The following is a 57,671-nucleotide window of genomic DNA, read 5'->3' as shown; positions in this document are numbered from 1 at the left end:
CATTTTTGAGCGCTTCGACATCACCTCCATGCCCACAGACCGCCCCGCAGCGGACGATCCCGCACGCGCCGCATGGGACGCAGAATACCGGACCATTCTCGCACAGCTCAACGACAAGATCACCATATACAATGCACAGGCGGAGGAACACAACAAGAAAGTCGGCACTGCCGCAGGACAGAAGATCAACCGTTTCAGCGTCATCCGCAGCGATTCGCTCATCTCCAAGGAGCACGTCACCTCCTCCCTCCCCGGCAGGATTCTGGCAGGTGGTAATATTCTCCTGAACAGTGCTGTAGAGAATGATGACAGCAATATCGTCGCGGGAGGCACCCTGCACGCGCGCGGAGCCGTCCGGGCAGATGCCGCGAAACAGCAGGAGTTTGCCGTAACCTTCGGAACAGAGCAGAGCAGTCGCACGGAGCGAAGGAGCCGGCTCCACAAAGGAAAAATACGCAAGTACGGCGGCATCGGCTTCATGACCCCCGAAATTGCAAAGAGCAACCCATCCCCCATCGGCATTCAGACCTATGCGGGCGGCAGCGCCGTGCCCGTTGACCGGACAGATATCACGAACACGCAGAGGGCGCAGATACAAAACGCCCTCTCCCCCTTCGGGCTCGCGCCCTCGCGGGAAACCGTAAGCAATGCACAGCCGCAGAACCTCCCAAATGCCCCCTCTCGGGAGAACATCGACCGTACACAGCAGCCCCTCTCCCCCGTACGGGAAACACAAAACACGGAGGACAGGCAGAGCGAACCGCTCTTTGTCAGTTCCCTCTACCGCGTGTCCCCCGAACCGACTGCACATTACCTCATCGAGACCGACCCCGCCTTTACGAACAAGAGGAACTTCCTCTCCTCGGACTATATGTACCGACAGATGAAGTGGGATCCGGACAAGATCCCCAAACGCATCGGTGACGGATTCTACGAGCAGCAGCTTCTCGTAGACCAAATCCTAAAACAAACAGGCAAACGCCACCTCGAAGGCTATACCGACGACGAAACCGCATTCCGGGCACTTATGGATGCGGGGATTACGTATGCAAAAGAGATGAACATCACTCCCGACATTTCCCTCTCCAAAGAACAGGTCGCATCCCTCACCTCGGATATGATCTGGCTCGAAGAGCGCGATGTCTATGTAAACGGCAAAAAGGAACGCGCCGTCTATCCTGTTCTCTACACCAAAAACACGAACGGTCTGAGGCTCACGGCGGGCGGCAGTCTCATCTCGGCAAAGAATATTGCCATCGAGACCAAGGACGCACTCAAGAATGCGGGCACGCTCTACGGCGAGAATGTCCTCGCACAGGCGGGAGATATTGAAAACACGGGACTGATCCGTGCGAAAAACATCGGACTGAAATCCGATCATGACATAAACATACAGGGTTCTGTCATCGGTGACAAAAAAGTTCTCCTTGAGGCAAAGGACAATGTCACGGCGAAAAGCACGACAGAGAAGCTCGCCCATCAGGATGTCCTGAATACGACCACCGGGATCGCCGTCAAGGGTGATGAGGGCGTTCTTGTTGTGAGTGCAGGGAAGAATGCGGCACTTGCAGGAGCGACGCTTGCGGCACTCGGCAAAAGCGGCAGTATCCTTCTCTCTCCCGGTGAAAACATCTCGCTGGATACCAAGAAACTCCAAAGCGATAAGGATATGACGGCAGATGCCGCAAACTATCTTCGTACAAAGCGCGGTACGGAACTCGCTGCAGAGATTCGTACGGACGGCAACATCTCCGTCACCGCAGGACATAACCTGAACATGAGAGCGGCAGAGGTGTCAAGCAAAAATGGTACAACCTCCCTCTCTGCCGGAAACGATATATCCCTCACGGCAGGACGAGAGGCATCCGAAGATCACTACGGCATTCGGTACAAAGAAAGCGGACTACTCTCCTCCAAAACCACGACCATTCGTATTGATACGGAGTCAGATACCGCACACACGACGAATATCACGGGGCAGAATGTCAACATCGCGGCAAAACGTGACGCGGTCTTCGAGGCGGCAAATATTGCTGCAGATAACGATGTAAACATTGCTGCCGGACGGAACGTCTCTGTCACATCGGCAGAGAACTATTCGCATACGGAAAACTACGAAGATGTCAGGAAGTCCGGCATCTTCGGTTCCGGCGGGCTCGGCTTCACCATCGGAACACAGCAGACAAAGACCACGCGTGACAGCGACGCCCTCACCCAGCAGGGCACGAATATCTCCGCACTTGGCGGCAGTGTCTCCATCTCCGCAGGAGAGACCGCACATATCTCATCCGGCAATATCCTCGCAGACAAAGATGCGACCGTCACAGCGAAGGAGACACATCTCGACGGCAAGGATAGCATCTATCGCGAGAGCATCACACAGGAGAGCAGGACGACGGGACTTACCGTCAGCCTCGGTCACGGACTCCTCGATCTCGGACAGTCGCTCTATGCACCGATCAGCCGCATCGGCGAGGTACAGGACGACCGACTCAAAGCTGCCTACGCCTACCAAACGGGGCGCATGATTCACGATGCGTTCAAGAAAAATCCCCTCACGGGTCAGACCTTCTCCCTCGATGTCAGCTTCGGGACAAGCAAATCCTACAGCCATATGGAGAGCACAACCCACGAATACGCGGGAAGCCGTATCGCATCGGGTGGAAATACAAACGTCACTGCGGGTGAGCGTGACCTGACCGTCAAGGGCTCGACAATTGAGGGCAAGGATATGTCCCTCACCGCCAAGGGGAACGTGCGCCTTGAAGCGGGTGAAAATACAAGCATCACCACAACAGAGAACAAATTCAGCTCTGCAAGCATCGGTGCATCCTTTACCCCGCAGGGGCTGTCGAATATCAGTGTCAGCGCGAACAAAGGCAACGGAAACAGTAAGGAATCTGTTACCGCCTATTCCCCTACCCTCGTCTCTGCCGCGAACAACCTTAGCCTCACCTCTGGCAAGGATATGGACATCATCGGGAGCAGGGCACAGGGAGATAGGATCACCGCAAAGGTCGGCGGGAATCTGAACATCGAAACCTTGCAGGAGAAGGAAACCTATGAGGAGCAAAATTCTTCTACCGGCTTTGGCTTCTCGTGGGGCGTAAAGGCAAAGGACAAACAGACCTCAACCAAATCCACGGGTCAGACACAAAATCCTCCAACCACAAACGCAGCGAACAGCACGCCAAAGCCCAACGGCACGCAAGTCACCTCTCCCACCAGGAGAAAATTCTTCGACCCCACCATTGGTGGATCTCGGAACAAGGGAACGGTCGACTCCCACTACCGCAGTGCACGCGATCAGGCAGGATTCTTCGCAGGGAGCGGCGGCTTTGACATCTACGCCCGAGAGAATACCGATCTAAAGGGCGGCATTATCGCGAGCAACGCGCCTTCGGACAAGAACCATCTTTCCACAGGGACGTTCTCCTTTAGCGACCTCAAAAACGAGGCGGACTACAGCGCAAAGAGCACCGGATCCGCCTACCACAAATACGGCAATTATGACAACATGTCAGAGGACGAGCAGAACAAAGTCTTCAATACCATCGGACTTGCGCCGGTTCTCCCCATGCCCGTTGTCGGAAGTGCCGACAGCACCACAAAAGCTGCCGTTGCACCAGCGGCCATCGACATCCGTGAGAATCCGACACAGGACATATCTGCCCTCAGCAGAGATACTGTGAATGCACTCAATGAGCTGGGGCGCATCTTTGACAAACAAACGATGGAAGAACGGCAGGAACTTGCCGCCGTATTTGGCGAAGAGGCATTCCGTCTCCTGCATAACATGAAGGACGACGGCAGTGTAGGCAAGATTGCCGCGCACGCAGCTGTTGCCGGCATCCTGAGCCAAATCACAGGCGCCGGCTTTGCTTCGGGTGCCGCCGGCGCGGGACTCAACGAAGCACTCATCAACAACCTAAAGGGACTAGACCCCGGCACAGCGCAGCTCATCAGTGCCATCATCGGCGCAGCTGCAGCGAAGGCAATCGGCGGTAATGCACAAGCCGGGGCGTCTGCTGCGGCAAGCGGGACGAAGTGGAATTACTTTTTAATGGAGCATCCAGATTTTCACGGAGTTGGAGCGCTTGCCCAACATATACTCAAAAGGGAGGATGGAAAAGAACTTTCCTCTGAAGAAATATTACAGCTCATTCAAGGTATGAACAGTATCTTCTCTGAGGAAGAACCCGAGCGTGCAAATGCTCAAAACAGACAATCTGAAAATGTTAAAAACTATCCAAAAGCCATCAGCTACCTCACCCATTTAGGCATTACCAAAAATAGTGCAATTCAATTCTTCAAGGAATATAACAATTTGTTGCGAAAACAGGATTGGAATATTTGGGAAATGCCTCCAACCTCTATTAATGTCACAGTAGACAAAAACACTGGAAAAACCATAGATATACAACATCAGCCATCTCTGCGTCAATATACGGCGCCAATACAAGCCTATCCTCCTGCTGTGTTTACTGGGGAAAATCTTGTTTTACCCAATATACCTAAACAGAGTAAGGAGAATGATAAAGGCTTTGATGTCTTGAAATCAACCGCTACTAATATTTTATCTGATGCGGCAAACAGACTTCCTGAAGCTATAAAAAATGAAGGATATTATAAAGGCTTTCTGTCTGGATACATTAAAGCTGGTGGTGCTGTTAGTGGAACACTTACTCTTATGGATATGAAACAAGATTGGAATACATATAATGGTGGAAAGTTGGTGTTTGCATTAGGAACAGACATATTACCGTTGTATTTTGCTGTAAAAGGTGTGGAATTTGGCGCTACGATGGGCTCTGAGGCTGGATTATCTGTGCTTACTGGGGCATGGGGAGGTATTGGAGGTGCTATATTAGGTGATTTTGTTAAACATGGGTTAAGATATCACATTCTTCAAGAGAAGTAAAAATGGTTTTTCGGCACATGTTACGGAGTATTTCAGGTGTGCACCCCATGTACCCCCCCTTGTTACGCAAGCGGTCGCACACTTTGCGCCGCTTGCTTCACTGGGGTTTGCTTTGCAGTATCACACGTTTGCTCCACAACTTCATCATTCCGTAGCACTTATCATAGACTCAAACTGGCTCTACTCCCGAAGTAGTGGAAATGGTATAATCGTCTAGGGTGATGACAAATGGTCGAGAATTTTGACAAGATGCTCGCAGGATCACTGCGTCTAGAGGATCCATGGTATATCATAGACGCAGAATTTAACGAGGAAGAGCCGGCAATCCATATACATGTGGGCGTAGACAAGACGGCTGCGCTGTGCTGTCCTGTCTGCGGCGCGCCGACCAAACGGTACGGTTACGAGCCGAAGGAACGTATCTGGCGTCATGCGGACTGCCTGTTTTATCCCTGTTATGTCCACTGCAAGCGTCCCCGTGTTCTCTGCGACAAATGCGGCGCCGTGCAGGTCAATGCGCCGTTTGAGCGCAAGAACAGTCGCTTTACCCTGCTGTTCGAAGGCTACGCCATGCTACTCCTGCAAGACGTTCCTCGTGCCAGATCCTCCCGTCTGCTTCACTGTGACGAAAAGTCGCTCGCCGCTATCCTCACGTATTGGGTGCATGACGCGGTAAATCGTATGGGTCTTTCCGATATCTGCTCCATCGCCATGGATGAGACATCCTTTCGTCGTGGGCACAAATACGTCACCGTCGCCGTCGACGCAGTAAGGCGCCGTGTCTTCGATGTCGAACCCGGTCGCGACAAAACGGCGGTCAAAAACGTGGGCGAAAAACTGGAGAGGAACAGCGGCAACACGAAGAGTGTCAATTCTGTCACCAGCGATATGTCTGCAAGCTATCTGTCCGCCGTCCGAGAAGTGTTTCCGAACGCCAAACAGACCATCGACAAATTTCACGTCAAACAGGTGCTACTCAAAGCCTTGGATACGGTGCGTAAGGATGAGCAAAAAGAGTCCGGTCGGAAAAATTTTCATACGCGCCTGACGAACGCGATTTGCGAAGGAATCAACGCGATGATTCAAGCGGCGAAGCGCAAGGCAAGAGGTTTTCATACCTTTGAAGGCTATGCCGCAATGATCTACTTGGTTGCAGGAAAGTTGAAATTAGCTACACCCGTTCCGTTCTGAAAATAGCTTTTCCACTAGTTTTGGAGTAGAGCCGGAATACTTCAAGACCATGATCTATTTGGTATGCGGAAAATTGGATCTTGATGTCGTCGTTGCCCAACCGTAACGGCATCATTGCTTCCTTTACCCACACGAAATAGCGATTAACCTCTATTGTAATGGGAGAATAAAATGGATTTCTTTTGGAGACAAATTCATATACAAAACATATGGTTTTGGGTGTATACATTTTGTGCTGTTAATCTTATTGGCATAACAATATGGACATACTTAAAAAGACGAACTATGTGGTCCTCCATTCTTAGACGTGCATTTCTAAAATTTTCTTTTCTAGGATTTTTCCCTTTTTTAACTTTGGGATGGATTGCAATGTTGACCTCCTATCATATTGACATATTTGCAGTAATCTTACTATATTTTATAGGATTTACGTCTATTTTACATCGTCAATATGCACTTACATTCTTACAAGAAATCTCAAAGCTTCCGGAATACCCTAATCAAAAAAAACAATTAGAGTTCATGCAGGAACTCACGAAACATACTGTTTATTATTATTTAGTTACAGGATATTTTTTTTCTATGGGAACGGTCCTTTTATATTTTATTTTAATTGGATAGAGTTTATACCCTCACGGGGCAGACCTTCTCCCTCGATGTCAGCTTCGGGACAAGCAAATCCTACAGCCATATGGAGAGCACAACCCACGAATACGCGGGAAGCCGTATCGCATCGGGTGGAAATACAAACGTCACTGCGGGTGAGCATGACCTGACCGTCAAGGGCTCGACAATTGAGGGCAAGGATATGTCCCTCACCGCCAAGGAAAACGTGCGCCTTGAAGCGGGTGAGAATACAAGCATCACCACAACGGAGAACAAATTCAGCTCTGCAAGCATCGGTGCATCCTTTACCCCGCAGGGACTCAGCGACATCAGCATCAATGCAAACAAAGCCAACGGCAACAGTAAGGAATCCGTGACCGCCTATTCCCCTGCCCTCGTTGCCGCCGAAAATAATCTCAGCCTCACCTCGGGCAAGGATATGGACATCATCGGGAGCAGGGCACAGGGAGATAGGATCACCGCAAAGATCGGCGGGAATCTGAACATCGAAACCTTGCAGGAGAAGGAGAACTTCACAGAGGAGAACAAATCTGCAGGATTCGGAGGCTCTTGGAGCATGAATCCAGTGACGCAACGCCTTTCCAAACCGACCTTTAGCAGGGATTTGAGCAAAGGAACGATTGACTCCCTCTATCGTAGTGCACGCGATCAGGCAGGATTCTTCGCAGGGAGCGGCGGCTTTGACATCTACGTCGAGAAGAATACCGATCTCAAGGGCGGACTCATCGCAAGTGAAGCAAGTTCCGACAAAAACAAACTTTCAACAGGAACATTCTCTTTCAGCGACCTCCATAATGAAGCGGAGTACAGCGCAAAAGACATGGGGTCTTCTGCGCAGATAAAACCGACACTTGTCCAAATAAAAGAAAAGAATCCTGACGGAAGCGAAAACAAGACACTGAAGGTAGTGCAGGCATTGCATCCCACGCCTTCAATTCCCACCGTAGTACAAGGAAGTGCAAACAGCACGACAAAATCTGCTGTCGCACCTGGAATCATCGACATTCGCGAGAATCCCACACAGGACATCTCTTCTCTCAGCAGAGATACTGCGAACGCACTCAACGAACTTGGTCGTATCTTTGACAAGAAGAGCGTCGAGGAACAGAAGGAACTCGTAAATGTCTTCCGTGAAGAAGCATTCCGTCTCCTGCACGATCTTCCTGACGATGGCAGCGAACGTAAAGTTATCCTTCATGCCTTCGTCGGAGGACTCATCAGCCAGTTCGCAGGAGCGGGCTTCGCTTCGGGTGCAGCGGGTGCAGGTCTCAACGAAGCACTGATTAACAACCTAAAGGGGCTTGACCCTACTATTGCCCAGATAGCTAGTGGAGTCCTTGGTGCAGCTGCCGCAAAAATAGTCAATGGAGATGCAACAGCAGGAGCAATTGCAGCCGCAAGTGGGACGAAGTGGAATAGTTTGCTTACAGAAAGTGATTTTGTAAGAGAATGTATTCGGGATGATGATTTAGTAAAGAACCTACCAGAGGGAACGTGTAATCTTATTGCGGTTTCTGGAGGAGATGCAGTTTCTCTCAGTGGAATGGTTATGGTGTTTAATGTTGAAGGCACTCCGGTTTATTCTTCTTATAATATAGAGGGTGGGCTTTCAGCCTTTGTTGGAGCCTATACCATGGGACGGGGATATCTAGAAGACCCACAAGGAAATATTGTTACAGACCCAGAGATATTAAAGGAACAACTAACGGGTTTTTCAATGGGATGGTCTGCAGGTTTTGGTTTAGAACATGGACAATCCACTAACGTCAATGGATATTCCTTTATATACAATGCTATATCCTCTACTCCTACGATAAGTTTATCAGCTGGCTGGGTTTTCTACGAAGGTAATCAGAAGGATTTCTAATCATGAAAAAAACACATATTTTATTTATCATCTGTAGTATAGCAATTGTTGGAGGTGTATTACTTTCAATACATGAGAATTTTGAAAACAAATCTGATAATTGGAATATTTTCATAAAAGTATTCCAATCAATAAATTTTCCTCCACAAGAGGATATTCTTCACTCAGAAATTTTAGATGTCGTCGGTAAGCCATTTCGTATCAAACTTGAGTACACCTCTACGAAATCATTTGATGAGGATTTGGAGTCTTATAAGGATATATTATATAAGCATGGCTTTCAAAGGCACTCGAATGAACGAGGACATTTCTCTACATCAGATGGATTATGCCATTTTTATTTGAGCGAATCGAAAACTGGAACGCATAAAATGATTCTTTCAAATGGAGCTTGGTAAATTTATGAAGATACTCAAATACTTAGGAGTTCTTGTTTTTATATCAGTGTGGGTCTATGGATATTTTTATTACCCTTTACATACAAGTAATACATCTTCAAACAATGATTTACAGCTGATTTATGCTTTACATGATATAAAAGAGATGCAAACACTGGATATCCTCAATATAAAAAGAGAAGAATACATTGGTGGTATGAGAAAGTTTCAGATTTATGCCAAAGGAGATATCGAAAGCGTATTTAATAAACATACTATGGAGCAGGGAGGTTGGCACAATATAGAAACAAACAGAAATAACATTACAGCACATAAAAAAGATTACCGTATAGAAGTAGAAAAAAACACAAATAAATGTATTATTACGATTATCATCGAAGAAGATACACTATAATATATATTATATCCGTAAAGTAGGTGACCTCGCTTGAAAACACTCAAACGCCCCTCCACACTCCTTCTTATCCCCCTCCTCTCCCTTTCAACTATCCCAGCTATCGCCGCTCCTGCACAGCAGGAACAGCTCGATCAGTCACGAGCGCAGGAAGCGGAGCGGCAGGAGCGTCTCGGTGAGGAGCGTGTGGAGACGATTGTTCCCCCTCCCCCGTCTGCTGATCTTCCCGCAGATGAAAGCGTCCGCTTCCACATCTCTCAGATCACGATTGAGAACCAAGTGGAGCGATTCCGCTTCCTCGAACGCATCGCTCGTCCCTATGTGGATAAGGAGCTGTCTCTCAGCGATATCAACAAGCTCATCCATGCGATGAATCAATCTCTTCTGTCTCGTGGCTTCTCCACGAGCCGTATTGTCGTGCCGGAACAGAATCTCTCGTCGGGAGAACTCCGTCTCGTTCTGCAGATCGGCTATATCGGCACCGTTCGTTTTGCCGAGGGCAGTGATGCCCTCTACTGGAAGAATCTCTTTCCCTTCCACGAGGGAGATATCCTCAATGTACGGGATATCGAGCAGGGCATCGAACAGGCAAAGCGCCTTCCCTCACAGGATATCTCCGTTCAGCTCCTCCCCTCAGAGCAGCCGCAGCGGACGGATGTCGTGCTCATGGTAAAACGCGGGAAGAATTTCTACGGTACGATCTCGGTGGATGACTCGGGGCTTGAAGATACGGGAAAGCTCCAATGGTATACATCCATCAGTATGTCTGCGAAAACGGAATTCACACAGTTTCTTGAACGATGTCGAGCTGCCCATTCAAGCAATACACCAGACCTCGATGGAGGTTGGTTTTGCCGAGCGACTCTATCTGCAGCACAATACGCTCTATTTCCGTCTTGCACACCGTTTCGGTCTCGGGTGGATGGGCGCACAAAAAGAAAATCCCCACGCCGATGCGCCCAAGACGCTCTATCGAATGTGGCTGCTCGATGTGGACTTTGTGCATCCGTTTGAGTTCAGTCATCGTCCCGCAACATTTACAACATCCTTTCACGGACAGTATACGATGGATGGGATGCGACTCTACGGCGTGGATATGATCAGCATGGGCAATCGCTATACGGTGCGCGGATTCGACGGTGAGGTGACACTGATGGGGACAAACGGATGGTATCTGCGGAACGAGTTTGCGACACGGTTTCCGAAACAAAAGGCAGAGCTCTATCTCGGTCTTGATGTCGGTGCAGTCTACGGGTACGGAACCGATCTCTATAACGGTCATACGATGATGGGTGCAACCGTCGGACTCCGTGGCTCGATCGATACCGTCTCCTATGATGTCTTTGCGGCGATGCCCATAAGAAAACCCGAGGGATTCCACACATCGGATGTGACGAGTGGATTCTCCCTCGGGGTGAAGTTCTAGGGAATCACTGATAAAACAGCCCCTCAGATTGGCGTAGATTTTTTCGTCTAGGGGCTTGACTTTTTGTTTACAGGCTTACACATCACCATTCGGAAGACCGCTGCTTCCCAGCGTGCGCGTGACGCGATAGACATCCTTGAGCAGGCGCATGCGCGTCATGACCTGCGTGATCTGGTCAATGTTGCTGACGTTGAGTCCGAGGAGGACGGTCGATGTCTTGTTCCGACGGTTCGGTGTCGCGTTGACCGTATGGATGTTGACCTTCATCTCGGCGGGCACGGCGAGGAGCTCGGCAAGCATGCCGTTGCGGTCATTGCAGATGATCTCGATGCCGACGGTGTACTCTTTGTCGAGTCCGATGTCCCAGCTTACCTCGATCACGCGCGTAAACTCGGTATCATTGAGAACGTTCGGGCAGTCGGAGCGATGGACAGAGACCCCTCGCCCGCGTGTGATGTAACCCGTAATCGGATCGCCCGGGATGGGATTGCAGCATCGCGCGAGGCGCACGAGGTAGCCGCCCTCACCCTCGACGAGGACACCGTGACTCGCCTTCTTCCGCTTGCCCCGACGCGGCGCTTTGAGTTCGGACAGCATCTGCGAGACCTCGGGCGGCGTGCTGTCCTTGATGGACTGCTGGTGCAGCTCGATGAGCTTCGTCATTACGCCGCGCAGAGTCACGCCGCCGTAACCGAGCGCAGCGAGCAGATCATCCTCTGTCTGCACGTTGAGTTTCTCTGCAACCTTACCGAGGCGTCCACCCGCCATCAGCTCCTTCGGTGCGTAGCCGAGGCGCTTTGCCTCATCACGGATAAGGTTCATCCCGCGCTCGACATTCTCCTCGCGGTTCTCCTTTTTGAACCATGCACGGATCTTACCGCGTGTCGCAGATGAGGCAACTGTGTTGAGCCAGTCGGGGCTCGGGCCGTTGCTTGCCTTGTTCGTGACAATGGACACGATATCGCCGTTCTTGAGTTTGTACTCGAGCGGCACAATCTTTCCGTTGACCTTTGCGCCGACGCAGTGATGACCGATCTCCGTGTGAATGTGATAGGCGAAGTCGATCGGGTTCGAGCCCTTCGGCAGGTCGATGACATCACCGCGCGGGGTAAAGACAAAGACCTCGTCAGAGAACACATCCAGTTTCAAGGCCTCGAAGAATTCCTTCGGATCGTCGTATTCCTGTTGCAGACTGACCATCTGGCGCAGCCACGACATCTTCTGGTCGTTCTCGTCCGTCGCACCGATGCTACGCCCCGCCTCCTTGTATTTCCAATGTGCGGCAATGCCAAACTCGGAGACCTGATGCATCGCCTTCGTGCGGATCTGGATCTCGAGCGGATCCCCATGCGTCATGACGGTCGTGTGGAGCGACTGATAGCCGTTGGACTTCGGCATGGCGATGTAGTCCTTGAATCTGCCGGGGATCGGCTTCCACATTGCGTGAATGACGCCGAGGACGCCGTAGCAGTCCTTGACGGAGGAGACGAGCACGCGTACCGCTGAAAGGTCATAGATCTCGTTGACGCTCTTGTTATCGCGTTTCATCTTGCGGTAGATGCTATAAAAGTGCTTCGCCCTGCCCTTGATCTCTGCCTCGATTCCGGCCACCTCAAGTTTCTCGCGAATCTGCTGAATGGACTCGCGTATGAAATCCTGACGCTCCTGTCGCTTGTGCTTGACCTCCTCGACAAGAGCATAGTACGCCTCGGGTTCGAGGTAGCGCAGGCAGAGATCCTCGAGCTCCACCTTGATGTTGGAGATACCGAGACGGTTCGCAAGAGGCGCATAGACCTCGAGCGTTTCTTTTGCGATGCGATGACGCTTGTCCTCACGCATATATTTCAGCGTCCGCATGTTGTGCAGACGGTCGGCGAGCTTGATCATGATGACGCGGATGTCCTTCGCCATCGCGAGAAACATCTTGCGGTAGTTCTCGAGTTTGACGTCCTCCTTGGACATATACTCGATCCGCCCGAGCTTCGTCACACCGTCGATGAGTTCCATGATGTTCTTGCCGAACTGCGCCTCCATCTCCTCGAGCGTCGCACAGGTATCCTCCACGACATCGTGCAGGAGCGCGGCGCAGATGGTCTCATCGTCGAGGTGGAGTGAGGTGAGGATGTAGGCGACATTGAGCGGGTGCATAATGTACGCATCGCCCGAGATGCGCACTTGCCCGCTGTGGGCCTTCTCCGCATAGACATACGCCCTCCGTATCTTCTCAAGATCGGCATCTGCCTGATAGGAGTGCACCTTTTCCAAAATCATATCGAGGGTGACAGCCCTCTGTGCATCGTCCGACATCTACACGTCACCCTTTCTTTCCTCATGCCGACGAAAGGTCGGCGCATCCATGAGTTCGAGCTTGCCTGCCGGCGAGGTGAAGCGCCATCCTCCCTCGGGCAGGGATATGAGCAGTCCGAGTTCACGGAAAATACACAGGGAGGTTTCCATTGTATAGCACGAGATATGCCCGTTTTCACGCGAGAACCGCCGCGTAAGCGCGGCTAGATTGTACGAAATCTGCCCATCTTCCACGCTGAGCCTCTTGAGAAATGTGTAAACGACTTTGAGCAGGTCGCGATTCGGAAAGACGCGCTCCTGTGTAGCAGGCATGATGGAATCGACCATGCACTGCACGGAGCGTGTGCCCTGCCATTCGTTGATGTTCGGCGTGTAGGCGAGATCGCTCGCCTCCTCGGTCATGGTCTCAGCGAGTTCCCCCGCATTCCAGTAGAGCGCGGCGACGCGGCGCTCCCGCGTACCGACCTCCATGCGCAGATGCTTCCCCTCGGCACCAATCGCCGCTGCCGACTGCGGGCGGAGATCACGGACGCCGAACACGGGGCGCGGGTTGCCCATGCCATACGGTTCGAGCAGTGCAAGCTCCTCCACCGCCCTGAGCGTCCAGTCCGTCGGCGCAACCAATCCCTCGATCAAAATTTTTGGCGTGAAGTCCTCAATTTCCAAGTGACTCTTTACATAATTCGCGAATGCCGTACGAAAATCCTCTACACGATCGCGCGCAAGTGTCAAGCCCGCCGCCATCTCGTGACCGCCAAACTGGATGATCGTGTCCCTGCACGCAGCAAGTGCCTCATACAGATGGAGCCCCGCGATGCTGCGGCACGAGCCCTTGTAGACATCGCCCTGCCGTGTGAGGACAATGCTCGGACGGTAGTATTTCTCGACAAGACGGGATGCGACAATGCCGATGACGCCGGAGTTCCAATCCTCCCCCGCGACGACGATCGCGGGCACATCGGGCGTAAAGTCTGCAAGCATTTCCTCCGCTTCGGTGAGGATATCCTGCTCGAGATCACGGCGCTCTGTGTTGAGCGCATTCAGCTCACCCGCGATGCGGTCTGCCTCCCGCACATCCTCGGAGATGAGGAGTTCCACGCCGCGCCGCGCGGTCTCGATGCGCCCCGCCGCATTGAGGCGCGGGGCAAGCTGGAAGCCGACCATGCCCGTATTGATTGCCTTTCCCTCAAGACCCGCAACACGGATCAGTGCTTCGATGCCCTCACAGGGATGTGCTGACATAGCCGTAAGCCCCAGCTGAACGATCTTGCGGTTCTCCCCAACAAGCGGGACAAGGTCGGCGACCGTCCCGAGTGCGGCAATGTCCATATCATCCGCATAGTGCCACTGCTCTTCCTCCTGCCACAGCGCCTGCACGAGCTTGAAGGCAACGCCGACACCCGCAAGTTCCTTGAATGGATAGAAACAGTCGGTACGATGCGGATTGATGACGGCATAGGCGGGCGGTAGCATGCTCCCGGGAAGATGATGATCGGTGATGATGATGTCCATCTCCGTATCCATCTCTGCGACAACATCAACAGATGAGATGCCGCAGTCGACGGTAACGAGGAGTCCGCCCCCCTCTGCCGCGATCTGCCGGAGCGCCGCTCCGTTGATCCCATAGCCCTCCGTGAAGCGATTCGGGATGTAGTAGGAGACCTTGCCGCCGAGTGCACGGATGTTCTTCATGAGCAACGTGGTCGAGGTCATCCCATCCACATCGTAATCCCCATAGACGACAATCCGCTCTCCGCCATGAATCGCCTTCAAAATGCGCTGCACAGCCTTCTTCATGTCCATCATGAGAAACGGATCATGAAACGGCTCGTCCTCCGGATGCAGGAAGGCACGTGCCGCCTCTGCCGAGCATATCCCTCTGTTCCAAAGGATCTGTCCGATGATCGGCGCCGTACCAATCTCGCGTGCGAGCGCGGCTCCCTCTGCCGTTTCCTCGTGCACAATCCATTCTTTCAGCATCGTCTCCCCCCTTTTCCACAATAACTAAAGAGAGGCTGATGCACGTTATTTCGTTTCGTGCAACAGCCCTATCTTTATGTCGAATGTACCGATACAATCGCCCCTTCCACCGCCCTGCGGGCCCCTCGCACAGGGGAGGCTTTGGGATTACGGCACTATCCCTCCACCGCTGCCGGTTTCGCAGCAGGGCGCCGCTCCGTGCGATTGCGCAGCTCGATCCAGAGTTGGCTCGCAATGAAGATGGAGGAGTAGCAGCCGCTCGCAAAGCCGACGAGGAGTGCGAACGCGAAGTCCTTCGTCGTCTCACCGCCGAACCAGTACAGTGCAAATGTCGTAAACAGAACCGTAAACACCGTATACAGCGAGCGCGTCAATGTCTGATAGATGGAACGGTTGACGAGCTCGTTCACATCGCCACCGCGGCGGAAATGCAGCTTCAGATTCTCGCGGATGCGGTCAAAGATAACGATGGTATCGTTGATCGAGTAACCAACGATCGTTAAGAGCGCCGCGATAAAGGACGAATCAATCTGCCGCTGTGTGAACGAAAACACTGCAAGCACAATGATGATGTCATGGATCAGTGCGAGCACCGCCGATACGCCAAAGCGCCATTCAAAGCGATAGGCGACGTAGAGGATGATAAGCGCCCACGAGATCACAAGCGCGAGCACCGCGTTCGTAATCAACTCGCCGCCGATTGTCGCGCCGACCTTCTCCTCGCGCAGCACCGTATAGGTTCCGACATCCTTCGTGAGTGATGCCATGACCTCCTTGCGCTGATTCTCCTCAAGATCAACCGTACGGATCATGACATTCTCGGAGGACTCGATGCCGGACTCCGCGCCCGCGAGCTGGATCGTACTGCCGTCCAGTCCGTACTGCGCAAGACTTGAACGCACATCGGTGAGTGTCACCGGCTGCTCGAAACGCAGATCGATGATCGTGCCGCCCGTGAAGTCGATGCCGAAATTGAAGCCGCGCACGCCCATGCAGATAAAGCCCGGAATAATGAGAATCAGAGAGATGAGAAACCAAATTTTACGATGTCCTGCAATATCGAACTTAGGCATTCTTCTCATCTCCTTTCTTTTTGACACCGAGCATAAAGCCGTTCGCGCCGTAGAGTGAGGGGTTCTCGGACAGCTTCGAGTTGATCATGAGCTTCAGCAGGTACTGCGTCAGCGTGATCGCCGTAAACATCGAGAGGATCGTTCCGACCCCGAGCGTGATCGCAAACCCGCGGATTGTACCCGTCCCGAGGAAGAAGAGCACGCCCGCCGCGATCAGCGTCGTCACATTCGAGTCAAAGATTGTCGTAAACGCACGCTTGAATCCGGCATCCATCGCAAGGCGCAGGGACTTCCGGTTGACTTGGTACTCCTCCTTGAAATGCTCGAAGATGAGCACGTTCGCATCGACCGCCATACCGATCGAGAGGATAATGCCCGCGACGCCCGGGAGTGTCAGTGTCGCATCCATCAGATAGAGAATGCCGAGCAGCATAACTGTGTACGCCATCAGTGCTACGTCTGCGATAAAACCCGAGAGATGGTAGAAAAAGATCATGAACAGAACGACTGCCCCGAGTCCGACCACAAAGGCGAACTGCGACTTATCCTTCGAGTCCTGTCCGAGCGTCGGTCCGACCGTACGCGTCTCGATGATCTCCACCTTTACAGGGAGTGCACCGCTGCGCAGGACAACTGCGAGGTTCTGTGCCTCCTCAAGCGTCTTCTGCCCCGTGATCTCCGCACGCCCGCCAAGGATCGGCTCGCGCACATTTGGTGCGGTGAGAACTTCACCGTCCAAGAGGATCGCGATCGTACGTCCGACGTTCTTCATCGTGAGGTCGGCAAATTTCTGTGCGCCCTCGTCCGAGAATTCGAGGTTGACGACGTTCTGCCCCGTCTGCGGATTCGTGGACGCCTGCGCATCCTTCAGATCCGTGCCGGTCAGCACCGTATTCCCCTCTTCATCGCGGAACTCGAGCATCGCCGTCTTGCCGATGGTCCGGATCGCCGCATCGGGATCCTTGATGCCCGGCAATTCGATGATGACACGCCACTCGCCCTCACGCTGAATGATCGGCTCGGTCAGTCCAAGCGAGTTGACGCGCTTCTCCATGATGGCGACCACGCGGTTCATGGCATCGTCGTTGACCTGTGCCTGCGCCGTGTCGACCGCCTCCAGAACGACGTGCGTTCCGCCCTGCAGGTCAAGTCCCTGCCGAATCGAACCCGCGAGCGGCTGCACTAGGAAAAAAAATACACAGATGATGACGGCAACCGAAATCACGAGCTTTAACAGACTATGTTGTCTCAACAGACCTCACACCTCTTCCTCAAAGTTTTTCATTCTTTGCAGGAGATCGTGCGCCGCTCGGTCAAAATGATATCGACGCGGGCATCCTGCACGCCCATAGGAATATCGGGAGCGATTTGAAAATCAAAGGCAAGCACGAGCCGAAGAGCACGCTCCGCCTGCGGCAGAAAGCGGTCATAATAGCCGCCGCCGAGTCCGAGCCGCCCCCCATCTGCGGCGAATGCCGCGCCCGGAACGATAACGACATCGATCTCACCCGCCGGGATACGCACAGAGCGCACAGTGTCCGGCGTCAAAATGCCGAACGCCCCCTCCATCAGCGCGTCCATAGCGGGTAGTTCCCACGCCTCCATCAACCCCTTGCCCACAATGCGCGGGAGGGCAATGCGCCGTCCCTCGGACAGCAGACGTTCCGTCAGCGGAGCAAGGTCGATCTCCTCCGCCGTCGACGCATAGAGCATTATCGTTCGTGCATTTTGCAGTGCCGGCACTGTCATCGCACGCGCGCATATGATCTGACTCGCGCGTCGGCGTTCCTCCGCTGAAAATGCACGGCGGCGGGCAAGCATTTCCCGCCGCAGCATATTCTTTTGTTCAGTTAAGAACTCATCTATCATGCCGCTCGATCACTCCGGCGTGTTCACCGCACTGATCGCCGAGCGCTCGAACACGATGCTGACGCCGTCCGCCACGCACAGTGTCACAGTCTGGTCATTCAGCGCCGTGATCTTGCCGTGCATACCGCCGAGCGTAATGATCTCGTCACCGACCTTGAGCGCACCGAGCATTGCCTCACGCTTCTTCTGCGCCTGCTTCTGCGGACGGTAGAGGAGGAAGTAGAAGAAGAGCACCAATATGATAATGGGTCCCCACGAACTCAGCTGTGCCATCATTTCTGCATCCATAAATACAACTCCTTTATTCGATAAAGCTATTTTTTATGATAGTGATTCATAAAATCCTGATAAAATACGGGGAACGTACCCGCGATGATCGCCGCGCGCATACGGCGCATGAACTCCTGCAGGAAGTAGAGATTGTGCAGGGTCAGGAGGCGCAGACCGAAGATCTCATCCGCGCGCACGAGATGTCGGATGTATGCACGCGTGTATCCATTTCGACACGCATAGCAGCCACATCCCTCCTCGAGCACCGTATGATCGTGCGTATGAACGGCGTTCTTCATGACAAGGCGTCCCGTCCACGTCATCGCCATACCGTTGCGCGCGACACGCGTTGGGAATACGCAGTCGAACATGTCAATCCCGTGCCGCACGCCCGTGAGCAGATAGTCCGGTGTACCGACGCCCATAAGATAGCGCGGCTTATTCTCCGGGAGTAGTTCCACCGTGTACGAGAGGATTTCCTCCATCAGCTCATGCGGCTCACCGACGCTGAGACCGCCGATTGCATAGCCCGGCAGATCGAGCACCGTTACCTCGGCGGCGTGCCACGCACGCAGGTCGCGGTACATACCGCCCTGCACGATGCCGAAGAGCCCCTGCCCCGTCGCATTCGCCATTGCAGCGCGGCAGCGTACGAGCCAGCGCTGTGTGCGCTCCGTCGACGCCTTTGCATAGCCGTGATCGGCGGGATACGGGATGCACTCGTCGAACGCCATGACGATATCCGACCCCAGTGCCTTCTGCACCTCCATCGACACCTCGGGTGAGAGAAACTTTTTCGAGCCGTCGATGTGCGAGCGGAACGTCGCGCCCTCCTCCGTGATCTTTCGGAGATCGCCGAGGCTGAACACCTGAAAACCGCCGCTGTCCGTGAGGATGGCACCGTCCCAGTGCATGAACTTGTGCAGACCTCCCGCCTCACGCACGAGTTCCATGCCGGGTCGGAGGAAGAGATGATAGGTATTGCTGAGGATGATCCCCGCACCAAGATCGTGCAGCTCGTCGGGCGAAACGCCCTTGACGGTCGCCTGTGTGCCCACGGGCATGAAGATGGGCGTCGGAAAACTGCCGTGCGGTGTGTGAATCACGCCCGCGCGCGCACCCGTCGTCTCATCCTTCCGAATCAGTTCATAGATAATCGCCGGCAATCATACACCCCCATCTTAAAACAAGCTATACTATATCACAAAAGCAAGAGATTTTCAAAACAGGAATTATCCTCTACGTACAAGTTCCTCACGCAGCACACGCTTCATCAGTTCCATATCGGGACGCACGCCCGTCCAGAGGAAAAAAGCCTCCGCACCCTGCGCCACAAGCATTGTCTCCCCGTTGATCGTCTCGTGACCATGTGCTGCTGCCGCGCGCAGAAAACGCGTCTCGGCGGGCGTATAGATGAGATCGTAGAACACGGCAGAGGATTTTATCGCCGCGACATCCACGGGCGGCATCTCCCCCACATGCGGTGTCATGCCGAGTGGTGTCGTCTGTACGATGATATCGGCAGAGCCCAATGCAGACGTGAACGCGGGATCGTCAAAGGCATATGCCCGTACATCCCCGTCTGCCGCAAAATCCGCCGCGAGTGCCGCGCCCTTTTGGGCACTTCGTACACCGATCACGACCAAGGAAACGCCGCTGCGCAGCAGTCCCCAGAGTACCGCGCGCGCGGCTCCACCCGCACCGATCAGAACGGCTTTTTTTCCCGCGAGTGCGATACCGCGCTCCGCAAATCCTGCGAGGAAGCCCGTGACATCCGTATTGTGCCCGACGAGCCTGCCATTCTCCTCGACGACGACCGTATTGACCGCATGAATGCGTCGTGCATCCTCACTCAGATCATCCATCAGCGGAATGATCTCCGTCTTAAACGGGATCGTCACATTGAAGCCCGCAATGCCTGCGTCACGCAGTCCATGTACTGCCGACGTGAGTGCATCCGCGCGTACGGGCAGCGCCGCATACACATAGTCAAGCCCTGCTGCACGCAGGGCTTCATTCTGTATGATCGGCGAGAGGCTGTGCCCGATGGGCGCGCCAAGAACGCCGAGCAGTTTTGTTTTTCCTGTAATCATCTGCATCCTTTAGCTGTGCCTGCCGCGTATATCGTCGAGCAGCCCCATCTTGAGTTCGTAATATGTCGGCGTCATATCGAGGTAGTGCCGGTGCGGATTTTCAAACCGCTGCTCCTCCGGCCAGATCTCCTCGGCGAGCTGCTTTTGCACATAGGCGCGAATCTCATGCAGGGACGGCATTTTCTCCACACGCTTGCCCGCGCGCATATAGAGGCGGCGAAGATTCAACGCCGAAAAGCCCTCGAAGAAGCGATTCTTCCACGGCTTGATCGGATCGACATAGCGGAATGGCTTCCCGAGATCAATCTCCTCGCCCCGCATGGCAAGCATGTCCGCAACCGCCTTGCCATGGCTGTCATAGATGCGATAGAGGTCCTTGAGCCCCGGATTGGTCAGCTTCTCCACATTCTCGGACATCTTGATGCGCGGCGTGAAGACACCGTCTTTCTCCACGGCGACGAGCTTATAAACCGCACCGAAAACGGGATCGGATTTCGCCGTGATCAGCCGTTCCCCCACACCGAAGCTGTCCACGCTCGCGCCTTGGAGCAGAAGCGAGGAGATCGTGAACTCATCAAGACTGTTCGACAGGATGATCTTACAGTCTGCAAGTCCTGCGTCATCGAGCATGGTGCGAATGCGTTTTGAGAGATACGCAAGGTCACCCGAGTCGATACGCACGCCCACAAGACGATGTCCCTGCGGTTCCAAGACCTCATGCGCTGTGCGGACGGCATTCGGAATCCCTGAGTGAATCACATCGTAGGTGTCGACGAGGAGCACCGTCGCCTGCGGATAGATCTCGGCATAGTTCTTGAATGCAGTGAACTCATCCTCAAAGAACATGACCCAGCTGTGCGCCATCGTTCCCGAGATGGGAATACCGAACTGCTGCCCCGCCGAGACTGTCGCCGTCATGTCGACGCCGCCGATGTACGCCGCACGCGCACCATACGTCGCCGCATCCATGTTGTGCGCGCGCCGTGCACCAAAATCCGAAACGCACCGTCCCTCTGCTGCACGCACAATACGCGACGCCTTTGTGGCAATCAGCGACTGATGATTGATCTGCGCGAGGATCGCCGTTTCAATCAGCTGCGCGTCGATGATCGGCGCAACAATCGTCAGCAGCGGCTCGTCGGGATAGATGATCGTGCCCTCCGGCACAGCATAAATATCCCCACGAAAGTGAAAGTCGCGCAGGAAGGTCAAAAACTCCTCGGAAAACAGCTTCTGCTGACGGAAATAATCAATATCCTCGTCTGAAAACGCAAGATTCTCTACAAACTCAATGACGTGCTCGAGTCCTGCAAAGACTGCATAGCCGCCCTTATCGGGAACGGAGCGGAAAAAGAGATCAAACGCGACACGCATGTCGCCGTCCCGCTGATGAAAATATCCGTAGGACATCGTCATCTCATAGAAATCCATCATCATCGACAAATTTCGCTTATCAAACTGGGTCACAGCAGAGTCCCCCTATCGGGCAGAAAAAAACGGCATAGAAAAATTACTTTTTATTATACCATTTCCTCAAGATTCGCGCAAAAATAGTTTCTTTGGTCTATGTCAAGTGTTACGGATTGCGATGCTCCACGCAAACGCCTCGTTCGCAAGCGTTCGTGCGCTTGTACGCTTAAATACCGGCGAATTTCTAAACGCCCTTCGGTTGAACGACGAAATCCGCCGGGGCGTACCGCGCACTTTTCCCGCTTGCTCCACTAAGGTTTGCTTTGGAACATCGCAGTCCGCATTCTTCCGTAACAATTATCATAGAACCTTATTTTCCTGTTTTGCCAAAAACATCAAATCCTCGCACGTGAGTTTTGCCATCGGCAGGAGCTCCGGTCGATGGCGCATCGTTGCAAGGAGCGACTGCTCGCGCCGCCAGCGCGCAATCTCCGCGTGATTGCCCGAGAGGAGGACTTCGGGCACAGGCTTGCCCTCGAATTTGCGCGGGCGCGTATACTGCGGATAGCCAAGCAGGACATCGAAGAACGAGTCCGTCGGCGCGGACGTATCATCGCCGAGCACACCGGGCAGCATACGCGCCGTTGCATCCACCACCAGCATGGCGGGGATCTCGCCGCCCGTCAGCACGAAGTCACCGACGGAGATGCGGCGATCGGCGAGATCGTAAACGCGTGCATCGAATCCTTCGTAGTGCCCGCAGATGAGGACGATCTGCTCGTAGGCAGCAAGTTCCTTTGCCATCTTCTGCGTGAACACTTCCCCTGCAGGATCAAAGATAATCGTGCAGCGCCGCTCTGCGAGCGATGGCGTCTGTGCCCAGATATCGCGCACGGCAGCATAGAGCGGCTCCGGCTTTAAGACCATGCCGGCACCGCCGCCGCACGGTGTATCGTCTACATGACGGTGTTTATCCGTCGCGTAGTCACGGAAATTCGTATAATGAATGTCAAGTGTCCCGCGCTCTGCCGCACGTTTGATGATGCTCGTGCCGAACACACCCGCAAACATCTCCGGAAAGAGCGTCACCAGATCGATTCTCATAGAAACTCCTTATCTTCATTGGAATGTCCTTCATTATAACATGAATGTGGCGTCCTATTGGGATCTCTCGATAAAATATTTTACGAATGCGCGCAGAAGATATATAATAGGACGAGAAAGATTATACGATGGGGAGTACTTATGGACATCAACCTTGCCCATTTCAATACGGACATCGGCCGGCAGAAGCCCGAGAACATCATCCACAGCAGTGCGGCGTGTCCGTTCTGCGCAACGGACGAGCTCACGAACATCATCGCGACGGACGGCGACATCATCCTGCTCAAAAATAAATACAATGTCATTGAGGAGGCGGATCAATTCGTCCTCATCGAGGGACGGGACTGCGACGCCGACATCCCGAGCTATACGAGCGACCATATGCATCGACTGATCGCATTCGGCATGGAGCATTGGGCACAGATGCGTGCAAGCGGAAAATATGACACGGTGCTCTTCTTCAAGAACTATGGTCCCTACTCGGGCGGCACAATTCGCCATCCGCATATGCAGCTTGTCGGATTCCCCACATTTCGTCAGGAACTTGCTTTTCACCGTGCGGAGTTCGAGGGACTGACGGTAGACGAAAGAGATGGCGTTGTACTGAACCTTTCGACGCAGCCGCGCGTCGGCTTCTGGGAGCTCAACATTGTCCCAGCAGATGCAGGCGCAACCGAGACGATTGCAGACTACATCCAGATCAGCGTGGACTTCTTTATGAATGCATTCCGTCGGCCACTCACGAGCTACAACATCTTCTTCTACAACGAGGGTACGGATATCTTCATCAAGATCATGCCGCGCTTTGCCACCTCCCCCGTCTTCATCGGCTATAACATCCGCCTGCTGCCATCCAACCTTGCGGAGATGCGGGACAGGATGCGCGCAAAATATTTTGAGAGCAAACGGTGCACAGAATGAACGATACGATAAACGAAGCCCCGCCGAAGCGAAAACGGCGGCGCAAAACGGCGACACGGAAACGTACCGGCAAGAAAAAAACGCCCCGCAGATTCGGGCGTTTTTTCTTGAGTATCACAGCCGTGTTTTTTCTTGTATGTGCGGGCGTCTTTCTCTTCGTACCGCAGGTATGGCAGGAACTCGGTGGGCTTCTCCCCGATGCCGAGCGACAGCTCCCCGCCAATCAGCTGCACGAGATCCGTGAGCCGGACGCCGCCGAGCAGATTGCGCGCGTTCTCTTCATTCGCCGCGCAGTTTCGGCGCGGCTGAACCCCTCGGACTATGTTCCCATCGGGCGTATTTCGCCCGATCTGAAGGAAGCCATCGTCGCCATCGAGGATCGCCGCTTCTATGACCACCGGGGCTTTGATATGACCGGCATGGCACGCGCGACCCTCGTCAACATCCAGCACGGACGCATCGAGGAGGGAGCGAGCACGATCACCCAACAGCTCGTGAAGAACCTCTTCCTTGCAAATGAACAGACCTTCACGCGCAAGGCACAGGAGCTCCTGCTCGCGCTCGCCATCGAGAACGCCTACACGAAGGACGAAATCCTCGAAATGTATATGAACGTCGTCTACTATGGCTCGGGCTTCTACGGCGTGAACGCGGCATCCGAGGGATATTACGGCAAAGCTCCCGCTGCCCTTGATCTGCCTGAGGCATCGATGCTTGCAGGTGTCCCGAACGCCCCTTCGGAGCTTTCCCCCTTCACGAATTTCATCGCGGCAAAGAAGCGGCAGGCCATCGTGCTCGATGCGATGGAGGCGCAGGGGCTCATTGACGCACGCACCGCCGAAGATGCGAAAATGCAGCCACTCATCTTCCGTCCGGAGGAGCACTAAATCATCGATCAATCAGTGCCACGCCGTCTGCGAACAGACCGATGCGCGTCACATACGCCTCGTTCGGATCGACGGGAAGATCAAAGTCGCGCACCATGACGCTCAGAACCTCGATGGGCTTCACACTGCCCTCCGGCGTAACAACAAGGTTCATCCAAAAGATCAGACGTCCGTTCTCCAGCTGAAAGAAGACGGGCGTCTTTGCATATGCCTTCGTCTCGATCGTGCGGCTCTTCTTCGGCGTCACGCGCTCCCATATGGCACTCTCTGCTTCATTGTAACGGCGTACGCTCTCGCGCACAGACTCGATATCGCCCGCATAGGGGACGGCAATTCGATAGCGCGCCTCATCCACATCCGCCATCAGTGCCTTATGCTTCCCCTCCAAAAGTTTAAGCCGTACCATCTGCGCCCCGCACGGCAGATGTTTGCCGAGGCGTTCCATGACCAGAGAGGGCGCAAGCGCCTCCGTCATCTCGAAGTCGACATACTCCGCGTCGCTCGTCGCACCGAGGGAGAGGGCGGAGGCAAACGCGACCTTCATGTGTGGGTTGAAGCCCTCCGAGTATGCCATCGGAAGTTTTGCGCGCTTGCACGCGCGCACAAAGAGATTTGCGTAGTCGAGATGGGAAACGTAGCGCAGTTCCTCCCCCTTCGTAATCAGTCCGCGATAGACGAAAAGACTGCGCTCTGCAGGTGGATTATCTGCGTTTTTTTCGGTGACAGTGTGCTGCTCCGATGCTGCCGCGCGCTCTTTCTCCGTACCCGCATAGTCGATCACATCCACACCGAGCGCCCCGCAGATGCCGCAGCCCGTGCAGTGCGTGCGACGGCAGTCCTCCGTGAGCGCGGCGGCAAGTGCCTTCTGCCACTCGGACTTCAGGAAGCGCTCAAGCACGCCGGGCGAGGTATGCGCCCACGGCAGCGGTTCCCCGATCATGCGCGTGCGGCGGCTGTAGTATGCCCAGTCGATGCCGCATTTTTCAAATGCAGCGAAGTAACGGCTGTCATCGAAGAGATCCGACCAGCCGTCGAACTTCGCGCCGCTCTTCCATGCCTCATAGAGTGCGGGCGCAAGACGACGATCGCCGCGTGCAAAGACGCCCTCGATGACCGAGAGGCGCGCGTCGTGGTAGTGGAACGTGATCGAGCGATCCGTGATATGTTCCTTGAGCAGCTGCTGACGCCGCTGGAACTCCTCGATCGGCAGCTGTCCGAACCACTGGAACGGCGTATAGGGCTTCGGCACAAAGCAGGAGACGGAGACCGTCACCTTGCAGCCGCGCCGTCCACGCACCTCTGTATAGAGGTCGACCACTTTTTTCGCGAGCCGCGCAATCCCAATGATATCCTCATCGGTCTCCGTCGGCAGTCCCATCATGAAGTAGAGCTTCACCTGCTTCCACCCATGCCGGAACGCTGCGCCGCACGCCGTAAGCAGATTTTCCTCCGTCACGCCCTTGTTGATGACATCGCGGAGCCGCTGTGTGCCCGCCTCGGGCGCAAATGTCAGCCCCGACTTTCGCACCTGCTGCATGCGGTGCGCGAGCTCAATCGAAAAGCTGTCGATGCGCAGTGACGGCAGCGAGAAGCTGATCTTCTCCCCTGCATTGTCCTCCATGAGATTGTCCACGAGTCGCCCGAGGCACGAATAGTCTGCCGAAGAGAGCGAGGTAAGGCTCATCTCATCATAGCCCGTCGAGGCGATCAGTCCATCCGCCATCTGCCGCAGGCGCTCCTCTGTGCGCTCACGCGCAGGGCGATAGGCGATGCCCGCCTGACAGAAGCGGCAGCCGCGCGAGCAGCCGCGAAAGAGCTCCATCATGATGCGGTTGTGCACGATATCCATATAGGGCACAACCGGATGCTCGACCGACATGACGGCATTCATATCACGTACGACACGCTTGTAGATCACAGGACGCGCATCGGGATGCAGGGAACGCATTTCACGAAAATCTCCCGTTTCATTGTAGACGGGCTCATAAAACGAGGGCACATAGATTCCATCTATGGAGAGAAGCCGTACGAGGAATCCTTTTCGTCCGCCCTCACGTCCCGCAGCATCCCACGCAATAAAGGCATCCGCGAGCTCGCCTACGACCTCCTCGCCCTCCCCGATCACAAAGAAATCAAAGAAATCCGCAATCGGCTCGACATTGTAAACACACGGTCCACCGCCCATGATGAACGGCATATCTTCGCCGCGCTCCCGTGCATAGAGAGGGATTCCGGCAAGATCAAGCATATTGAGGACATTCGAATAGATCATCTCATATTGCAGGGAGAATCCGAGAAAATCAAAGTCCGCAATGGGGCGGCGGCTCTCAAGTGAGAAAAGAGGAATTCTGCGTGCACGCATCTGCTCCTCCATGTCGACCCACGGTGCATAGACACGCTCTGCCGCGATATCTGCACGGCGATTCAGGATCTCATAAAGAATGGCGAGGCCGAGATTACTCATGCCGACCTCGTAGACATCGGGCAGCGCAAGCGCCAATCTGCACCGTACAGAATCCCAATTCTTGCGGATTGCATTCCATTCGCCGCCCGTATAGCGTGCAGGTTTCAGTACCGATTGCAGGATGCTGTGATCGAGCTGCACCATCGTTTCATATTCCCCCATATTCCCTACAAGATAAACAAAAGAAGGAGTTGCTGCACGAAGAACTGAATGAACTTCGTGCAGCACTCCCGACCTTGTGCCCTTTCCACCGCGGTGCGGTTCCCCTTCCCCGCAAGCGGGGCAGACATGGGGACATTCCTTAAAACAGTAATTTTTGCCGCCGCAGCTGGATGTTCAGCAGGATGGCAATCGCCATGATATTCGTTGTAAGCGAGCTCACGCCATAGCTCATGAGCGGAAGCGGAATGCCTGTAACAGGCATAATGCCCATCGTCATTCCGACGTTGACGAGCACATGGAACGCAATCATTGAGGTGATGCCCACTGCGAGCAGCCTGCCAAACGTATCGCTTGCGTCCTGCGCGATTTTTATGCCGCGCCAGAGCACGATGAGATAGAGAAGCAGCAGGACGGCACAGCCGACAAAGCCGAGTTCCTCCCCTACAACGGAGAAAATAAAGTCCGTATGGTTCTCCGGCAGGAAGTTCAACTGACTCTGCGTTCCGCCAAAGAGCCCCTTCCCGAAGAGGAGACCGGAGCCGATTGCAATCTTCGACTGGATGATGTGATAGCCCGCGCCGAGCGGATCGACATTGGGATCCATGAAGACCATAATGCGCATCTTCTGATAGTCCTTCAGAAAGTGCCAGAGGACAGGCAGAGCCGCAAGCCCCAACCCAAAGATCCCAAAGAGGATCCGCAGACGGATGCCCGCTACGAACACCATGCCAAAAAAGATCGCAAGAAAAACCAGTGAGGTGCCAAGGTCAGGCTGCTTCAAAACAAGCAGGAACGGAACGAGGACATAGCCGGCAACGGGTGCCAGATCACTGAGCGAGTGTATTTTTCCGCGCTTTTCCATCATGGCGGCAAGCGCAATGATCATGATGAGCTTCGAGAACTCCGATGGCTGTATGCTGATTGGGCCGAGTGCGATCCACCGCTGTGCGCCAAGCGCCGACTGTCCGACCAGCATGACGAGAATCAGGAGAATCAGATTGAACACATAGAAGTAGTTGCCGTAGCGCTGCAAAATCTTGTAGTCGAAGTTCATCAGGAATGCCGCAAGCGCAATGTCCACGAGGAAGGAGATGCCCTGACGCTGAACGAACCAATAGCGTTCCTCACTCGGCGTATTGACATGGGTCGCACTGCCGATGATGATAAGGCTCATAATAACGATTGCAGCTGTTGCCGCGATCAGCGTCAGATCCGTGCGGCGCAGGAGGCGTTTCGAGAGTATCATCGCCCGCGCCTTGACAGATTGCTGCCGCCGTGCTGAACGCTGACAACCGGAATATTGACGACGAGTGCCATCGTATCATTTTCATTTTCGAGAGAAAACTCCATCTCTCTCGTATCGATATACATATATTTTGATATCACCTGTATGATCTCCGCGCGCATGTTGTCCATGATCTCCGGGGAGACATTCGCCCGATCATTGATAATAACAACTTGGAGACGTTGGCGTGCAAGATCGCCGGAACGTTCCTTTTTTCCGAGAAGTCTTTTCAGCATTTCAATCACGCTGCCCCTCCCTACTTTCGTCCGAAGAGCTTGCTCTTGATCGACTCCCAGAGGCTTTCCTTCGCAAGTTCACGGAACGGAACTTCCTCGCCGCACAGGCGTCCCACCACATCAAGGTACGCCTGCCCTGCCGGCGAGTCCGGCATTGTGACACACGGCTCTCCACGGTTCGTACTCGTCACCACCATCTCATCATCTGGAATCTGACCGATGCAGCTGACCGAGAGGATTTCGTCGATGTCCTTCATGTCCAGCATATCGCCCTTTTCGATCATCTTCGGGCGAATACGGTTCACAACAAGGCGGATGTCCTCCTTGTCCGCGCGTCCAAGTTCGCCGATGATCTTGTCCGCGTCACGTACGGCGGAGATCTCCGGCATTGTCACAAGAATCGCCGTATCAGCGGCGGCAATCGCCGTTTTGAACCCCTGCTCAATACCCGCGGGGCAGTCGATGATGATGATATCGTAAGAGCGTCGCAGCTCCTCACAGAGCGTCGCAAGCTCCTCCGGATTCACCGCGCTCTTGTCCTTGACCTGAGAGGTCGGCAAGAGAAAGAGTGAGTCATATTTCTTGTGACGGACGAGGGCCTTCTTGTACGGCACGCGCCCCGATGTCACATCGACCAAATCGTACATAATGCGATTCTCAAGGCCAAGCAGGAGATCAAGATTCCGAAGACCCGTATCCGTGTCAATCAGCACGACGCTCTTGCCGCGCATGGCAAATCCCACGCCCAGATTTGCCGTCGTCGTTGTCTTTCCAACGCCTCCTTTTCCCGATGTCACCACGTAGATCTCACTCATATTTCGAACCTACCTCTCTATTGGCTCAATAACTATCTGACCATCTCTGACATACGCACGCTCTGCCTTGCCGGAGTCCTCCGGCTCATCCGGCGAGCGCGCCACATAGTTTGCAATGCGGATCTGCGTCGGCATAAGGTGATCTGCAATGATAAACGCCGTCGAATCTCCCGCAGCCCCCGCATGCACCACGCCCCGGCAGGTGCCGCGAATGTCCACACTGCCCCCCGCCGTGATCTGCGCTCCGGGATTGACGTTGCCGAAGACAATGACAGATCCCTCCGTTTCAACTGCCTGCCCGCCACGCAGTGTCTTATCAATGACGAGCATGCGTTGGAGTTCCTGCGTTTCCTGTGACGCATTCTCCGCAGCCCCTTCATTTTCATGATCCATCGCATCTGATTTGATGTGTGTGGCAGGCATTGGCTTTGCCATACGGCAAATCAGCCCGTGTGTCCGAAAGAGTTCCTGCATTTCGGCAAGTTCTTCTTTCGAAAAGCGATCCCTCGGAACGCGCACCAATGTTCCACGCAGGAAGAACCCCGAACCCGAATCAAGCTTTCTCCCAAGCTCCTCCATGATCTCCGAAAAGCTCATATCGGGGGGGAATTCGAGCATGAGACCTCCGTTTTCCCCTTTGATCTTGATCTTATCCTCGCTCATTTGGATTCCTCACTTTTTCCCTACATTCTGCGATGCACGATCCAATCCGAAAGCAGCCTCCATGATCCGCCTCCCGATCGGAACCGCCGACAGCGAGCCGAAACCACCCTGCTCCACGATGACCGCAACGACAATATTGGGATTCACATAGGGACCGTATGCGACAAACCAGCCGTGGTCACGTCCCTGCGAATTCTCCGCCGTTCCCGTCTTGCCCGCAATATCGATCGGAAATCCGGCGAATACCCCTGCCGCCGTTCCGATCTTCGTCACATCGTGCAGTCCCTCCTGCACATTGCGAATCACGGACGGGCTTACATCCAGCTCCGAGAGGAGCTTCGGATGAAACTCACGCACCGTATTCCCGTTGACATCCACAATGCGTTGAACGAGATGAGGCTGATAGCGCTTTCCGTTCGCTGCGATCTCCCCCATGACCATCGCCGCCTGCAAGGGCGTCACAAGATTGAAGCCCTGCCCGATTGCCGCGTCAAATGTCTCCGATAGATACCATTCGCCATCCTCAAAATTATCGGCCTTGTATTTGCGATTCGGAACCAAACCCTCTGCCTCATACGGCAGATCGATCCCCGTCCGCACACCAAGTCCGAACATCCGCGCATAGCGCTCAAGGGCGTCAACACCGAGGCGATTGCCCATCTCGTAGAAATAGACGTTGTCCGAGTGTGCCATTGCCTCTTGGAAACTGATCCATCCGAGTGCCTCGCCGCCTGCATTCGTCTTCGGAATAATCCAGTGTTGCCCGGCGTCGAAGATCTTTTCCTGCGGTGTCACCTTATGCTCGGCGAGCGCCGCCGTACCCGTCACAATCTTGAACGTCGAGCCGGGCGGATACTCGCCCGTGATCGCCTTATTGTCCATCGGATGATAGGGATTGTTATTCAACACATTCCAGTTCTGTGTGGAGATGCCGCCTGCAAAGAGATTCGGATTGAAGGCGGGACGGCTGACCATCGCGAGCACCTCGCCCGTCTGTGGATTCATAACTACCACAGCCGCTGCATGTGCGTGCACGATGGCAAGCTGCGCATCCACCGCCTGCTCCGCCGCCTCCTGAAGGTGCTTGTCAATTGTCAGAACGAGGTCATTTCCCGGGATCGGAGACTGCCGTCCAAGGAGCTGCACGGGACGCCCCGATACGTCCACCTCGACCTGATCTCCGCCGTTGACGCCGCGCACATCCTTGTCGTAGATGCGTTCCAAGCCGAATTTGCCAATGATATAGCCGGACTTGTACCCCTCATCCTTACGCCGCTCGAGTTCTTCCTCGTTAATCTCGCTGACGTAGCCAAATACATGCGCCGCGTACTCACCGTAGATATAGTCGCGGACCGGAAGCACCTCGATCACAACGCCCGGATAGTCATCCTTCTGTTCCTCGATAATCGTAACGATGTCCGGCAACACATCGCTCTTGATGCGAATGGGATCAAAACCGACGTGTGCGTCAATCTTTTTCTGAATTTCCTCCACGGGCACATTGATGAGCTTCGATACGCGCGCAATTACCTCCGGCGAGACCGGCTCTGTCAGTGGGAGCAAAGAAACCGCAAAGCCGGGACGGTTCGTCACGAGAAGCTCGCCGTTGCGGTCATAGAAGGTTCCGCGCGCTGCCTCCGCCGGTATAATGCGGATACGATTGCCCTCAGCGAGACGTGCGTAAAGCTCACCATCGTAGACCTGCAGATACCCTGCCCGCCCGATCAGTACCGCAATGATGAACACGATCACAACGCTCAGGAATTGCAGACGACCGCTGAAATCTTCGTTTTCGTTCACAATTACACTCCAAAAAGCCCCTCCGCTAACGCTTCGTATCTCGTATGCGCTTATCCAGATGGAACGTCGCCCAATGAATCGGATACGCAAAGATCAACTGAAAGAAGAGCAAGATAAGAAGTACACGCCCCATATGTAGGAACGGGTTGAAATGATAGCCAAGCAAATATACAATCAGCGCTGATATCACATATTTGGCAAAAGTCGCCGCGACCGATGCCGTAATCGGCAGAAAGAATTGTTCCTTAAATACACGATCCGCGAAGCGCCCAAAAAAGAGACCAATCAGCGTCAATGTGAATGCGTGCAGACCAAAGAAGGAACCCACGCTGAGATCCTCCATCAGCCCCAACGCAAAGCCAATGAACCCGCCCCACGCACTCCCGCGCAAAAAGGCGTAGGAAACGGTTGCAAGAAGGAGCAGATCCGGAACAATCCCATATACCGAAATAAGCGGCAGAAAAGAAAATTGCAGGACAAAGAGCATAAGAAAAAAAGCGATAAAATAACGATATTTTTTCACTGGCCCGCCGCCTTTGCCTGTGTTGCAGAAACCTGTGCTGCAGCGGCAGCCCCCGGACTGAGCGGTGCGGGCTGAATGGGAGCCGGAGGTGCCTCACGCGATGCCGTGATGATCGCAACATCCTCGAGCCGTTGAAAATCCACCGCCGTCTCGATCTGGGCGACCTTCAAAAGACCGGTATCATCGCTACGCTGGGAAACAATCTGACCAACGGGAATTCCCTTGGGGTAGATCCCGCCAAAGCCGGATGTGATGACGATATCGCCGTCCTGAACATCTGCGTTGCGCGGGATATTCACCATCTGCGGCATATAGGGATTGTCCAGCGTGCCCGTGACGATGCCCGTTACGCGCGACTCCGTACGCTGGACAAGTGTGCCGACGGAGGAGCGTACGTCGAGAATCAGCTGCACCTTGGACGAGAGCGGCGCAACCTCCGTCACGCGTCCGACAAGCCCCTTACCCGTGACCACAGCCATATTCTCGCGAACGCCATCCTTCGAGCCGCGATCCACAACAATCGTGCTCGTCCAGAGTGCCGCATCCCGTCCGATCACACGCGCAGCAAGGAGATCGAACTGCTGTGCCGACTGTTTGTACGCCAAGAGTTCACGAAGACGCGCATTCTCCGCCGCATATTCCGCTGCCATCGTATTCTGCTGGCGGAGCTGCTCGATCTCATTTTTGAGCATTTTGTTCTGCTCATGCACCGTTGCGATCTCCCACAGATTTGATGAAACACGCTGAACCTGCTGCCCCACGTAGGAGAATGCAATTTCGAATGGGGCCAGCACCGTTCCCACCGTTTTCGTCGAGGCGGTCGCCTGAAAACGCCCACGTGCGGCAAAGAAAATAACGCAAAACAAGGCGAGCAGAACGAATAGCAGCGACCAGATCTTACGACCCGACTGCCTTGCACGTCCGATGCGGTCAATCATTGCTTCAACTTCTTCGAGGCCATAACGACATTCTTGAGAAGACCAATGTTCTCAAGTGTCCGTCCCGTCCCCTCCCCGACACAGGAAAGTGCATCTTCGGATACGATCACGGGCATCCCCGTTTCATGTGAGAGAAGTTTGTCCAGATTCATGAGGAGCGCACCACCGCCCGTCATCATGATGCCATGATCCATGACATCCGCAGCGAGTTCCGGAGGGGTCTTTTCAAGCGTCTCCTTCACAGCATTGATGATCTTGTAAATCGGCTCATTCAGTGCCTCGCGGATCTCTTTCGCACGAATCGTGAGCGTCTTCGGCAGACCGCTCACGAGATCGCGCCCGCGAATATCCATCGTGCGATCCGTCTCCGGCGTCACAATCGCTGTTCCAATCGTGATCTTGATCTCCTCCGCCGTGCGCTCGCCGATCATGAGGTTATACATACGCTTGATGTACTGTACGATCGACGAATCCATCTCATCGCCGCCGATGCGAATGGAGCGGCTTGTCACAATGCCGCCGAGTGAGATCACCGCGATCTCCGTCGTTCCGCCGCCGATATCGACGACCATGCTGCCCGTTGCCTCCTCCACCGGAAGCCCGGCACCGATCGCCGCCGCCATTGGCTCCTCGATCAGATATGCCTCACGCGCCCCTGCCTGCTGTGCCGCATCAATGACCGCACGTTTTTCCACCTCTGTAACACCCGAGGGAACACCAACGACAACGCGCGGCCGCACGAACGATTTCGAACGCATCGCCTTGCGAATGAAGTATTTCAGCATTGCCTGCGTCACGTCAAAGTCGGCAATGACGCCGTCCTTCATCGGACGAATCGCAATAATATTACCGGGCGTGCGACCGATCATCTGCTTTGCTTCCTCACCCACCGCAAGCACATCGCCCGAATCACTCTTAATTGCAACAACAGAGGGTTCGCGCAAAACAATCCCTCGCCCTTTCACATGCACCAGTGTATTTGCCGTACCGAGGTCAATCCCCATATCGTGTCCACCAAAAAGACCAAACATTGTAAATGGAGTCTCCTTCCATCATATAAGATGTATACTCAATAATTCCATGCATCGTCCATAAGACGTGCAGAATCAGTATAGCATAAGCAACTTTATTTTTCCATGAGATTTTATGGGGAAAACGGACCGAAAACAATGTGCATATCCACATCTCCCTCCTATTTAGGACAATTTAACCATTTCCTTGACGGGCGCCTGCCTTTCCTCTATAATAAAAGTAATAATATACGCTGTATAAGGAGACTGATGCGAATGGATATTCAAGCAAGGTTGCTGACAGTGGATTTTTTTAATTGCAAATCCGAAAAATGCCGTGATGAAGAGGCGCTCCACAGTAAAGTCTCCCAAGCACTCAGAGAGCTCAATCTCATTCCGCTGCAAATCATCAGTGACGTACAGGCGAGCGGTCACATCTCCCTGATGGCACTCCTGCCGGACGGACATCTGGCACTCCATGTGCATCCCGAGCTCCGCCACGTTTCACTTGACATCTATCTCTGCAGTGAGGACGCCGCACTTGACCCGATTGCGCAGATGATGCGCAAGGTATTTCAACCCGAGAAGACCAAAACCACACATCTGCGGCGCGGCGATTTCCGCGCTCCCACAGAGATCCGTCCCAAGACCACAACGCGCGTGGCCCCCATTCGCAAGATTAAGAGCACGGGCGCCAAGGTCATCCGGATTCTCGCCCGGCGAAACAGAGGTTAAGGTTAAGGAACCACTTAAGAGAGAAAACAACAAAGGGGCTGTTGTACGAAGCTAGAAAACTTCGTGCAACAGCCCCTTTTCTATGCAAGTCAAATTTAGGAAAGCACCGATAAATTCAGCACCGTCATTTTATCAGGAACTTATTTTTCTTCAGCATTTTCCTCCTGACACGCCGGACAATAGCCGAAAAAATACATCTGCTGCGAAACGATGCGATAGCCCGTCACCGATGCAACATTTTTATCGAGCGAAGGAAGCGACGCGATGGGCACATCCGCCACCTTGTCACAGGAGATGCAGCGCACATGGGGATGCGAGGAAATGTCCGCATCATAACGAAATGCTTCCTCCCCCACATTGAGTTCGCGCACAATACCGATCTCACAGAACGCGTCGAGCGATTTGTAGACCGTAGCGAGGCTCATCGTCGGATAGTTCGGACGCAACTCCTTATAGAGCGCCTCTGCCGTCGGGTGCTCATCGGTCGCCGCAAGTGCGGAATAGACAGCAAGGCGCTGCGGCGTCACCTTTTTCTTGTTCTGCCGCAGAATGTCCGTAACCTCAGTCAGTGTCAACATCATCTGTTCACGCATAATCGTTCCTACTCTTCATTTTTTCAAAACTAAAATCATTATTATTTATGCATTATAATACTCTATTCGAAAACTCCTGTCAATAGTCCCGGCGAAATCCTTCCAGCAAGAAATGCTTTCCTTTTATGCTGTCAAAGATCGTGTTATAATGAGAAACATTCAACAGCGAAATGAAAGGTTTGATTTTATGCGTATTTCCGACATTCCCGCAACGATTGCGGGCGAGCTCTCCATCCGTCCGCAGCAGGTCGAGTCCGTCATAACCCTCCTCGATGACGGCAATACCGTTCCGTTCATTGCACGCTACCGCAAGGAGGCGACGGGCTCCCTCGAGGACGAGATGCTACGTCAGGTGGAGACGCGCCTCACCTATCTGCGCAGCCTCGTCAAACGGCAGGAGGAAATTCTCGCACGCATTGAGGAACAGGGCAAACTGACGGATGATCTGCGTGCGGCAATCGAGGCTGCGGAAAAGCTTCAAACGCTTGAGGATCTGTATCGCCCCTACAAACAGAAAAAGCGTACACGCGCCTCCGTTGCACGCGAACGTGGACTGGAGGGACTTGCCAATAAGATGCTGCTGCAAAAAGAAACAGAAGGCACCCCTGAGGAGCATGCCGTTCCCTACGTGGACGCAAAAAAAGATGTTTCGACCGTCGCTGACGCACTTGCAGGTGCACGCGACATCCTTGCCGAAACCATCATGGACGAGGCAGAACTGCGCCGCCGCATGCGCGATAAATTTTGGAAAAACGCTGTGCTCGAAACGACATTGGATGCCGCAGCGGAGGATGCACAGGTCTTTCAGATGTATGACGGCTACAGCGAACCCGTCCGCACGCTGCCCTCTCACCGCATTCTCGCCATCAACCGTGGGGAAAAAAAGGGCTGCCTCAACGTTCGCATTGTCGTCGATCACGAAGATAATATTGAATGGATCTACAAGAGGATCTATCAGCGCCCCTCCATCTTCGAGGGTGAACTGCACGCCGCGATCGAGGACGGTTATAAGCGTCTTCTCGTACCCGCACTCGAGCGCGAACTCCGCACACAGCTAACCGAAGCCGCCGAGGAAAAGGCGATCTCGGTGTTCGGGCATAATCTGCGCCAACTTCTTCTACAGCCGCCGCTTGCGGGCCATACGGTGCTGGGGCTGGATCCCGGCTATCGCACGGGCTGCAAGACGGCAGTCGTTGACGCGACAGGAAACGTTCTCGCGAGCGGGGTAATTCAGGTCACGAAGAGCGACGGTGAGCGACGCTCAGCAGCTCAGACGCTGCTGAAACTCATTGAGGCGCATGGGGTCACCCTTATCTCCATCGGCAACGGTACGGCATCCTATGAAACGGAGCAATTTGTCGCCGCACTCATTCGTGACAACAACCTAAAGGACGTGCACTACCTCATCACGAACGAGGCGGGTGCCTCCGTCTACTCTGCTTCTCAGCTTGCAAAGGAGGAACTGCCCGACTACGATGTCACGATCCGCGGTGCCGTCTCTATCGCACGGCGCGTGCAAGATCCGCTTGCAGAGCTTGTGAAGATCGATCCGCAGGCAATCGGCGTTGGTCAGTACCAACACGATGTCAGTCAGAAAGATCTGAAGGAAACGCTTGACGCGACCGTGGAGGATGCTGTGAACCATGTCGGCGTCGACCTCAATACTGCTTCTCCCGCTCTGCTGAATCGCATTGCGGGCATCAACTCCGCGATTGCAAAGAACATTGTTGCCTACCGCAACAAGAACGGACGCTTCACAAGCCGCAAGGCGCTCCTCAAGGTCGCACGTCTCGGAGACGCCGCCTTTACCCAGTGCGCAGGATTCCTGCGCATCTACGAAGGGGAGACGGCGCTTGATGCCACAGCCATACATCCCGAATCCTACGAGCTCGCACGCTCCATTCTTGCGGAACTCGGTGCGGTGGAGGACGATCTGCGCGACCGCACGAAGCTCCCCGCGCTTGCGCTCAAGACCGCACAGACAGAAGCAGCGCTGCTCGCAAAGAAACTTGACGCAGGTGTTCCGACCGTCACGGATATATTGAAGGCAATTGCACGCCCCGGCCGTGATCCGCGCGAAGATCTTCCTGCGCCGCTCATGCGTCAGAACGTCGTAAAGCTTTCCGATCTCGCCGTCGGCACCATCCTCCCGGGTACGGTACGCAACATCACAGACTTTGGTGCGTTTATCGACATCGGACTCAAGCAGGCAGGACTTCTCCACATCTCCGAGATGAGCCATCGGCGCGTGCGTCACCCGCTTGACGTGCTCTCCGTCGGCGACGCTCTCGATGTCATGATCATCAGCATCGATGAGGAGCGCGGACGCATCGGACTCTCCCTAAAACGCATCGAAAAGGAAAAGGCGCGCGCATGAATCTTCTCGAACGCACAATAACAGCCATCGATGTGCCCGCCACGGAAATTTGCAAGACTGTTGCTGCCGAGCTGACAGCACAGACAGATGTGAACTTCGGACGGCTCAGCGATGCCCTCCTTCGCTATATCCGCATGAGGGGAGAGCGTCATCCAGCGCCCCCGCAGACAAGTATTGTCATCTCCTGCGCCGACCACGGCGTCGCTGCCGAGAGTGTCAGTGCATATCCGCCCGAAACAACGCTCAACATGATGTGCAACTACCTGATCGCACACGGTGGTGCGGCAAATGCCGCCGCAAACTTCGCAGGGGCACGCCTTGTCATTGCCGACCTCGGCGTGAATGCGGAGGGTACGGATATCCCGGAACTCCGCCGTCACAGCATTGCGCGCGGAACGGCAAATATGACAAAAGGCGCAGCTATGACACGCACGCAGGCAATTGCCGCCATTGAAACCGGCATTGCACTTGCGAATGAACGCGCGGACGCAGGCGACCGCTGCATTCTCCCGGGTGAAATGGGCATCTCCAATACGACATCGAGCGCTGCGATTGTGGCGGCGTTCCTCGATCTAAGTGCCGAAGAGGTCACCGGACGCGGTGCGAACATCTCCGATGAGCGCCTCGTGCATAAGATCGAGATTGTCCGCCGTGCCCTCGATGTCAACCGTCCCGATCCACACAACGGACTGGATGTCCTCGCGAAGGTCGGCGGTTTCGAACTCGGCTGTATCGCAGGGCTGATTCTCGGTGCCGCCGCACGGCGCATGCTCGTCATCCTCGACGGGGCAAATACGACATCTGCGGCACTCATTGCGCATGCGCTCGCACCGAGCTGCGTGCACTATCTCCTCGCCTCCCATTCCTCGCTGACAGAGCATTCTCATCCGCATGCACTCCGCCACCTCGGACTCACGCCCATGCTTCGCCTTGATATCCGTCTGAGCGAGACAGCAGGTTCCTCGATTGTGCTGCGGATGCTGGGGCAGATGCTGAAGGTATGGGAGGCGATCGATTCGCCTGCCTGTTTGCTCCTTCCACCACGCTTCGCGTGGTCCTCTTTCCCCGCTTGCGGGGAAGACTATAATGGAGCAATATCAGCTTCCCCCGCCCCGCCCAACCAATCCATCATGGATGCATGTCAATATCGCCTCGACAACCTTGCAAAGCCCATCCACAGCCTCGGCTATCTCGAACGAATTGCCGTACAGCTTGCGGGTACGATGGGATGCGAGCGCCCCCCCAACGACACACAGACAGCGCTTCTCCTGATCACAGAGGAAACAGAACTCCCCGCTGATCTTACACGCATCCTCTCCGCCCTGACCGATGCGCGCGCGATTCCCGTCCACATCCTTTCCATCGCCGACACGGGTGAACGTGCTACAGCGGCGGCATGCACCGAGGCATATGCGCTCGCCCGCAGCCATCCTCTGCTCATCCTCGGCGCATACGAAACAGAGCCAAGCGGCACCATCTCCGCTGCTCTGAGCGGAGCGCTGCAAGGTGCAGCAGCAGGCGGCAGCCTCATACTTCCCGGTGACGCACGGACGGATCGGATTGCACGAGAGATCAGCGAAGAAAATGCAGCACTACGTCCCTGCATCCTGCATATCCTTCCGGACATGCTCACCATCGATGCGGAACTAACCGCAGGCATCGCCGGTATTCTCGGCATGGAAATCGTACACGCCGCTCTCCATGTCGTGAACGATATGAAGACCTTCACCGAAACAGGTGTCGCCGTCGCCATCGACGGCGCAGGGGCCGGTCGACAAAAAAAATAAGGCAGAGAAATTCTGCCTTTTTTTATAACGCCGCCTCAAGCTGTCCCCTCTTGAACACCTTGCCAATGGTGCCGAACTGGAAGGTCGCTGCCTCCTTGACGGTAAAGTGCCCATAGGTATTCCCGGCCCGATAGTTCGAGTTGAACGCCTCGCGCATACCGCCTGCCATGTGCATCTCCTCGCCATAGACGAGGAACGGATTCGGTACGACGGCATAGAGCCCGTTGCCGAGCGGCATGCCCCAGAAATCCGCGTCGCGCGTCGGCGTAACAGCGACAAAGCGGGGTTCCAGCTCGGGGCGGCTGAGACGCAGCTGCATATTCGTACAGCGCATCCCCTGTACTTCGTACAGCTTGATAAAATCGTCCTGTGCCTTCTTTTTCTGAAACATCGTCCCCTTCACATCATAAAGAGCATTGTAGTCCCGCACATAGTCCGCCGCACGCTCGGCAGGTGTCCGCTCGCGCAGTTCATGCACGGGAATCTTCTCCAACGCCGCCGCATCGGCGGCTTTTTTGCGCGTGGCCTCGTTCTGCTTCACGCGATCGCTCGGTGAGGACTCTTTGCCCCCCGTCGCACGCGCGTAGCTGCCTGCTGCTCGCTCCATCGCGTTCATCGGTCTTCCCTGTGGCGGTTCCTGCCCGGGCTGCTTGACAGGTGGTGCTGATTCCCCCGTATAGGCACGCGACAGCTCGCGTTTCATCTCCTCATCGAGCAGATCGCTCACCGAAGGAACAGCACGCTGTGCAGTGGCATTTGCCTCTGCCGCGACTCCTTCCTGAGCCTCCTCGTTCTCCTGCGTCCATTTTGGTGTCGGACGTCTCACACGGCGTTCTGCCGCCTCCAGACGCTCCACCAGATCGTCGATACGACTCTGCTGACGCAGTGCTATCTTTTCGAGAAGCGTGACGCGCTTCGCGAGCTCATGAATCCGTGTCAGTTCGTCGGTTCCCATTCCCCTGATCTACCTCTTAAATCTCAATCTTTGCCGCATTTGCCAGCGTCTCACGCGCCTCGCGCACAATACGCTCCACAATTACTTTCACAGGCTCGACCTCGCGCAGGAGTGTCAGCGTCTCGCCCGCCTGCACCATGCCGTTGACGACATCTCCGTCCACGGCGGCGAGCTTGTTCGTGCCCGTCGCACGGTCGAGGAGTTCCTGCTTCGTCGCCTTGCCCGAGAGTTCGAGCGCGACAAACTCCTCGGAGAACTTGTTCTTGATGCCGCGTACCGAGCCACCGATGGTGAAGCCCGTCACAATCGTATCCGTGTCCACCGCTTCGATCAGCTTCGCCTTCATATTGTCGTGCACAACGCACTCCTCAGCAACGAGGAAGCGTGTTCCCATCTGGACGCCTGAGGCCCCCATGAGAAGCGCCGCCGCGAGAGCACGTCCGTCACCGAAGCCGCCCGCCATGACAACGGGCAGCTTTACCTCCGGGATGACCTGCTCCATCAGCGGCAGCGTCGAGAGCACGCCAATGTGACCACCGGCCTCCATGCCCTCCACAACAATTGCATCCGCGCCCTTATCCTCCACGCGCTTTGCGAGCTTCACACTCGGTACAACGGGGATAACCTTCACGCCTGCCGCATGCAGTTTCTCGAAATATGGAACAGGATTGCCCGCGCCGAGCGTCACGAATGCCGGCTTTTCCTCGCAGATCACATCTACGATCTCATCCTTGTTCGGTGCCATGAGCATGACGTTGACCCCGAACGGGCGATCCGTCAGCGTACGGCAGCGGCGAATCTCATCGCGCGTGTACTCCGTCGTGCGCCCACCCGTCGAGATGATGCCCGCACCGCCCGCATTCGATACGGCAGAGGCAAGATTTGCCTCCGAGATCCACGCCATGCCACCCTGCAGAATGGGGACTTCAATCCCTAAGAGTGCCTTCAGCTGATTTGCCACGTTACTACCTCCATACACTATATACGTTCTATGCCCGCAACGGCATATGCCGACATTCCTTCACCGCTGCCCGTAAAGCCGAGCCGCTCCTCCGTCGTCGCCTTCACATTCACATCCCCGAGAGGGATTCCGAGAAGACGCGCAATGTTCTCTCTCATCTGAGGAATATACGGCAGCAGTTTCGGTGCCTGCGCCACGATACACGCATCCACGTTGCCGATCGTATAGCCCTCTCCGCGAACGAGACGCACCACCTCGGCGAGCAGCTTGCCGCTGTCCGCCCCCGCAAATCTCTCATCCGTATCCGGAAAATGCTTCCCGATATCCCCGAGCGCCGCCGCGCCGAGCAGCGCATCCGAGATTGTATGCAGCAGCACATCGGCGTCCGAGTGGCCAAGCAGTCCTTTTTCATACGGCACATCCACCCCGCCGAGGATCAGCTTTCTCCCCTCGACAAGACGGTGCACATCATAGCCCATACCGAACCGTGTCATTCGCCTTCTCCCCTCCGCCGCCGTACAACGCCGCCGAGGAGTCGCTTTGCCTCGTGCACGGCAGTCTTCATCAGTTCCCCCGCGCCCATATCATTGCGCAGGATTGCCTCTGCGACCACCATATCCTCAGGCGTCGTCACCTTGATATTGCTGTACTCACCCCTCACAATGTGCACAGGTACGCCGATGCGCTCGACAAGACTCGCATCATCCGTCCCGAGAAAGTCATCCTCATCCGCACGTCGATTCGCCTGAAGCAGGATTTCTTTGCGGAACCCCTGCGGCGTCTGCACCTGCCAGAGCGTACTGCGCGGCGGCGTCGATACCACCACACAGTCCTCCGAGGCAATCTTGATCGTATTCTTCTCCGGCACAGCAACAATCGCTGCGCCTTCGACACGCACGACGCGGATCAGTTCCTCGATCGTCTCGCGCCGGATCAGCGGGCGTGCCGCGTCATGCACGAGCACAATATCCGCCTTCTCCGATACGAGTGCGAGCCCGTTGCGGATGGAGTACTGCCGCTCCGCACCGCCTTCGACCACCTGCCACGGAGCAAGCCCCTTGACACGGCTGAGCAGTCCCCGAACTGCGGCAACCTCATCCGCACCAACGGCAACAATCAGCTCGCCGACCTCGGGCACCTTGGAAAATGTGAGCAGCGTCCGCAGGAGCATGGGCTTGCCCGCAAGTGTCAAAAAGACCTTGTTCAGCCCTGCATTCATCCGATGCGCCTGTCCCGCCGCCGGAAAAACCACACTAACCATGCAATCCTCCATCCAATTCACCGCGCCAGCTTGGCAAAGATCATACGACCCGCCGCCGTCTGAAGCGCCGATGTCACCTCCACCGTGACGACCTCGTTCATAGAGCGGAAACCGCCGTCTACAACGATCATCGTCCCGTCATCGAGATAGGCAAGCCCCTGCCCGTGCTCTTTGCCCGGACGCACAATCTGCACCGTCATGAGATCGCCCGGGATGGCAACCGGCTTCACCGCGTTCGAGAGAGCATTGATGTTCAGTACAGGAACACCGCGCAGCTGTGCCACCTTGTTCAGGTTGAAATCATTCGTGATGATCTTGCCGCCAACCTCCTGTGCCAACTGCAGGAGCTTTGAGTCCACCTCCGCGATATCCTCGAAGTCCGCTTCCGTGACCTCCACCTTCATGCGCGACTCCTTGCGGATTTTTTGCAGGATGTCAAGACCACGGCGTCCGCGCACGCGTTTCAGAGAGTCCGGCGAGTCCGCAATGTGCTGCAGCTCCTCGAGCACAAATACAGGAATGAGGAGCGTTCCCTCGAGGAAGCCTGTCTCACAGATATCTGCAATCCGTCCATCGATGATAACGCTCGTATCGAGCAGCTTGTACTGCCGATCGGTCTGCATCGGCTGCGCCGCTGGCTGCGATGGAACACGCCCCTCACGCATACGCGACATATCACGCAGAAAACGTGGGATAAAGTCGAAGACCGACGCAAGCTCCTCCTGCTTTTTCACCATGATGTGAACACCGAGATAGCCAAGCACAATGCTGAACACGATGGGAATGTAGTCGCCGACAATCGGTATCATAGAAAACGCGTCACCGAGGAGACGCGCAATGATGAGTCCGATAAAAAGTCCGATTGCCCCTGCGATCACATCGCGTGTCGGCATCTTGCCGAGCTGTCCCTCCACCCACACAGAGAGACGCTTGAGGCGTGCCGAGAAGAACGGCGCGAGAGGGTAGCCGATCATTCCGCCGAGAATTGTACCGAAGAGAATGCAGATGAGCCCGGCAAGCGAGAGCCCGAGCACGCCGAGCTCGACATGCCAGAACGACGCCGAGAAATACTCGCTCACCGATGGAATCGCAAGTTCAAAGAGCGTTCCGCCCACAATTGCCATGATGAGCACAATGAAAAACCGTAATACGCGATCAAGTAACAAATATTCACCTCCCCTCCTTAAATTGTTGTAGTTGTAGAAGTAACCTATCGTAATGTCCCTCTCAACTCTTTCAGTATAATAAAAAAAGTTCGCATTGTCAAAACGGCTTGTGATAACAGAGTAAGATTTTCCTATTGACATCTATCCGCATCGCTTTATAATGATAATCGTCTTCATATCTTACGATGGACAGATTTATCATGGATGAAAGGATGTATTTGCAATATGTCATTCAAAGGAAAAATGAGACAAGGGCGCTATGCGCTGCTGACCGCAGCCGTGCTCGCCTGCCTTGGAGCACCGCATGCCTATGCGGCAGAGGACGTTTCGGGCGGGGGGGATAAGTCAAAAGTCTCAACCGAAGATATCCACGTGGAGGTTGACTTCGATAAAGAGATGCTCAAGGAAGCCCCTGAGACCAAGACCATCATCTCGCGCGCCGATCTCGACCGCAAGGGTGCACGCACGCTCTCGGACGCGCTCGCGGCGGAGCAGGACATCCAGATGGGTACGGACAACATGGGGCGCAAGACGGTCGGTATTCGCGGAGCCGAGCCGCGCCACACGCTTATCCTCGTCGACGGACGCAGACTCGCGGGAGGTCTGAGCAAATACTACGGTGCGACGGACGAGGTGAACCGCATTGGACTCGATGACATCGACCACATCGAGATCATTCGCGGCTCGGGTACCGTGCGCTACGGTGCGGATGCCATCGGCGGCGTCATCAACATCATCACAAAGGTTTCGCATCGGCAGGGCGTCCGCCTCACGACCGAGGGGTCGTGGATCGACGCGGGCGGCAGCCAGTACAACCACAGCATCGGCTACTCCACGGGTGACCTCGGAAATGGCACCTATATGGACTTCTCCTACGGCTGGAGCAAGACCGCGCCCTTCCTCTACGATAATGACGGCACATCCATGCAGTACTACGGCAAGCGCAATCCGATGAGTGCGCGTGTCGAGTTCAACATCGGTAAGGATGAAACGCTCACCCTCTCGGCGGATCGTCAAACAGAAGATTTGCAGAAAGATACAACGCTTGGCAGATTTACGCGAGGCAGGGTCATAGATATGGCGGCGCTGGAAGATGCGTGGCGCAACAACCTCAGCATTGACTGGAAGAAGCAGACGAACCGTGCGGACTATCGCGTGCGCCTCTACCAGACGGAACATAATTCCGATGTAACTTATCGTGTTTTTGGCAGAGGAATCCCCTATCATCATTTCTATTTTGATTTTTTCAATCGCATCGATAACGTTCTCGAGGCATCCGTCGGTGTGATGGCGCACGACAAGCACTATGTGACCGTTGGGGCGGACTATCACGATGAATACGGTGAGGGAACACGAATCAGTGTTCCGGGACAGACGGCGCGTCAGGAAACGAGATACTATAGTTTCCCCAACCCGGATGATCCGTCTGATCCGAATAAGCGCTCCTACACCGGCAATATTTATAATACCTCTCTGAACTACTACAGCGCCTACATCATGGATGACTGGCAGGTTGGCAAGAAGCTGCTCATCATCCCTGCCCTGCGCTATACGAATCACAGCCACTTCGGCGTGAATGTTTCCCCATCCATCGGCGCGACATACAAGGCACGCAATAACGTCCGCATCAAGACGAACATCGGCACGAGCTTCGCAACGGGCGGCATTGCCGAGCTCTACCACGATTGGGAAATGTATGAACCATCGCTGAATCCCAAGCCGCCGATTCGCAACGGCTGGCTGTTCGAAGGCAATCCCGAGCTGAAGCCCGAGAAGGCGCTCAATATGGACATCTCTGTCGAAAAGGATTTTGACAAGAAGACCAGTGCAAAGCTCACTCTCTTCCGCAACGATTACAAAGACTATATGCAAATCATGTATAACGGAGAGAAGCAGAGCAAAAATCTTTATGGCCGCACCTACTATGATCCTCAGGTACGCTATCCGAGCGTCTACGGATATTATGACTATGATACGCTTGTATCCATGATAGAGTCTGCGCCAAACTGGCAGTACATTGAGGACAATATCATCGATGAAACATCTATGGTGTCCAATGTGCCTGCTACGGATGATGTCTATACCTACCGGAACATCTCCAAGGCGCGCACGCAGGGCATCGAGGCAGAGGTGACGCATCAGGTTTCACGCGATTTCAACATTAAGGCGGGCTACACCTACCTCGATGCCTATGACCGTCAGACGGGCAAGCGGCTCGAGGGACGCGGTCGCCACATGCTGAATCTCACAATGACCTACAGCGATCCGAAGAACGGCTGGCGCGCAACATTCTGGGGCGACTATACGCGGAACTATCTTGATATCCGCGACCGCATTATCACAGGTCGACTGATGGATGCAAACGGAAACACAATTACGGAGACACCTCATTACACGTTCACGAACCCCGAAACAGGTGAAGTCTATCATTTGTTCCCCAACGAAACAGATGCCAATACCCATGTAAAAGGCGGTATTCAGCATGACTTCACCCGTGAAAAGCTTGCCCGCGAGAAGAACTACGGTCTGTGGAATCTCATGATCGAGAAGGACTACCACCACTTCCTCACGTTCTACGCCGGCATCACGAATCTGTTCAACCAATATGATCCATACCTCGGTATGGGTGGGCGCATCTACCGCCTCGGTATGCGCATGATGTTCTAACTTTTATAAAGGAGTTCAACTTATGTCAGGTTTTGAAAGCGCAGTTCACCTCTTTCACAGCGGCGGACTGGTCATGTACCCCCTTCTGATCCTCTCCCTCATCACGATCGCAATCGCGGTGGAGCGGTTCTACTACTACCGCATCAATCGCAAGGGTTCGCGTGTGTTCTTCCACGGGGTCTATCACGCCGCTGTGCAGAAGGACTTTGACACGATTGGCAAGCTCTGCAAAGAGTTCCCCTCCGCCATCAGCCGCATCATCGAGAGTGGTATGGAGAACGCATCCACGGAAACCTCGATGAAGGGGTCGTTCTCTGACCGCATGTCGATGGAGGCGATCAACTTCCGCCGCTATCTCGACTATCTGAGCGCGATTGTCACGATTGCCCCGCTGCTCGGTCTGCTCGGCACGGTCACGGGTATGATCCAGACGTTCAGCGTGCTTGACTCGGGCGGTGGTGCGGCTGCCATCACGGGCGGTGTCGGCGAGGCTCTGGTTGCGACGGCATCGGGTCTCTGCGTTGCGATCATCGCATTCTGCGTCTACACCTACTTCAGCCATCAGCTCGACACCATTGTGACGGATACGGAGCGCCTCTGCGCGTCGATCGTCACTGCGAAAAAAGAAAGCTGGGATGCACAATGAATTTTAGCAATCAGCGCCTCAAGAAGAAGCCGGAGTTTATGATTATCCCGATGATCGACATTATCTTCTTCTTGCTCGTCTTCTTCATGATGAACAGCCTGCAGACGGTTGCACAAAAGGCACTTGCCGTTCAGCTGCCGCAGGCACAGAGCGCAACGGCTCCGGCACAGCTCCCCATCATCATGACGATTGACGAGGAGGGACACATCACGATCGACAACAATCCCGTGAGCATCACGGAGTCAGAGGCAATCATGAAGCGCCATATGGAGGAGAACCCGAACGCGGCGGTTGTCCTGCAGGCGGATAAGCGCACGGCACACGGACAGGTCGTCGCGGTCATGGATATGCTCAAAGGAGCGGGGGTTAAAAAGCTCTCGATAGCCGCGCAGCAGAAGGGATAGATATATGGATCAACACCTTTCATGGGGGAAAGCCTATATCGTCTCTGCCGCCGTGCACTTTGTGATCTTTCTCCTGCTCGCCGTCGCACTTGCCGTGGTCGTTGCCGAAAAGGAGCAGCAGGTCTACGAGATCGATCTCCAAGCCTCTGACTTCAGTCAGGGCAGCGGACACGAGGGGGGCGGCGGAAGCGCCGAAAACCTATTCCCTGAGCCGCTCAAGGCGGAGGAAGTCGCAAAGCGCGTCGAGACGGTGCAGCAGACCATTCCACCGATCACACCACCGACCGAAGCCGTCGTCCCAACACCGGAGGCAATAACGGTGCCACAGGCGGCATCATCGCCGGAGTCTTCGACCTCTGACGCTGCACCTGCCGCCCCATCCAGCGCTTCCTCGGGCAGTGGAAGTGGCACCAGTGGCGGAACCGGAGTCGGCACTGGCACTGGCACCGGTTCCGGTACGGGCAGTGGCAGTGGCAATGGAACAGGTGACGGACAGGGCGTTGGTGAAGGCTCCGGCGCGGGGCAGGGATCGGGCGACGGCAACGTCTCCGGCACAGGTAGTGCTCCATTTGACACGAACGGATTCTGGGCAGCGGTTAACGCGAACAAGGAGTATCCCTACATGGCGATGAAGCGTCGCCTCGAGGGAACGACGACGATCGTCACGACGATCAGCGCCTCCGGCGACATCACAAGTGTCTCCGTCGCCTCGTCCTCGGGACACGGTATGCTCGACGATGCGGCAGTCGCCGCGGCATATGCCGTCGGCAACTACCCGAATCCGACGGGCGGAACGGTATCTGTCACCACAAACGTAAGTTTCAGTATTCGATAATATTGCAATAAAATAGCTGTGATGGAATTTTCCCGCCACAGCTATTTTATTGCAATTATTTTTCCTCAAGCAGCTGCACGAGCTCATCGTAGTCCTTCTGTAGCTGATCGTAATCATCCATCAATTGCAGCACGGTGAGCGCGGCGATGCGCTGCATATCAAAGCTGCGCACCTTCTTTGACATCTCCTTGATCCGGCGGTCACTCTCAGCCGCAAGGCGCTTGAGCCGTTCGGTATCATCCGTCTTGAGTTGGTAGGTCTGCCCAAACATCTCGATCACGACCCGCTGGGGCTGTTTCTTATCCTCTGCCATGGCTCTCACCGCCTTTTATGCACGCAGCTGAGCGTGAAGCTGACTCTGTGCCGCCTCGAGAATATCTGCAAACGCTGCATCCACTTCCTCATCGGTCAGCGTCTTATCATCCGACTGAAAATGCAGGTGGAACGCCATGCTCTTCTTTCCATGCTCGACCTGCTTGCCCATGTAGACATCGAAAAGCGTCGCACCGCGGAAGAACTTACCTCCCTTCTTCGCAATGACACGCTCGATCTCTGCCGTTGAAAGTCCGGCGTCCACAAGAATGGCGAGGTCGCGCGTCGACGCCGGGTACTTCGGCAGCGCCGTGATCGTACTCTTCTTCTTGCGATAGCGCAGGAGGGTATCGGCCTCCATCTCGAAGACGTAGACGCTCTGTGCGATGCCGAAGTTCGCGGCGACGGTCGGGTGAATCTCGCCGAGGGTCGCAATCACATCACGCCCCTTCTTAAAGAACGCCGTCTTGCCGGGGTGCATGGCAAAATGCGCGCCGCGCTCCACCGTGTATTTCTGCACGCCGATTGCCGTGAGGAATCGCTCAAGGATGCCCTTCATGTCGTAGAAATCGACCTGTGCATTGTCCGTATCCCAAGCAATCGGATTGCGGCGCCCCGTAATAAGCCCCGCCACCATCAGCTTCTCGTGCGCGAGTTCGGTCACAGGCAGCGCCTTCGGGAAGAACACGGGCGCAATGTCAAAGAGGCGCAGATCCATATTCTTGCGAGCGACGTTGCGTGCCGCATTCTCAAGCACGCTCGTGAGGAGTGTCGTCCGAATGAGTGGATACTCGTCCGTGAGGGGGTTCATGATGGGGATTGCTTGACGGAGCACGCTGTCCTCGGGAACGCCAAGTTTGTCAAATGTCTTCTCGCTCGTAAAGCTGAACGAAAGTTCCTCCGTCATGCCAAGTGCGGCAAATGTCTCACGCATGAGGTCGACAAAGTCTTGACGTTCGCTTGTCCTGCCCTGCTGAACCGCCCCCATCGGAAGACGCGAAGCGATGTTGTCGTAGCCATAGAGACGCGCGACCTCCTCAGCAATATCCTCCATGAGGGTCACGTCTCCACGCCACGATGGCACGGCGACGCGATAGGTCTCGAGCCCCTTCTCCTCAACGATGAAGCCAAGCGAGCGGAGTGCGGACGCCATCCACTCACCGGGGATATTCGCACCGATGCGCTCCCTGACGGTGCGTGCGCTGAACTCGAGCACGGTCGGCATGCGGTGCTTCGGATAGACATCAATGACGCCCTTCGCCACCGTGCAGGCTCCCATCTCAACGAGCAGCTGCGCCGCACGCGTCACTGCGCGTACGGTCTCCGTCTCATCAACGCCGCGCTCGAACCTGCCCGAGGACTCGGAGTGCAGCCCGATGCGGCGCGCCGTGCGGCGGATTGTCGGTCCGTGGAAGGACGCCGCCTCAAGGATGACGGAGCGCGTCCCCTCTGTGATCTCGGACTCAAGACCGCCCATGATCCCCGCAAGACCTGCGGGCTTTTCGCTGTCGGCAATGACAAGTTCATCCCCGACGGCAATGCGCTCTGAATCGTCGAGCGTGTGCAGATGCTCTCCCGCATGTGCACGACGCGCTGTAAGGCTGTGTCCCGCCACTGCATCATAGTCATAGGCATGGAGCGGCTGCCCGAGCTCGAGCATGACGAAATTCGTCACGTCGACCACATTGTTGATTGCTCGGATGCCTGCTCCATGCAGACGGTCAACAATCCACGCGGGCGACGGTGCGATCTTCACGTCGCGCAGGACACGCGCCGAGAAGCGGCGACAGAGCTCCTCCGCCTCGATATCGATGTGGGCGAGCTCTGCAGCGCTCTCGGGCGCCGTCTCCTTCACCTCGATCGTCGGGAAGCGCAGCTGTTTTCCCGTCAGCGCCGCAATCTCACGTGCAATGCCGATCACACTGAAGCAGTCCGCACGGTTCGCCGTCAGTTCGAACTCGAGCACGACATCATCAAGCCCCAGTGCCACTGCGGCAGGAATCCCGATGGGCGTATCCTCCGGCAGAATGTAGATGCCATGCACCTGTTCCTCGGGCAGTCCCTCGGTGTTGATCGCAAGCTCCCCTGCCGAGCACATCATGCCATTCGAGGGAATGCCGCGCAGCTTGCCCTTCGAGATCTTCTTCCCGTCGGGCAGAACGGAGCCGACCATTGCAACGGGAACGATATGTCCCTCACGCACATTGGATGCGCCCGTCACAATCTGAGTCAGCTCCTCTTTGCCGAGGTTCAACTGACACACAAGCAGATGATCGGAGTCCGGATGCGGCGTGATCTTCTCGATGCGTCCAGTGACAACCTTCTCGAGCCCCTCGTCCGCGCGCACGATGCGCTCCACGGGAACGCCCGTCATCGTGAGGCGATCCGCGATCTCCTCCGCCGTCCCGTCAATATCCACATAGTCTTTCAGCCATTTGATGGAAACCTGCATAGTCTCGCCTCCTTAGAATTGATGTAAGAAACGCACGTCATTGTCGTAGAACAGGCGCAGGTCGTCTACGCCGTAGGCGAGCATCGCAATGCGCTCGACGCCCATGCCGAACGCGAAGCCTGACACCTCTCCGGGATCGTAACCGCTCATGCGCAGAACATTCGGATGCACCATGCCTGCACCGAGGATCTCGAGCCATCCCGTCCCCTTGCACACGCGGCATCCCGCTCCGTGGCATGCCGAACAGGAGATATCGACCTCGGTCGACGGCTCCGTAAACGGGAAGAAGCTCGGGCGGAAGCGCACCTTTGCGTCCGTATCAAAGAGCTGATGCAGACACAGTTCGAGCGTTCCCTTGAGATCGGCAAAGGAGATGCCCTTGTCAATGACGAGCCCCTCCACCTGTGTGAACATCGGAGAGTGCGTCGCATCATAGGAATCGCGCCGATAGACACGACCGGGGGCAATCATGCGGATCGGCGTGTTCGGCTCGTTCTTCTGCATCGTGCGCGCCTGCACGGGCGAGGTCTGCGAGCGCAGCAGGATGTCCTCCGTGATGTAGAACGAATCCTGCATATCACGCGCAGGGTGGTCCTTCGGCAGGTTCAGCGCCTCGAAGTTATAGTAATCGCTCTCGATCTCGGGTCCCTCCTCGATGGTAAAGCCCATTTGGAGGAAAATCTTCTTGATGCGGTTCAGCGTAATTGTGAGCGGGTGCAGATGCCCGACGATCGCCGTGCGTCCCGGCAGTGTCACGTCGATCTGCTCGGCGGCAATCTTATCCGCGAGTTCCCTGTGCGCCAGTTCCTCGGACTTCGCCGCAAGCAGTTCCTCAAGCTCGGCGCGCGCCTCGTTGACGATCTTGCCGATGCGCGGACGCTCCTCCTGTGCGAGGGCGCTCATGCTGCGTAGGAGAGCCGTCATCTCCCCCTTTTTTCCAAGGAATTTTACACGTATATCGTTGAGCTCGCTCAGGCTTTTTGCCGTATCCGCGATCGCAGTACGGGCGCGTTCCTTGAGTTCTCTGATCTTCTCGTCCATATCGTCCTCCTGTATGTGCGCGAAATGGTAGTGTTTCTGCGATTTTTCTTCATCGTTTCGATAAAAATATCAACGTTTAGTCTACCATATCTGCCCGGAAAAATCCACAACTTACCGTCCGATTTCATTTTACAATGAACCATCTGAGACGTAGACGAATGATTGAAGAAGGCTCGTTTTTATAGTATTCTATAGAATGGACACGGGGCAGATGCGCCCTATATCATTGCTACCACCGTTTAAGGAGGTTTAACATGGACACACTCATCAAGAGCGCTTCGGAGCTGCTGGCACAGCCGACCAGCCTCTTTACACTGCTCGCCGTACTCATCTTCATCCTCGGCTATCTGCAGATGCGCCGCATTCACTTCACGACAAGCATGCTCATCAATGTTGCTCTCATGCTTGCGCTTACCATTGTGCTCCATCAGCTGCGCATTTTCCATATGCCGCAGGGCGGCAGCGTGACACTCGGGGCGATGGTGCCGCTGCTCTTTCTCACCTATCGCTACGGCGCGGGCATCGGATGTCTCGCGGGCTTCCTCTACGGCATGATAAACCTGATGCAGGACGCCTTTATCCTGCATCCTGTACAGGTGCTCTTTGACTATCCGCTGCCCTATATGGCACTCGCTGTTGCCGCTACAGTGCCCGGACGATATTATACGGGTGCTGCACTTGCGTTTGCGGCGCGCTTCCTCTGCCACTACATCTCGGGTATCGTCTTCTTCGGTTCGTACGCACCACCGGAGATGTCGCCCTATCTCTACTCCCTCGTCTTTAATGCCACCTACCTCGTACCTGAGGCAGTAATCTGTCTGCTGCTGCTGCGCGTCCTGCCTGTGCCGCGTCTGCTCGCGGCGATGGATCAGCGCACGCCGCTCTACGGCGCGAAACTGACGCAGTAGGGTCAACTGCCCTCATAGGTGCGCACGCGCAGGTTCAGCCCGCGCTCTGCGCAGATCTTACGGCAGAGTTCTATTTCCTCCTCGTTCTCCACCTTCTCGACAACGGTGAGCACGACGTTCGGCACGTAGGGCTTGCAGTGCTCGGCAAATGTCAGCATCGCCTCATACGAAGAGATGCCGAATTTCGAGCGTGTGAGTGCAAGGTATCGCTCCGCATTCGAGGCGTTGAGACTAATGGAGATGGTATCGAGCAGCCCCAAAAAACGGTCGGCAAATTCGAAGCCATGCTCGAGCTCCCCAAGGCCGTTCGTATTGACGCGCGTCAACACATGGGGATGGTGTTCCTTCACATAGCGCAGGACGGAAAGCACGGTGTCCAGACGAATGAGCGGCTCGCCAAAGCCGCAGCAGACCACCTCACGCACGTATTCCCACGGCAGACGGTCAAGCTCCGCCGTGATCTCCTCGATGCTCGGATCATGTTCGATCCACAGCGAGGATTCCTTTGCCATCTCCTTCATGCTGCGCAGACAGAAAACACAGTCGCAGTTGCAGTCGTTCGTGATGTTGACGTAGACAGCGCGCTTTCCCTCCGGCTGCTCCCGAAGACTCTCTTCGATGGGGAGATAGCGTCCGCCCGCGTGTGTGGCATATACAATCATAAAATTCTCCTATTATACACAGAAATGAGAAAAGCTGCCGCATTGCGACAGCTTATTTTGTTGAACGTTCTTTATAGCGCCGTAAGCTCGCCCATAAACTCCTCGAACGGGAGCCCGTAGTTCCATGGCAGATCCAGTTCCTCGGCATAGGCGAGGCAGTGCCCGATGAACCCAGCCGCGCGCTGAACGCCCTCATCGATGGGAATACCGCGCACGAGCGCCGCTGCGATGATCGCGGAGAACGCATCACCCGAGCCGGAACGATCACGTCCGATCTTTGGATTGTCAAAGGAGCGCCCATGCCCGTCCGCATAGAGATAGGTTCGTACATCCTCCCCTGCGTGGAGTCCCGTGATGATGACATCGTGCGGACCCATCAATGCGATTGCCGCCGCCATCGCATTGAGCTCATCTTCCGTCACGATCCCACCGGTGGGATACTGCGTCCCAAGCAGCTGACACGCCTCCGTCAGGTTCGGTGTCACGATATCTGCATACGGGAGCAGCTGCCGCATCTTCGCACAAAGCTCCGGTGTATAGGATGAGTAGAGGCTGCCGTTGTCCCCCATGACGGGGTCGACAATGACCTTTGTATCCCTCTGCTTAAAGCGCGCGATACACTCGAGTACGACTTCGATCTGTCGCTCGGAGCCAAGAAAGCCCGTCAGGAGTGCGTCAAAGTCGATCCCATTTGCTGCCCAGTTCTCCATATAGGGACGCATACGCTCCGTGTAGTCGTCGAGATAATGATTTGGAAAGCCCGTATGCACTGAGAGAATCGCTGTTGGAAGAGGACATGCCTGCACGCGCATCGCCGAGATCACGGGCAGCTGCACGGTCACTGAGCAGCGCCCAAAGCCCGTGATGTCATTGATGAGGGCAATCCGTTTCTGCCGCGCCATCAACGGTTGTCCACCCGTTCCGGTACGCGGTCGTGCATGGAAAGGCGCTCCCATGCGAGAGTCTCATACTTCGTCCCCGGCATGCCGTAGTTTGCGTAGGGGTCGATCGAGATGCCGCCGCGCGGCAGGAACTTCCCCTGCACCTCGATGTATTTCGGCTCCATCAATCGGATGAGATCGCGCATGATAACATTGACCACATCCTCATGGAAGTCCCCATGATTACGGAAACTAACGAGATAGAGTTTCAATGATTTGCTCTCGACCATGCGCTCTGCGGGCATATAGGAGATGTAGATCGTCCCGTAGTCCGGCTGTCCCGTGATCGGGCAGAGCGTTGTGAACTCGGGGCAGTTGAACCGCACCCAGTAGTCGTGATCTGTATGCTTGTTATGGAAGGTCTCAAGCGCCTCCGGTGCATAGTCATAGCCGTAGTCCGTGCGCTGCTCTCCGAGGAGCGTCAGCCCTTCCTCCTTCTTTTCTCTTGCCATTACATCCCCAAGAATTTCTTTTCAAACGCATCCTGCGGCTCAGGGCGCCCGAAGAGGTAGCCCTGAATTGTGTCCGTCTTGCAGATCTTCACGAGGCAGTCATACTCCTCCTGCTGCTCTACTCCCTCGATGCAGGTGGTCATGCCGATGCTGTGGCAAAGATCCACCGTGTACTCCACAAGCTTCTGGTCAAAGGAATTCTCAAGGATCCGTATAACGAATGCGCGGTCGATCTTCACGATGTCACAGTTCAGATTCTTGAGCGAGGAGAGGGATGAGTAGCCCGTGCCAAAGTCGTCCATCGCAACCTTGATGCCATGGTTGCGGAATGCGTCAAACTGCGCGTTGACAAATTTCAGATCACTGACGATCTTGCTCTCCGTGAGCTCAAGCACAACAGCGTCCGGCGGCATATCATGCCGCCGCAGACAGTCCTCCACAAACTCAAGGAAGGAGAGATCCTTGATCTGCTCATAGCTCATGTTGACACTCATGTGGAAATCCGGAATGTGCTGCCGCCACTCCTTGCAGACGCGCAGAGCCTGCTCGAAGATCCAGCGCCCGACCGGCACAATGGTCTTCGTCTCCTCGAGGATTCGAATGAACTCCATCGGTGCAACCATGCGCCCCTTGCTGTTCTTCCAACGAAGTAGCGTCTCAGCACCAACAATATGCTGATCATTGCCTGCCACCTGCGGCTGGAAGTATAGCTCGAAATTGCGGCAGCCTGCCTTGACATCCTCCAAGATCTGCTCCTGTATGGTTAGGGAGCGCAGCCAACGGTTATAGACTTCCTTTGAGAACTCGTTGATGCGGTTCTTGCCGCCCAACTTTGCCGCATCCAGCGCCGCCTGTGCATATTTGTGCAGGACGAGCGGATCGCGCGCCGACTGTGGGTAGAACACCATACCCGCCGACACCGTGACAATGTACTGACGCCCGTCATAGACCTGTGGATGTGCGAACTCACGCTGCACGCGGATGAAAAATTCCGTCAGCATCTCCGCGTCCGCCCCCGGATAGATGAGACCGAACTCATCTCCGTCTAGGCGATAGAGGGAGAGCTTGCGCGGAATGTTTTGAAAAATACGCTCGGAGATCTGACGCAAAATGATATCGCCGATCTCATGGTTGAACGCCTCATTGACCGTGCGGAAATTGTCGATTCCCATGACAAGGAGACCACCACTGCCGCCGGTCTCACGTGCCTCCTGCAGAGCCTCGCCCAAATCCTCAATGAACTGATAACGGTTGAGAAGTCCCGTCACGGAATCCGCAGAGTTGCGGCGAGCAAGCTGGCTGATCGTCCCGACGAAAAGATTCGGTGTTCCATCCTCGGAAGTGCCGATCTTTCCCTTCAGACGCAGCCATGAGAAATCGCCCTTTGCATCCTGCATGCGGAAGTCGAGCTGACGCTCCCGCCCGTCCGCCAGATTGTCGAGCGATGAAAAAAGCTCTGTGAGAGATTTACGATCCTGCATGTGAACAAGCGGACTCAAAATATCTGCAATATGCTCCATAGTCTCTGCGGGGAGGTCATACACATGAACAAACGCAGGTGCCGCAAGAAAAACGTCGGCAACCGGATCCATCATGAATGTATAGTCGGAGGTCGTATTCTTCATCAGATCAAAGATGAACTTGTGCCGTTTGAGCACGGGACTCAGCGCAATTCTCTTCTTTCCGCTCATATTCCCTTTCCTCACTTTTCTCGCATTTCTACCCTCGTTCATAAAAATGATTTTCTTTTTGATATTATATACCTTTTCTTGTTTACGCGCAACTGAACAATCCAACGAGCACATGTCATTCACGCATGCAAAAAGTATTTTTAGGATTTTCTGCGGCATTGCTTGAAAAAGAGACGTGATTTGTTTAGGTT

Annotated in this window: 47 protein-coding genes and 2 pseudogenes (1 of these 49 cut by a window edge); 17 read left to right on the top strand and 32 right to left on the bottom strand. The window is 55.0% G+C overall.

All coding sequences use genetic code 11. The features are described from left to right. The 7 genes and pseudogenes from HMPREF9081_RS05900 to HMPREF9081_RS14450 form a co-directional block, all read left to right on the top strand. Positions 1 to 4,921 carry the 3' portion of a hemagglutinin repeat-containing protein gene (locus HMPREF9081_RS05900; protein ID WP_006306154.1) on the top strand. 1,862 nt of this gene lie to the left of the window's left edge, so only the last 4,921 of its 6,783 coding nucleotides appear in the window; the start codon falls outside the window, past its left edge; it ends in the stop codon at positions 4,919 to 4,921. Positions 4,922 to 5,149: 228 nt separating this feature from the next. After that, entirely contained in the window at positions 5,150 to 6,112 is a 963-nt protein-coding gene (locus HMPREF9081_RS13615; RefSeq protein ID WP_006306153.1) for an ISL3 family transposase, read from the top strand. 643 nt (positions 6,113 to 6,755) lie between these two features. Next, positions 6,756 to 8,606 (top strand): annotated as a pseudogene (locus HMPREF9081_RS13610) (hemagglutinin repeat-containing protein); the annotation flags it as partial. A gap of 2 nt (positions 8,607 to 8,608) precedes the next feature. Then, complete coding sequence (locus HMPREF9081_RS13835; RefSeq protein WP_154647291.1) at positions 8,609 to 9,004, top strand: hypothetical protein; 396 nt, start codon at positions 8,609 to 8,611, stop codon at positions 9,002 to 9,004. Then, positions 8,991 to 9,398, top strand: a complete 408-nt coding sequence (locus tag HMPREF9081_RS05880) for a hypothetical protein (protein WP_006306150.1) — start codon at positions 8,991 to 8,993, stop codon at positions 9,396 to 9,398. The genes HMPREF9081_RS13835 and HMPREF9081_RS05880 overlap by 14 nt, the downstream gene beginning before the upstream one ends. A gap of 186 nt (positions 9,399 to 9,584) precedes the next feature. Next, positions 9,585 to 9,971 (top strand): annotated as a pseudogene (locus tag HMPREF9081_RS14455) (POTRA domain-containing protein); the annotation flags it as partial. 136 nt (positions 9,972 to 10,107) lie between these two features. After that, on the top strand, positions 10,108 to 10,824 hold the full coding sequence (locus tag HMPREF9081_RS14450; RefSeq protein WP_425358239.1) for a ShlB/FhaC/HecB family hemolysin secretion/activation protein: 717 nt from the start codon (positions 10,108 to 10,110) through the stop codon (positions 10,822 to 10,824). Positions 10,825 to 10,899: 75 nt separating this feature from the next. Here the strand turns inward: HMPREF9081_RS14450 and HMPREF9081_RS05870 are convergent, their stop codons facing one another. The 10 genes from HMPREF9081_RS05870 to trmD all read right to left on the bottom strand — a co-directional run bounded on the left by HMPREF9081_RS05870 (position 10,900) and on the right by trmD (position 22,930). Then, complete coding sequence (locus HMPREF9081_RS05870; RefSeq protein WP_006306147.1) at positions 10,900 to 13,131, bottom strand: RelA/SpoT family protein; 2,232 nt, start codon at positions 13,129 to 13,131, stop codon at positions 10,900 to 10,902. Then, a complete protein-coding gene (gene recJ / locus HMPREF9081_RS05865) occupies positions 13,132 to 15,111 on the bottom strand; it encodes a single-stranded-DNA-specific exonuclease RecJ (RefSeq protein ID WP_006306146.1) in 1,980 nt (659 codons plus the stop codon). It lies immediately after the preceding gene. A 155-nt stretch (positions 15,112 to 15,266) separates the two neighbouring features. Beyond that, positions 15,267 to 16,184 (bottom strand): protein translocase subunit SecF, encoded by a 918-nt coding sequence (gene secF, locus HMPREF9081_RS05860; RefSeq protein ID WP_006306145.1) that lies wholly within the window; start codon positions 16,182 to 16,184, stop codon positions 15,267 to 15,269. Continuing rightward, positions 16,177 to 17,409 carry a protein translocase subunit SecD gene (secD, locus tag HMPREF9081_RS05855; RefSeq protein WP_006306144.1) on the bottom strand — a complete coding sequence of 411 codons (1,233 nt, stop codon included), beginning with the start codon at positions 17,407 to 17,409 and terminating at the stop codon, positions 16,177 to 16,179. The genes secF and secD overlap by 8 nt, the downstream gene beginning before the upstream one ends. A 56-nt stretch (positions 17,410 to 17,465) precedes the next feature. Beyond that, on the bottom strand, positions 17,466 to 18,020 hold the full coding sequence (locus tag HMPREF9081_RS05850; protein ID WP_245529858.1) for a 5-formyltetrahydrofolate cyclo-ligase: 555 nt from the start codon (positions 18,018 to 18,020) through the stop codon (positions 17,466 to 17,468). 42 nt (positions 18,021 to 18,062) lie between these two features. After that, positions 18,063 to 18,341 carry a preprotein translocase subunit YajC gene (gene yajC / locus HMPREF9081_RS05845; protein ID WP_006306142.1) on the bottom strand — a complete coding sequence of 93 codons (279 nt, stop codon included), beginning with the start codon at positions 18,339 to 18,341 and terminating at the stop codon, positions 18,063 to 18,065. Positions 18,342 to 18,367: 26 nt separating this feature from the next. Beyond that, complete coding sequence (tgt, locus tag HMPREF9081_RS05840; protein ID WP_006306141.1) at positions 18,368 to 19,489, bottom strand: tRNA guanosine(34) transglycosylase Tgt; 1,122 nt, start codon at positions 19,487 to 19,489, stop codon at positions 18,368 to 18,370. 66 nt (positions 19,490 to 19,555) lie between these two features. Further along, a complete protein-coding gene (locus HMPREF9081_RS05835; RefSeq protein WP_040394640.1) occupies positions 19,556 to 20,416 on the bottom strand; it encodes a shikimate dehydrogenase in 861 nt (286 codons plus the stop codon). A 9-nt stretch (positions 20,417 to 20,425) separates the two neighbouring features. Then, complete coding sequence (locus tag HMPREF9081_RS05830; RefSeq protein WP_040394637.1) at positions 20,426 to 21,883, bottom strand: nicotinate phosphoribosyltransferase; 1,458 nt, start codon at positions 21,881 to 21,883, stop codon at positions 20,426 to 20,428. A gap of 303 nt (positions 21,884 to 22,186) precedes the next feature. Beyond that, positions 22,187 to 22,930: a tRNA (guanosine(37)-N1)-methyltransferase TrmD gene (gene trmD, locus HMPREF9081_RS05825; protein WP_006306138.1), complete on the bottom strand. Its 744-nt coding sequence runs from the start codon at positions 22,928 to 22,930 to the stop codon at positions 22,187 to 22,189. A gap of 141 nt (positions 22,931 to 23,071) precedes the next feature. Between trmD and HMPREF9081_RS05820 the strand changes: the two genes are divergently transcribed. Together HMPREF9081_RS05820 and HMPREF9081_RS05815 are read left to right on the top strand one after the other, a co-directional pair. After that, positions 23,072 to 23,851: a DUF4931 domain-containing protein gene (locus HMPREF9081_RS05820; RefSeq protein WP_006306137.1), complete on the top strand. Its 780-nt coding sequence runs from the start codon at positions 23,072 to 23,074 to the stop codon at positions 23,849 to 23,851. Continuing rightward, entirely contained in the window at positions 23,848 to 24,738 is an 891-nt protein-coding gene (locus tag HMPREF9081_RS05815; protein WP_006306136.1) for a transglycosylase domain-containing protein, read from the top strand. Before HMPREF9081_RS05820 ends, HMPREF9081_RS05815 begins: the two co-directional genes overlap by 4 nt. Before the next feature lies 1 nt (position 24,739). Here HMPREF9081_RS05815 and HMPREF9081_RS05810 read toward each other — a convergent pair whose 3' ends face one another. The 9 genes from HMPREF9081_RS05810 to HMPREF9081_RS05770 form a co-directional block, all read right to left on the bottom strand. Further along, a complete protein-coding gene (locus tag HMPREF9081_RS05810) occupies positions 24,740 to 27,346 on the bottom strand; it encodes a TIGR03960 family B12-binding radical SAM protein (RefSeq protein ID WP_040394633.1) in 2,607 nt (868 codons plus the stop codon). A gap of 157 nt (positions 27,347 to 27,503) precedes the next feature. Further along, positions 27,504 to 28,610 carry a rod shape-determining protein RodA gene (gene rodA, locus HMPREF9081_RS05805; RefSeq protein WP_006306134.1) on the bottom strand — a complete coding sequence of 369 codons (1,107 nt, stop codon included), beginning with the start codon at positions 28,608 to 28,610 and terminating at the stop codon, positions 27,504 to 27,506. Continuing rightward, positions 28,607 to 28,894, bottom strand: coding sequence for a cell division topological specificity factor MinE (minE, locus tag HMPREF9081_RS05800; protein ID WP_006306133.1), 288 nt, complete (start codon positions 28,892 to 28,894; stop codon positions 28,607 to 28,609). The genes rodA and minE overlap by 4 nt, the downstream gene beginning before the upstream one ends. Before the next feature lie 11 nt (positions 28,895 to 28,905). Next, complete coding sequence (gene minD / locus HMPREF9081_RS05795) at positions 28,906 to 29,700, bottom strand: septum site-determining protein MinD (RefSeq protein ID WP_006306132.1); 795 nt, start codon at positions 29,698 to 29,700, stop codon at positions 28,906 to 28,908. A gap of 9 nt (positions 29,701 to 29,709) precedes the next feature. After that, a complete protein-coding gene (gene minC, locus HMPREF9081_RS05790; protein ID WP_006306131.1) occupies positions 29,710 to 30,363 on the bottom strand; it encodes a septum site-determining protein MinC in 654 nt (217 codons plus the stop codon). Between the two features lie 9 nt (positions 30,364 to 30,372). After that, positions 30,373 to 32,163: a penicillin-binding protein 2 gene (gene mrdA, locus HMPREF9081_RS05785; protein ID WP_006306130.1), complete on the bottom strand. Its 1,791-nt coding sequence runs from the start codon at positions 32,161 to 32,163 to the stop codon at positions 30,373 to 30,375. 25 nt (positions 32,164 to 32,188) lie between these two features. Beyond that, complete coding sequence (gene mreD, locus HMPREF9081_RS05780) at positions 32,189 to 32,686, bottom strand: rod shape-determining protein MreD (protein WP_006306129.1); 498 nt, start codon at positions 32,684 to 32,686, stop codon at positions 32,189 to 32,191. Next, the gene (mreC, locus tag HMPREF9081_RS05775) at positions 32,683 to 33,624 is read right to left on the bottom strand and encodes a rod shape-determining protein MreC (protein WP_006306128.1); all 942 of its coding nucleotides are present in this window, start codon (positions 33,622 to 33,624) and stop codon (positions 32,683 to 32,685) included. The genes mreD and mreC overlap by 4 nt, the downstream gene beginning before the upstream one ends. Next, the gene (locus HMPREF9081_RS05770; RefSeq protein ID WP_006306127.1) at positions 33,621 to 34,655 is read right to left on the bottom strand and encodes a rod shape-determining protein; all 1,035 of its coding nucleotides are present in this window, start codon (positions 34,653 to 34,655) and stop codon (positions 33,621 to 33,623) included. Before HMPREF9081_RS05770 ends, mreC begins: the two co-directional genes overlap by 4 nt. A gap of 255 nt (positions 34,656 to 34,910) precedes the next feature. On the opposite strand from HMPREF9081_RS05770, the gene speD reads away from it, so the two are divergent. Next, positions 34,911 to 35,369, top strand: coding sequence for an S-adenosylmethionine decarboxylase (gene speD, locus HMPREF9081_RS05765; protein ID WP_006306126.1), 459 nt, complete (start codon positions 34,911 to 34,913; stop codon positions 35,367 to 35,369). Between the two features lie 140 nt (positions 35,370 to 35,509). Here speD and perR read toward each other — a convergent pair whose 3' ends face one another. Then, positions 35,510 to 35,962 (bottom strand): transcriptional regulator PerR, encoded by a 453-nt coding sequence (gene perR / locus HMPREF9081_RS05760; RefSeq protein WP_006306125.1) that lies wholly within the window; start codon positions 35,960 to 35,962, stop codon positions 35,510 to 35,512. Positions 35,963 to 36,149: 187 nt separating this feature from the next. Here perR and HMPREF9081_RS05755 point away from each other — a divergent pair, with 187 nt between their 5' ends. After that, the gene (locus HMPREF9081_RS05755) at positions 36,150 to 38,339 is read left to right on the top strand and encodes a Tex family protein (RefSeq protein ID WP_040394630.1); all 2,190 of its coding nucleotides are present in this window, start codon (positions 36,150 to 36,152) and stop codon (positions 38,337 to 38,339) included. Continuing rightward, positions 38,336 to 40,126 (top strand): nicotinate-nucleotide--dimethylbenzimidazole phosphoribosyltransferase, encoded by a 1,791-nt coding sequence (locus tag HMPREF9081_RS05750; protein ID WP_006306123.1) that lies wholly within the window; start codon positions 38,336 to 38,338, stop codon positions 40,124 to 40,126. Before HMPREF9081_RS05755 ends, HMPREF9081_RS05750 begins: the two co-directional genes overlap by 4 nt. 22 nt (positions 40,127 to 40,148) lie before the next feature. Here the strand turns inward: HMPREF9081_RS05750 and HMPREF9081_RS05745 are convergent, their stop codons facing one another. From HMPREF9081_RS05745 to HMPREF9081_RS05725, 5 genes are read right to left on the bottom strand one after another with little or no spacing between them, the layout of a single operon-like run. Continuing rightward, positions 40,149 to 41,081 (bottom strand): hypothetical protein, encoded by a 933-nt coding sequence (locus HMPREF9081_RS05745; protein ID WP_006306122.1) that lies wholly within the window; start codon positions 41,079 to 41,081, stop codon positions 40,149 to 40,151. Between the two features lie 16 nt (positions 41,082 to 41,097). Beyond that, positions 41,098 to 42,042 (bottom strand): NAD(P)H-dependent flavin oxidoreductase, encoded by a 945-nt coding sequence (locus tag HMPREF9081_RS05740; protein ID WP_040394628.1) that lies wholly within the window; start codon positions 42,040 to 42,042, stop codon positions 41,098 to 41,100. A 17-nt stretch (positions 42,043 to 42,059) separates the two neighbouring features. After that, a complete protein-coding gene (gene ispF / locus HMPREF9081_RS05735) occupies positions 42,060 to 42,536 on the bottom strand; it encodes a 2-C-methyl-D-erythritol 2,4-cyclodiphosphate synthase (protein ID WP_006306120.1) in 477 nt (158 codons plus the stop codon). Then, a complete protein-coding gene (gene ispD, locus HMPREF9081_RS05730) occupies positions 42,533 to 43,303 on the bottom strand; it encodes a 2-C-methyl-D-erythritol 4-phosphate cytidylyltransferase (protein ID WP_040394625.1) in 771 nt (256 codons plus the stop codon). Before ispD ends, ispF begins: the two co-directional genes overlap by 4 nt. Before the next feature lie 17 nt (positions 43,304 to 43,320). After that, a complete protein-coding gene (locus HMPREF9081_RS05725; protein WP_040394623.1) occupies positions 43,321 to 44,469 on the bottom strand; it encodes a PIN/TRAM domain-containing protein in 1,149 nt (382 codons plus the stop codon). A 225-nt stretch (positions 44,470 to 44,694) separates the two neighbouring features. Here HMPREF9081_RS05725 and HMPREF9081_RS05720 point away from each other — a divergent pair, with 225 nt between their 5' ends. From HMPREF9081_RS05720 to HMPREF9081_RS05705, 4 genes are read left to right on the top strand one after another with little or no spacing between them, the layout of a single operon-like run. After that, positions 44,695 to 47,136 (top strand): TonB-dependent receptor plug domain-containing protein, encoded by a 2,442-nt coding sequence (locus tag HMPREF9081_RS05720; protein ID WP_006306117.1) that lies wholly within the window; start codon positions 44,695 to 44,697, stop codon positions 47,134 to 47,136. Between the two features lie 22 nt (positions 47,137 to 47,158). Then, complete coding sequence (locus tag HMPREF9081_RS05715; protein ID WP_006306116.1) at positions 47,159 to 47,782, top strand: MotA/TolQ/ExbB proton channel family protein; 624 nt, start codon at positions 47,159 to 47,161, stop codon at positions 47,780 to 47,782. Next, positions 47,779 to 48,186 (top strand): ExbD/TolR family protein, encoded by a 408-nt coding sequence (locus tag HMPREF9081_RS05710; protein WP_006306115.1) that lies wholly within the window; start codon positions 47,779 to 47,781, stop codon positions 48,184 to 48,186. Before HMPREF9081_RS05715 ends, HMPREF9081_RS05710 begins: the two co-directional genes overlap by 4 nt. A 4-nt stretch (positions 48,187 to 48,190) precedes the next feature. Beyond that, positions 48,191 to 49,021, top strand: coding sequence for an energy transducer TonB (locus HMPREF9081_RS05705; protein ID WP_006306114.1), 831 nt, complete (start codon positions 48,191 to 48,193; stop codon positions 49,019 to 49,021). Between the two features lie 55 nt (positions 49,022 to 49,076). Here HMPREF9081_RS05705 and HMPREF9081_RS05700 read toward each other — a convergent pair whose 3' ends face one another. Genes HMPREF9081_RS05700 through pheS form a run of 3 tightly spaced genes read right to left on the bottom strand, consistent with a single transcriptional unit; the run spans position 49,077 to position 52,826 of the window. Beyond that, the gene (locus HMPREF9081_RS05700) at positions 49,077 to 49,334 is read right to left on the bottom strand and encodes a cell division protein ZapA (protein WP_006306113.1); all 258 of its coding nucleotides are present in this window, start codon (positions 49,332 to 49,334) and stop codon (positions 49,077 to 49,079) included. Positions 49,335 to 49,349: 15 nt separating this feature from the next. Beyond that, positions 49,350 to 51,785 carry a phenylalanine--tRNA ligase subunit beta gene (pheT, locus tag HMPREF9081_RS05695; RefSeq protein WP_006306112.1) on the bottom strand — a complete coding sequence of 812 codons (2,436 nt, stop codon included), beginning with the start codon at positions 51,783 to 51,785 and terminating at the stop codon, positions 49,350 to 49,352. Positions 51,786 to 51,797: 12 nt separating this feature from the next. Next, the gene (gene pheS, locus HMPREF9081_RS05690; RefSeq protein ID WP_006306111.1) at positions 51,798 to 52,826 is read right to left on the bottom strand and encodes a phenylalanine--tRNA ligase subunit alpha; all 1,029 of its coding nucleotides are present in this window, start codon (positions 52,824 to 52,826) and stop codon (positions 51,798 to 51,800) included. 254 nt (positions 52,827 to 53,080) lie between these two features. Here pheS and thiT point away from each other — a divergent pair, with 254 nt between their 5' ends. Then, entirely contained in the window at positions 53,081 to 53,734 is a 654-nt protein-coding gene (thiT, locus tag HMPREF9081_RS05685; protein ID WP_006306110.1) for an energy-coupled thiamine transporter ThiT, read from the top strand. A 2-nt stretch (positions 53,735 to 53,736) separates the two neighbouring features. Here thiT and HMPREF9081_RS05680 read toward each other — a convergent pair whose 3' ends face one another. From HMPREF9081_RS05680 to HMPREF9081_RS05665, 4 genes are all read right to left on the bottom strand, one after another. After that, a complete protein-coding gene (locus HMPREF9081_RS05680; protein WP_006306109.1) occupies positions 53,737 to 54,396 on the bottom strand; it encodes a TatD family nuclease-associated radical SAM protein in 660 nt (219 codons plus the stop codon). A gap of 71 nt (positions 54,397 to 54,467) precedes the next feature. Next, complete coding sequence (locus tag HMPREF9081_RS05675) at positions 54,468 to 55,298, bottom strand: pyridoxamine kinase (protein ID WP_006306108.1); 831 nt, start codon at positions 55,296 to 55,298, stop codon at positions 54,468 to 54,470. Then, entirely contained in the window at positions 55,298 to 55,789 is a 492-nt protein-coding gene (gene queF, locus HMPREF9081_RS05670) for a preQ(1) synthase (protein ID WP_006306107.1), read from the bottom strand. Before queF ends, HMPREF9081_RS05675 begins: the two co-directional genes overlap by 1 nt. Continuing rightward, positions 55,789 to 57,480, bottom strand: a complete 1,692-nt coding sequence (locus HMPREF9081_RS05665) for a sensor domain-containing protein (protein WP_040394617.1) — start codon at positions 57,478 to 57,480, stop codon at positions 55,789 to 55,791. The genes queF and HMPREF9081_RS05665 overlap by 1 nt, the downstream gene beginning before the upstream one ends. Positions 57,481 to 57,671 lie beyond the last annotated feature (191 nt).

It is taken from the genome of Centipeda periodontii DSM 2778 (genome assembly GCF_000213975.1).
Classification (GTDB): Bacteria; Bacillota; Negativicutes; order Selenomonadales; family Selenomonadaceae; genus Centipeda; species Centipeda periodontii.
Note: the sequence above shows the minus strand (reverse complement) of the source record. Positions and strands in the feature narration are given on the sequence as shown.

Bases quoted from the DNA above. Each gene is read 5' to 3' on its own strand.
- HMPREF9081_RS05715 (WP_006306116.1), top strand. From the start codon at position 47,159: ATGTCAGGTTTTGAAAGCGCAGTTCACCTCTTTCACAGCGGCGGACTG.
- HMPREF9081_RS05680 (WP_006306109.1), bottom strand. From the start codon at position 54,396: ATGATTGTATATGCCACACACGCGGGCGGACGCTATCTCCCCATCGAA.
- pheS (WP_006306111.1), bottom strand. From the start codon at position 52,826: ATGGACGAGAAGATCAGAGAACTCAAGGAACGCGCCCGTACTGCGATC.
- queF (WP_006306107.1), bottom strand. From the start codon at position 55,789: ATGGCAAGAGAAAAGAAGGAGGAAGGGCTGACGCTCCTCGGAGAGCAG.
- perR (WP_006306125.1), bottom strand. From the start codon at position 35,962: ATGCGTGAACAGATGATGTTGACACTGACTGAGGTTACGGACATTCTG.
- HMPREF9081_RS05770 (WP_006306127.1), bottom strand. From the start codon at position 34,655: ATGTTTGGTCTTTTTGGTGGACACGATATGGGGATTGACCTCGGTACG.
- yajC (WP_006306142.1), bottom strand. From the start codon at position 18,341: ATGGATGCAGAAATGATGGCACAGCTGAGTTCGTGGGGACCCATTATC.
- HMPREF9081_RS05720 (WP_006306117.1), top strand. From the start codon at position 44,695: ATGTCATTCAAAGGAAAAATGAGACAAGGGCGCTATGCGCTGCTGACC.
- HMPREF9081_RS05700 (WP_006306113.1), bottom strand. From the start codon at position 49,334: ATGGCAGAGGATAAGAAACAGCCCCAGCGGGTCGTGATCGAGATGTTT.
- HMPREF9081_RS14450 (WP_425358239.1), top strand. From the start codon at position 10,108: ATGACTCGGGGCTTGAAGATACGGGAAAGCTCCAATGGTATACATCCA.
- minD (WP_006306132.1), bottom strand. From the start codon at position 29,700: ATGAGTGAGATCTACGTGGTGACATCGGGAAAAGGAGGCGTTGGAAAG.
- secF (WP_006306145.1), bottom strand. From the start codon at position 16,184: ATGCCTAAGTTCGATATTGCAGGACATCGTAAAATTTGGTTTCTCATC.
- HMPREF9081_RS05755 (WP_040394630.1), top strand. From the start codon at position 36,150: ATGCGTATTTCCGACATTCCCGCAACGATTGCGGGCGAGCTCTCCATC.
- HMPREF9081_RS05815 (WP_006306136.1), top strand. From the start codon at position 23,848: ATGAACGATACGATAAACGAAGCCCCGCCGAAGCGAAAACGGCGGCGC.
- pheT (WP_006306112.1), bottom strand. From the start codon at position 51,785: ATGCAGGTTTCCATCAAATGGCTGAAAGACTATGTGGATATTGACGGG.
- speD (WP_006306126.1), top strand. From the start codon at position 34,911: ATGGATATTCAAGCAAGGTTGCTGACAGTGGATTTTTTTAATTGCAAA.
- mreC (WP_006306128.1), bottom strand. From the start codon at position 33,624: ATGATTGACCGCATCGGACGTGCAAGGCAGTCGGGTCGTAAGATCTGG.
- ispD (WP_040394625.1), bottom strand. From the start codon at position 43,303: ATGGTTAGTGTGGTTTTTCCGGCGGCGGGACAGGCGCATCGGATGAAT.
- HMPREF9081_RS05675 (WP_006306108.1), bottom strand. From the start codon at position 55,298: ATGGCGCGGCAGAAACGGATTGCCCTCATCAATGACATCACGGGCTTT.
- minC (WP_006306131.1), bottom strand. From the start codon at position 30,363: ATGAGCGAGGATAAGATCAAGATCAAAGGGGAAAACGGAGGTCTCATG.
- HMPREF9081_RS05710 (WP_006306115.1), top strand. From the start codon at position 47,779: ATGAATTTTAGCAATCAGCGCCTCAAGAAGAAGCCGGAGTTTATGATT.
- rodA (WP_006306134.1), bottom strand. From the start codon at position 28,610: ATGATACTCTCGAAACGCCTCCTGCGCCGCACGGATCTGACGCTGATC.
- HMPREF9081_RS05880 (WP_006306150.1), top strand. From the start codon at position 8,991: ATGGAGCTTGGTAAATTTATGAAGATACTCAAATACTTAGGAGTTCTT.
- HMPREF9081_RS05705 (WP_006306114.1), top strand. From the start codon at position 48,191: ATGGATCAACACCTTTCATGGGGGAAAGCCTATATCGTCTCTGCCGCC.
- HMPREF9081_RS05850 (WP_245529858.1), bottom strand. From the start codon at position 18,020: ATGCTGCGGCGGGAAATGCTTGCCCGCCGCCGTGCATTTTCAGCGGAG.
- HMPREF9081_RS05835 (WP_040394640.1), bottom strand. From the start codon at position 20,416: ATGATTACAGGAAAAACAAAACTGCTCGGCGTTCTTGGCGCGCCCATC.
- HMPREF9081_RS05745 (WP_006306122.1), bottom strand. From the start codon at position 41,081: ATGGGAACCGACGAACTGACACGGATTCATGAGCTCGCGAAGCGCGTC.
- ispF (WP_006306120.1), bottom strand. From the start codon at position 42,536: ATGACACGGTTCGGTATGGGCTATGATGTGCACCGTCTTGTCGAGGGG.
- HMPREF9081_RS13835 (WP_154647291.1), top strand. From the start codon at position 8,609: ATGAAAAAAACACATATTTTATTTATCATCTGTAGTATAGCAATTGTT.
- HMPREF9081_RS05870 (WP_006306147.1), bottom strand. From the start codon at position 13,131: ATGTCGGACGATGCACAGAGGGCTGTCACCCTCGATATGATTTTGGAA.
- HMPREF9081_RS05810 (WP_040394633.1), bottom strand. From the start codon at position 27,346: ATGGTGCAGCTCGATCACAGCATCCTGCAATCGGTACTGAAACCTGCA.
- trmD (WP_006306138.1), bottom strand. From the start codon at position 22,930: ATGAGAATCGATCTGGTGACGCTCTTTCCGGAGATGTTTGCGGGTGTG.
- HMPREF9081_RS05750 (WP_006306123.1), top strand. From the start codon at position 38,336: ATGAATCTTCTCGAACGCACAATAACAGCCATCGATGTGCCCGCCACG.
- thiT (WP_006306110.1), top strand. From the start codon at position 53,081: ATGGACACACTCATCAAGAGCGCTTCGGAGCTGCTGGCACAGCCGACC.
- recJ (WP_006306146.1), bottom strand. From the start codon at position 15,111: ATGCTGAAAGAATGGATTGTGCACGAGGAAACGGCAGAGGGAGCCGCG.
- HMPREF9081_RS05820 (WP_006306137.1), top strand. From the start codon at position 23,072: ATGGACATCAACCTTGCCCATTTCAATACGGACATCGGCCGGCAGAAG.
- HMPREF9081_RS05665 (WP_040394617.1), bottom strand. From the start codon at position 57,480: ATGAGCGGAAAGAAGAGAATTGCGCTGAGTCCCGTGCTCAAACGGCAC.
- HMPREF9081_RS13615 (WP_006306153.1), top strand. From the start codon at position 5,150: ATGGTCGAGAATTTTGACAAGATGCTCGCAGGATCACTGCGTCTAGAG.